The organism is Pantoea sp. X-Soil-ISGK-275 (assembly GCF_059730795.1).
Genome location: NZ_AP035976.1, coordinates 1436721 through 1493948 on the forward strand (window position 1 = coordinate 1436721; position 57228 = coordinate 1493948).

Annotated in this window: 52 protein-coding genes (2 of these 52 running past the window's edge); 32 read left to right on the forward strand and 20 right to left on the reverse strand. The window is 55.1% G+C overall.

The genetic code is table 11. From position 1 onward, the window contains the following. Nucleotides 1–757, forward strand: the 3' portion of a protein-coding gene (gene ybiB / locus AC6I8A_RS06670; protein ID WP_497818220.1) for a DNA-binding protein YbiB. 212 nt of this gene lie to the left of the window's left edge; 757 of the gene's 969 nt are visible here — the last part of the coding sequence; its start codon lies beyond the left edge, outside the window; the stop codon is at nt 755–757. A gap of 72 nt (nt 758–829) precedes the next feature. Here the strand turns inward: ybiB and AC6I8A_RS06675 are convergent, their stop codons facing one another. From AC6I8A_RS06675 to hutH, 3 genes are all read right to left on the reverse strand, one after another. Further along, the gene (locus AC6I8A_RS06675; protein ID WP_497818221.1) at nt 830–1987 is read right to left on the reverse strand and encodes a M20 aminoacylase family protein; all 1158 of its coding nucleotides are present in this window, start codon (nt 1985–1987) and stop codon (nt 830–832) included. 188 nt (nt 1988–2175) lie between these two features. Further along, on the reverse strand, nt 2176–3861 hold the full coding sequence (hutU, locus tag AC6I8A_RS06680) for a urocanate hydratase (RefSeq protein WP_479489986.1): 1686 nt from the start codon (nt 3859–3861) through the stop codon (nt 2176–2178). Nucleotides 3862–3871: 10 nt separating this feature from the next. After that, nucleotides 3872–5425 (reverse strand): histidine ammonia-lyase, encoded by a 1554-nt coding sequence (hutH, locus tag AC6I8A_RS06685; protein WP_436332820.1) that lies wholly within the window; start codon nt 5423–5425, stop codon nt 3872–3874. Between the two features lie 319 nt (nt 5426–5744). On the opposite strand from hutH, the gene hutC reads away from it, so the two are divergent. Continuing rightward, complete coding sequence (gene hutC, locus AC6I8A_RS06690) at nt 5745–6500, forward strand: histidine utilization transcriptional repressor HutC (protein WP_497818222.1); 756 nt, start codon at nt 5745–5747, stop codon at nt 6498–6500. Here hutC and AC6I8A_RS06695 read toward each other — a convergent pair. Together AC6I8A_RS06695 and AC6I8A_RS06700 are read right to left on the reverse strand one after the other, a co-directional pair. Continuing rightward, nucleotides 6484–7023, reverse strand: coding sequence for a HutD/Ves family protein (locus AC6I8A_RS06695; protein WP_293795823.1), 540 nt, complete (start codon nt 7021–7023; stop codon nt 6484–6486). The genes hutC and AC6I8A_RS06695 overlap by 17 nt on opposite strands. Then, a complete protein-coding gene (locus tag AC6I8A_RS06700) occupies nt 7020–8375 on the reverse strand; it encodes a formimidoylglutamate deiminase (RefSeq protein WP_497818223.1) in 1356 nt (451 codons plus the stop codon). Before AC6I8A_RS06700 ends, AC6I8A_RS06695 begins: the two co-directional genes overlap by 4 nt. Nucleotides 8376–8460: 85 nt before the next feature. Between AC6I8A_RS06700 and hutI the strand changes: the two genes are divergently transcribed. The 7 genes from hutI (at nt 8461) to AC6I8A_RS06735 (ending at nt 15434) form a co-directional block, all read left to right on the forward strand. Further along, nucleotides 8461–9678: an imidazolonepropionase gene (gene hutI, locus AC6I8A_RS06705; protein ID WP_497818224.1), complete on the forward strand. Its 1218-nt coding sequence runs from the start codon at nt 8461–8463 to the stop codon at nt 9676–9678. Continuing rightward, a complete protein-coding gene (gene hutG / locus AC6I8A_RS06710) occupies nt 9675–10466 on the forward strand; it encodes an N-formylglutamate deformylase (protein WP_293795829.1) in 792 nt (263 codons plus the stop codon). The genes hutI and hutG overlap by 4 nt, the downstream gene beginning before the upstream one ends. Before the next feature lie 370 nt (nt 10467–10836). Further along, the gene (locus tag AC6I8A_RS06715; protein ID WP_497818225.1) at nt 10837–11688 is read left to right on the forward strand and encodes a transporter substrate-binding domain-containing protein; all 852 of its coding nucleotides are present in this window, start codon (nt 10837–10839) and stop codon (nt 11686–11688) included. A gap of 12 nt (nt 11689–11700) precedes the next feature. Beyond that, nucleotides 11701–12420, forward strand: a complete 720-nt coding sequence (locus AC6I8A_RS06720; RefSeq protein ID WP_256696021.1) for an ABC transporter permease — start codon at nt 11701–11703, stop codon at nt 12418–12420. Nucleotides 12421–12431: 11 nt separating this feature from the next. Further along, entirely contained in the window at nt 12432–13160 is a 729-nt protein-coding gene (locus AC6I8A_RS06725; protein WP_256696022.1) for an ABC transporter permease, read from the forward strand. A 1-nt stretch (nt 13161) separates the two neighbouring features. Beyond that, a complete protein-coding gene (locus tag AC6I8A_RS06730) occupies nt 13162–13956 on the forward strand; it encodes an ABC transporter ATP-binding protein (RefSeq protein ID WP_256696023.1) in 795 nt (264 codons plus the stop codon). Then, nucleotides 13953–15434: an HAL/PAL/TAL family ammonia-lyase gene (locus AC6I8A_RS06735; protein WP_293795836.1), complete on the forward strand. Its 1482-nt coding sequence runs from the start codon at nt 13953–13955 to the stop codon at nt 15432–15434. The genes AC6I8A_RS06730 and AC6I8A_RS06735 overlap by 4 nt, the downstream gene beginning before the upstream one ends. A gap of 71 nt (nt 15435–15505) precedes the next feature. On the opposite strand, the gene AC6I8A_RS06740 is transcribed toward AC6I8A_RS06735, so the two are convergent. Beyond that, entirely contained in the window at nt 15506–16135 is a 630-nt protein-coding gene (locus AC6I8A_RS06740; RefSeq protein WP_497818226.1) for a flavin reductase family protein, read from the reverse strand. Nucleotides 16136–16262: 127 nt separating this feature from the next. On the opposite strand from AC6I8A_RS06740, the gene rlmF reads away from it, so the two are divergent. Next, the gene (gene rlmF / locus AC6I8A_RS06745; RefSeq protein WP_497818227.1) at nt 16263–17189 is read left to right on the forward strand and encodes a 23S rRNA (adenine(1618)-N(6))-methyltransferase RlmF; all 927 of its coding nucleotides are present in this window, start codon (nt 16263–16265) and stop codon (nt 17187–17189) included. Between the two features lie 2 nt (nt 17190–17191). Here rlmF and ybiO read toward each other — a convergent pair whose 3' ends face one another. Then, entirely contained in the window at nt 17192–19468 is a 2277-nt protein-coding gene (ybiO, locus tag AC6I8A_RS06750; protein ID WP_497818228.1) for a mechanosensitive channel protein, read from the reverse strand. 213 nt (nt 19469–19681) lie between these two features. Here ybiO and AC6I8A_RS06755 point away from each other — a divergent pair, with 213 nt between their 5' ends. Beyond that, entirely contained in the window at nt 19682–20989 is a 1308-nt protein-coding gene (locus AC6I8A_RS06755; RefSeq protein ID WP_265303508.1) for an IS4 family transposase, read from the forward strand. A 44-nt stretch (nt 20990–21033) separates the two neighbouring features. Here AC6I8A_RS06755 and glnQ read toward each other — a convergent pair whose 3' ends face one another. From glnQ to rhtA, 5 genes are all read right to left on the reverse strand, one after another. Next, a complete protein-coding gene (gene glnQ, locus AC6I8A_RS06760) occupies nt 21034–21756 on the reverse strand; it encodes a glutamine ABC transporter ATP-binding protein GlnQ (RefSeq protein ID WP_061723607.1) in 723 nt (240 codons plus the stop codon). Continuing rightward, nucleotides 21753–22412 carry a glutamine ABC transporter permease GlnP gene (gene glnP / locus AC6I8A_RS06765; protein ID WP_256696029.1) on the reverse strand — a complete coding sequence of 220 codons (660 nt, stop codon included), beginning with the start codon at nt 22410–22412 and terminating at the stop codon, nt 21753–21755. Before glnP ends, glnQ begins: the two co-directional genes overlap by 4 nt. Nucleotides 22413–22497: 85 nt before the next feature. Next, nucleotides 22498–23244, reverse strand: a complete 747-nt coding sequence (gene glnH / locus AC6I8A_RS06770) for a glutamine ABC transporter substrate-binding protein GlnH (RefSeq protein WP_036647919.1) — start codon at nt 23242–23244, stop codon at nt 22498–22500. A gap of 322 nt (nt 23245–23566) precedes the next feature. Then, nucleotides 23567–24070 carry a DNA starvation/stationary phase protection protein Dps gene (gene dps / locus AC6I8A_RS06775; protein ID WP_036620516.1) on the reverse strand — a complete coding sequence of 168 codons (504 nt, stop codon included), beginning with the start codon at nt 24068–24070 and terminating at the stop codon, nt 23567–23569. Nucleotides 24071–24366: 296 nt separating this feature from the next. Then, nucleotides 24367–25275 (reverse strand): threonine/homoserine exporter RhtA, encoded by a 909-nt coding sequence (gene rhtA, locus AC6I8A_RS06780; protein ID WP_497818229.1) that lies wholly within the window; start codon nt 25273–25275, stop codon nt 24367–24369. 378 nt (nt 25276–25653) lie between these two features. Here rhtA and ompX point away from each other — a divergent pair, with 378 nt between their 5' ends. Beyond that, nucleotides 25654–26166: an outer membrane protein OmpX gene (gene ompX, locus AC6I8A_RS06785; RefSeq protein ID WP_008102541.1), complete on the forward strand. Its 513-nt coding sequence runs from the start codon at nt 25654–25656 to the stop codon at nt 26164–26166. Nucleotides 26167–26298: 132 nt separating this feature from the next. Here ompX and AC6I8A_RS06790 read toward each other — a convergent pair whose 3' ends face one another. Next, nucleotides 26299–26493 (reverse strand): hypothetical protein, encoded by a 195-nt coding sequence (locus AC6I8A_RS06790; protein ID WP_097094437.1) that lies wholly within the window; start codon nt 26491–26493, stop codon nt 26299–26301. A 202-nt stretch (nt 26494–26695) separates the two neighbouring features. Here AC6I8A_RS06790 and mntR point away from each other — a divergent pair, with 202 nt between their 5' ends. The 7 genes from mntR (at nt 26696) to AC6I8A_RS06825 (ending at nt 35227) form a co-directional block, all read left to right on the forward strand. Further along, nucleotides 26696–27154 carry a manganese-binding transcriptional regulator MntR gene (gene mntR / locus AC6I8A_RS06795; protein WP_008102536.1) on the forward strand — a complete coding sequence of 153 codons (459 nt, stop codon included), beginning with the start codon at nt 26696–26698 and terminating at the stop codon, nt 27152–27154. A gap of 20 nt (nt 27155–27174) precedes the next feature. Continuing rightward, nucleotides 27175–28284, forward strand: a complete 1110-nt coding sequence (locus tag AC6I8A_RS06800) for an SLC13 family permease (RefSeq protein WP_497818230.1) — start codon at nt 27175–27177, stop codon at nt 28282–28284. A 115-nt stretch (nt 28285–28399) separates the two neighbouring features. Next, nucleotides 28400–29527 carry an HlyD family secretion protein gene (locus tag AC6I8A_RS06805; protein ID WP_312184234.1) on the forward strand — a complete coding sequence of 376 codons (1128 nt, stop codon included), beginning with the start codon at nt 28400–28402 and terminating at the stop codon, nt 29525–29527. Next, the gene (locus AC6I8A_RS06810; RefSeq protein WP_154153149.1) at nt 29524–31092 is read left to right on the forward strand and encodes a DHA2 family efflux MFS transporter permease subunit; all 1569 of its coding nucleotides are present in this window, start codon (nt 29524–29526) and stop codon (nt 31090–31092) included. The genes AC6I8A_RS06805 and AC6I8A_RS06810 overlap by 4 nt, the downstream gene beginning before the upstream one ends. Nucleotide 31093: 1 nt before the next feature. Then, nucleotides 31094–32623, forward strand: a complete 1530-nt coding sequence (locus AC6I8A_RS06815; RefSeq protein ID WP_497818231.1) for an efflux transporter outer membrane subunit — start codon at nt 31094–31096, stop codon at nt 32621–32623. 417 nt (nt 32624–33040) lie between these two features. Further along, nucleotides 33041–33442: an H-NS family histone-like protein gene (locus AC6I8A_RS06820; protein WP_497818232.1), complete on the forward strand. Its 402-nt coding sequence runs from the start codon at nt 33041–33043 to the stop codon at nt 33440–33442. A 192-nt stretch (nt 33443–33634) separates the two neighbouring features. Then, entirely contained in the window at nt 33635–35227 is a 1593-nt protein-coding gene (locus AC6I8A_RS06825) for an ABC-F family ATPase (protein ID WP_008102523.1), read from the forward strand. A 65-nt stretch (nt 35228–35292) separates the two neighbouring features. Here AC6I8A_RS06825 and moeB read toward each other — a convergent pair whose 3' ends face one another. Further along, complete coding sequence (gene moeB / locus AC6I8A_RS06830; protein ID WP_497818233.1) at nt 35293–36045, reverse strand: molybdopterin-synthase adenylyltransferase MoeB; 753 nt, start codon at nt 36043–36045, stop codon at nt 35293–35295. After that, nucleotides 36045–37280, reverse strand: a complete 1236-nt coding sequence (gene moeA / locus AC6I8A_RS06835) for a molybdopterin molybdotransferase MoeA (RefSeq protein WP_497818234.1) — start codon at nt 37278–37280, stop codon at nt 36045–36047. The genes moeB and moeA overlap by 1 nt, the downstream gene beginning before the upstream one ends. 289 nt (nt 37281–37569) lie before the next feature. On the opposite strand from moeA, the gene AC6I8A_RS06840 reads away from it, so the two are divergent. The 5 genes from AC6I8A_RS06840 to gsiD all read left to right on the forward strand — a co-directional run bounded on the left by AC6I8A_RS06840 (nt 37570) and on the right by gsiD (nt 43886). Then, the gene (locus AC6I8A_RS06840) at nt 37570–38535 is read left to right on the forward strand and encodes an isoaspartyl peptidase/L-asparaginase family protein (protein ID WP_497818235.1); all 966 of its coding nucleotides are present in this window, start codon (nt 37570–37572) and stop codon (nt 38533–38535) included. 9 nt (nt 38536–38544) lie between these two features. Continuing rightward, entirely contained in the window at nt 38545–40401 is a 1857-nt protein-coding gene (gene gsiA / locus AC6I8A_RS06845; protein WP_497818236.1) for a glutathione ABC transporter ATP-binding protein GsiA, read from the forward strand. Between the two features lie 63 nt (nt 40402–40464). After that, the gene (gsiB, locus tag AC6I8A_RS06850) at nt 40465–42000 is read left to right on the forward strand and encodes a glutathione ABC transporter substrate-binding protein GsiB (protein WP_497818237.1); all 1536 of its coding nucleotides are present in this window, start codon (nt 40465–40467) and stop codon (nt 41998–42000) included. Nucleotides 42001–42049: 49 nt separating this feature from the next. Next, entirely contained in the window at nt 42050–42970 is a 921-nt protein-coding gene (gene gsiC / locus AC6I8A_RS06855) for a glutathione ABC transporter permease GsiC (RefSeq protein ID WP_256696050.1), read from the forward strand. Between the two features lie 10 nt (nt 42971–42980). Then, complete coding sequence (gene gsiD / locus AC6I8A_RS06860; protein WP_061717201.1) at nt 42981–43886, forward strand: glutathione ABC transporter permease GsiD; 906 nt, start codon at nt 42981–42983, stop codon at nt 43884–43886. Nucleotides 43887–43953: 67 nt separating this feature from the next. Here gsiD and AC6I8A_RS06865 read toward each other — a convergent pair whose 3' ends face one another. Next, on the reverse strand, nt 43954–45615 hold the full coding sequence (locus AC6I8A_RS06865) for a methyl-accepting chemotaxis protein (RefSeq protein ID WP_479486868.1): 1662 nt from the start codon (nt 45613–45615) through the stop codon (nt 43954–43956). Nucleotides 45616–45730: 115 nt separating this feature from the next. Between AC6I8A_RS06865 and AC6I8A_RS06870 the strand changes: the two genes are divergently transcribed. Next, the gene (locus AC6I8A_RS06870) at nt 45731–46180 is read left to right on the forward strand and encodes a DUF4385 domain-containing protein (RefSeq protein ID WP_293795882.1); all 450 of its coding nucleotides are present in this window, start codon (nt 45731–45733) and stop codon (nt 46178–46180) included. Here AC6I8A_RS06870 and rimO read toward each other — a convergent pair. Continuing rightward, complete coding sequence (gene rimO, locus AC6I8A_RS06875; RefSeq protein WP_256696053.1) at nt 46177–47502, reverse strand: 30S ribosomal protein S12 methylthiotransferase RimO; 1326 nt, start codon at nt 47500–47502, stop codon at nt 46177–46179. The two genes, AC6I8A_RS06870 and rimO, sit on opposite strands and share 4 nt — an antisense overlap. Before the next feature lie 326 nt (nt 47503–47828). On the opposite strand from rimO, the gene AC6I8A_RS06880 reads away from it, so the two are divergent. The 3 genes from AC6I8A_RS06880 (at nt 47829) to AC6I8A_RS06890 (ending at nt 50477) form a co-directional block, all read left to right on the forward strand. Then, nucleotides 47829–48464, forward strand: coding sequence for a carbonic anhydrase (locus AC6I8A_RS06880; protein ID WP_256696054.1), 636 nt, complete (start codon nt 47829–47831; stop codon nt 48462–48464). A 118-nt stretch (nt 48465–48582) separates the two neighbouring features. Continuing rightward, nucleotides 48583–49239, forward strand: coding sequence for a DUF3313 domain-containing protein (locus AC6I8A_RS06885; protein WP_008102487.1), 657 nt, complete (start codon nt 48583–48585; stop codon nt 49237–49239). A gap of 104 nt (nt 49240–49343) precedes the next feature. After that, complete coding sequence (locus AC6I8A_RS06890; RefSeq protein WP_497818238.1) at nt 49344–50477, forward strand: PQQ-dependent sugar dehydrogenase; 1134 nt, start codon at nt 49344–49346, stop codon at nt 50475–50477. Between the two features lies 1 nt (nt 50478). On the opposite strand, the gene AC6I8A_RS06895 is transcribed toward AC6I8A_RS06890, so the two are convergent. Beyond that, nucleotides 50479–51135 carry an HAD family hydrolase gene (locus AC6I8A_RS06895; RefSeq protein ID WP_256696056.1) on the reverse strand — a complete coding sequence of 219 codons (657 nt, stop codon included), beginning with the start codon at nt 51133–51135 and terminating at the stop codon, nt 50479–50481. 274 nt (nt 51136–51409) lie between these two features. Between AC6I8A_RS06895 and AC6I8A_RS06900 the strand changes: the two genes are divergently transcribed. Next, nucleotides 51410–52615 carry a serine hydrolase gene (locus AC6I8A_RS06900; protein WP_265297193.1) on the forward strand — a complete coding sequence of 402 codons (1206 nt, stop codon included), beginning with the start codon at nt 51410–51412 and terminating at the stop codon, nt 52613–52615. Between the two features lie 66 nt (nt 52616–52681). Here the strand turns inward: AC6I8A_RS06900 and ybjG are convergent, their stop codons facing one another. Both ybjG and AC6I8A_RS06910 read right to left on the reverse strand, forming a co-directional pair. Then, a complete protein-coding gene (gene ybjG / locus AC6I8A_RS06905) occupies nt 52682–53287 on the reverse strand; it encodes an undecaprenyl-diphosphate phosphatase (RefSeq protein ID WP_101760992.1) in 606 nt (201 codons plus the stop codon). A 227-nt stretch (nt 53288–53514) separates the two neighbouring features. Next, nucleotides 53515–54768 carry a hypothetical protein gene (locus AC6I8A_RS06910; RefSeq protein WP_497818239.1) on the reverse strand — a complete coding sequence of 418 codons (1254 nt, stop codon included), beginning with the start codon at nt 54766–54768 and terminating at the stop codon, nt 53515–53517. Between the two features lie 342 nt (nt 54769–55110). Between AC6I8A_RS06910 and AC6I8A_RS06915 the strand changes: the two genes are divergently transcribed. The 3 genes in view from AC6I8A_RS06915 to AC6I8A_RS06925 are tightly spaced (at most 54 nt apart) and all read left to right on the forward strand, a layout consistent with a single transcriptional unit that may run on beyond the window. After that, nucleotides 55111–55842 carry a fimbrial biogenesis chaperone gene (locus AC6I8A_RS06915; RefSeq protein ID WP_265297190.1) on the forward strand — a complete coding sequence of 244 codons (732 nt, stop codon included), beginning with the start codon at nt 55111–55113 and terminating at the stop codon, nt 55840–55842. 26 nt (nt 55843–55868) lie between these two features. Next, complete coding sequence (locus AC6I8A_RS06920) at nt 55869–56366, forward strand: CS1 type fimbrial major subunit (RefSeq protein ID WP_265297189.1); 498 nt, start codon at nt 55869–55871, stop codon at nt 56364–56366. A 54-nt stretch (nt 56367–56420) separates the two neighbouring features. Further along, on the forward strand, nt 56421–57228 hold the beginning of the coding sequence (locus AC6I8A_RS06925) for a CS1-pili formation C-terminal domain-containing protein (RefSeq protein WP_497818240.1). It continues 1658 nt past the right edge of the window; only the first 808 of its 2466 coding nucleotides appear in the window; it begins with the start codon at nt 56421–56423; its stop codon lies off the right edge, out of view.

Genomic DNA, 57228 nt, shown 5'->3' on the forward strand with positions numbered 1-57228 from the left:
GCGGTTGCAGGCACCGGCTCATCGTCCAATGCCGATTGTGATTCCCAGCTATAACGGCGCGCGTCGTCAGGGCAATTTGACGCCGCTGCTGGCGCTGTTGCTGGTGAAACTGGGCTTCCCGGTGCTGTTGCACGGTGTTAGCGACGATCCCACGCGCATCACCACCGAAGCGGTACTGGCGGCGCTGGACATCGCGCCCGTGACCTCCGCCGCACAGGCGCAGGCGAAGCTGGATAACGGAGAGTTGGCGTTTATCACCATTGACCATCTATGTGCGCCGATGGCGCAACAGCTGTCGCTGCGCTGGCGTATGGGCGTGCGTAACAGCGCGCATACGCTGGCGAAACTGGCGACGCCGTTTGCCGAACGCGCCGCGCTGCGTCTGGCCAGCGTCTCGCATCCGGAATATGTGCCGCGCGTCGGGAAATTTTTCCAGGATATCGATGCACCGGCGATTCTGCTCAACGGCACCGAAGGCGAGGTGTACGCCAATCCGCAGCGCTGCCCGGCGATTAACTACATTCGCGGCGCGGGTGCAGAAGCGGAAGTGTGGGTTGAGCGCCAGCCGGAAGTGAGTGTGGAACTGCCGGAAAGCAAAAGTGCGCAGGATACCGCTGTGTGGATCAATCAGGTGTTAGCCGGGGAACGCGCTGTACCGCAGGCGCTGCGTTTGCAACTGGCGTGTTGTTTGGTGGCGACCGGGCAATCGGCCAGCATGGCAGATGCGGAAGGGCGCTTACAGCGAGCGGGGATCTGAGGCCTGCCAGGCGCATCGCAAGGTTTCCGTAGGGTCGCCATTCATGGCGACCGCCATCACGCCATCACACCATCACGCTTTCGCTAACACGCTCTCCACCAACCGCTGCCAGAAGGTAATACCGATCGGCAGCAGCTCATCATTAAAATCGTAATTCGCGTTATGCAGCGGGGCGGACGGCGTCGTGCCATCGGCACCGAGCCAGAAATAGGCGCCGGGACAGGCTTCCATCATGCAGGCAAAATCTTCCGAAGCCATTGAAGGGTTCACCTGCCAATGCACCTGCGACTCGCCGAGCACATCAACCGCCACCGCGCGCACCTGTTCGGCTTGCTCTGCATGGTTGGCGGTGACCGGATAACCGGGATACCAGTGAATCTCGCCGCTGACGCCAAACGGACGCGGCAACGTAGTGACAAAATCCTCAATCAGACCGCGCACGCGATTGCGCACGTCGGTCTGCAAACATCGTACCGTGCCACGCAACACAATCTGCTCAGGAATAACGTTAATCGCTTCACCGCCGTGAATCTGCGTCACGCTCACCACCGCCGAAGCCAGCGGTGACAGACGACGCGACGGAATGGTTTGCAGCGCCAAAATCAGTTCGGCGGCGACCACCATTGGATCTGCACCACTTTCCGGCATCGCCGCATGGCAACTTTTACCGTGCAGCGTAATTTCAAACGAGTCGAGTGACGCCATCATCGCATCCGGGTTCACCGCCAGCGTGCCCACCGGCATGCCCGGCCAGTTATGCATGGCGTAAACCGCATCCATCGGGAAGCGCTGGAACAGACCTTCTTCCACCATCTTGCGCGCGCCACCCAGATTCTCTTCGGCGGGCTGGAAGATGAAGTGAAGGGTGCCGCTGAAGTTACGCGTGGCCGCCAGCTGACAGGCCGCTGCCAGCAGAATCGAAGTGTGGCCATCGTGACCGCAGGCGTGCATGACGCCAGCTTTTTGCGACTTCCACTGCGGCGCACCTTTTTCGGTGATCGGCAGCGCATCCATATCCGCGCGCAGACCGATAACCGGGCCGGGACCGTTCTCTAAGGTGCCGATGACGCCGGTGCCGGCTAAGCTACGAAACACCTGTAATCCGGCCTCGGTGAGTACCTTCGCGACGAGCTCGCTGGTCTGCTGCTCCTGGTAACCCAGTTCAGGATGTTGGTGTAACTGACGACGCCAGTTGAGGGCGTTTTCCAGCAGTGCAGCAGGCAGGCTCATAAGGTAAGGCTCTCCATTAGCAGCGTGAGCTGCAAAATATTCTATTTACTGTAGTGGCAAGCGCATAGCGGCGTCTATCGCGGAACGGAATGATTTGGCTATAGGGTATAGCGGAATGGAATATGCGGTTTTAATAAAAGAGGTCGCCATGAATGGCGACCCTACAATGATACTGCGCGAGGTGAACGTTATTTTTGCATCGGCAGGTTTAAGCCGTGTTCCTGCGCGCAACTTTGCGCTAATTGATAACCGGCATCCGCGTGACGCATTACGCCAGTGGCCGGATCGTTCCACAACACGCGGCCTAAGCGCGTATCGGCTTCTTTAGTGCCGTCACACACGATCACTACGCCGGAGTGCTGCGAGAAGCCCATACCAACGCCGCCGCCATGGTGCAGGCTGACCCAGGTCGCGCCGCCTGCGGTGTTCAGCAGGGCATTCAGCAGCGGCCAGTCCGATACAGCATCCGAGCCATCTTTCATCGCTTCGGTTTCACGGTTCGGTGACGCCACGGAACCGCAATCCAGATGATCGCGACCAATGACGATCGGCGCTTTTAGCTCGCCGTTGCGCACCATTTCGTTGAACGCCAGCGCCGCTTTGTGACGCTCGCCGAGACCCAGCCAGCAGATACGCGCCGGTAAGCCCTGGAAGGCGATGCGCTCCTGCGCCATGTCGAGCCAGCGGTGCAGATTCTGGTGATCCGGGAACAGCTCTTTCAGCTTGGCATCGGTTTTGTAGATATCTTCCGGATCGCCAGACAGCGCCACCCAGCGGAACGGACCTTTGCCTTCGCAGAACAACGGTCGAATATAGGCCGGCACAAAGCCAGGGAAATCGAAGGCATTTTTCACGCCTTCATCCAGCGCTACCTGACGGATGTTGTTGCCGTAATCCACGGTCGGGACGCCCATGTGATGGAAGTCCAGCATCGCCTGTACATGCACCGCCATTGAGGCGCGTGCGGCTTTCTCCACCGCTTTCGGGTTGCTGACACGCTCGGCTTCCCAGCGCGCCACATCCCAACCGACCGGCAGATAACCGTTAATCGGATCGTGCGCCGAAGTTTGATCGGTGACGATATCCGGCTTCATGCCGCCCGCTTTGGCACGTTTCACCAGCTCCGGCACGATTTCAGCGGCGTTGCCCAGCAGGCCAACAGAAATGGCGCGCTTCTCTTTATTCGCCTGATCAATCAGCGCCAGTGCTTCGTCCAGCGTATAGGCTTTGTGATCGACGTAGCGAGTACGGATACGGAAATCGATGCGTGATTCCTGGCACTCAATCGCCAGCACGCTGGCACCGGCCAACACGCCCGCCAGCGGTTGTGCGCCGCCCATGCCACCCAAACCGGCGGTGAGGATCCAGCGGCCGCTGAGATTGCTGTCGTAATGCTGGCGACCGGCTTCGGCGAAGGTTTCAAAGGTACCTTGCACGATGCCCTGCGCACCGATGTAGATCCATGAACCGGCAGTCATCTGGCCGTACATCATCAGGCCTTTTTGATCCAGCTCGTGGAAGTGATCCCAGTTGGCCCAATGTGGCACCAGATTCGAGTTAGCCAGCAGCACGCGCGGTGCATCAGCATGCGTGCGGAATACGCCCACCGGTTTGCCGGACTGGATCAGCAATGTCTCTTCCGGCTGCAGCGCACGCAGCGAACGCAGGATCTGTTCGAAGCACTCCCAGTTTCGCGCGGCTTTACCGATGCCGCCGTACACCACCAGATCTTCCGGGCGCTCTGCCACGTCAGGATCGAGGTTGTTCTGGATCATGCGGTAAGCCGCTTCAATCAACCAGTTGGCGCAGTGTAATTCATTACCGCGCGGTGCACGGATTTCACGGGCTACAGCCTGAGTCAAAGTTTCGCTCATCATCGATTCCTTAATTAACAGTCTTACGCTGGCTTGGCAGCAGCGCGGTAAGGGATTCAGGCCATGCGGATGCGCTGGCCCACAGACGCATGGATTCGATATCCGGCGCCAGTAAACGGTCGTGATCGAGGAAGGCCACGTTCTCGCGGATGCGGCTCATCTCCTGTTCCAGCGTCGGCGAGCTCTGCAGCGGACGATGGAAATCAATGCCTTGTGCAGCGGCCATCGCTTCGATACCCACTACGGCGGCGGTGTTGAAGCACATGCTGCCGAGGCGGCGGGCGGCGTAGGTCGCCATCGAGACGTGATCTTCCTGGTTAGCGGAGGTCGGCAGGCTGTCAACGCTGCCAGGATGCGCCAGCGATTTGTTCTCAGACGCCAGCGCCGCCGCAGTGACCTGGGCGATCATAAAGCCGGAGTTAACGCCGCCATCATTGACGAGGAACGGCGGCAAACCGGAGAGGCCGGTATCCAGCAGCAGCGCCAGACGACGCTCGGAGATCGCGCCGATTTCGGCAATCGCCAGTGCCAGAATATCGGCGGCGAAGGCCACCGGCTCGGCGTGGAAGTTACCGCCGGAAATCACATCGCCGCTGTCGCTGAACACCAGCGGATTATCCGAGGCGGCGTTGGCTTCAATCTGTAATACGCGCGCGGCATGCGTCAGGTTATCCAGGCAGGCGCCCATCACCTGTGGCACGCAGCGAATCGAGTAGGGATCCTGCACGCGACCACAGTTGGTGTGCGAGCTGAGGATTTCACTACCGGATAATAAAGAGGAGACGGCGGCGGCAACGTTGATCTGTCCAACCTGACCACGCGCTTCGTGAATACGCGCATCGTAAGGTTTAACCGAGCCTTTAATCGCTTCCAGCGACAGCGCGCCGGCCATCAGGCCCGCCGCGAACAGGTTTTCCGCTTCGAATAGACCGCGCAGCGCCAGCGCATTCGAGACCTGCGTGCCGTTGAGCAGCGCCAGACCTTCTTTAGGGCCCAACACAATCGGCTGCAGGCCAACGCGCGCTAAGCCTTCAGTAGCAGGAATTAATTCGCCCTCGACGCGTACCTGACCTTCGCCCAGCAGCATCAAGGAAAGATGTGCCAGCGGCGCCAGATCGCCTGACGCGCCCACCGAACCTTTCTCCGGGATGCATGGCATCACGCCCGCGTTGAACAGCGCCAGCAACGCTTCAATCAGTTCGATGCGCACGCCAGAGTGGCCGCGCGCCAGGCTGATAATTTTGGTGGCGACCACCAGCCGCGTCACATTATCCGGCAGCAAATCGCCGAGGCCAACGCTGTGCGACAGCACCAGATTGCGCTGCAGTTCTGCCAGCCGCGCCGAAGGGATTTGCGTCTGCGCCAGCTTGCCGAAACCGGTGTTGATGCCGTACACCACGTTGCCGGATGCGACGATGGCATCGACGGTTTCATGGGCACGGGCAATCGCTGCGCGCGCGTCATCGGCCAACGTGAGCGTTACCTTGCTTTGATAAATACTGCGCAAGGTCGCGAGGTCCACTTCACCGGGAACAAGGCGAATTTCCTGAACCGAACCTGACATAGTCTACTCCTGTCTATACAAGTGATCTGGCATGAATCGGACGCCGATATTTTGCGATGGGGCGGTCCGATTTGCCGTGGATTGCGATGAGTGAAGCATAAGTGTCTAATCTTGTCTATACAAGTAGCAAGCGCTATGCCAGATTGTTCTTGTTCTGTGAAATACGGCGCAAAGCGGTGAAACAGGCGCAACCGCAACGTGATTGCACCGCAATGGCACGAAAGCTGCACCAATGCTGGGCGGATTGCACAATTAGATGTATATACATTTACCGGCTGAGACAGTAAACTTTGGGCATTATTCTTCAAAGGAACAGGAAATGGCGGAGCAAACAGCAGTAGCACAGCTGGCTGCGGCGATGGGCGATGAGCCTGCGCCGATTTACCAGCGGGTGAAGCAGGCAATCGTTAGCCAGATCCGTGAAGGCCACTGGAAAGCCAATAAGCGCGTGCCGTCTGAAAGTGAACTGGTGAACGAGCTGGGCGTCAGTCGCATGACCATTAACCGCGCGCTGCGTGAGCTCACCAGCGAAGGTTTTCTGGTGCGCATGCAGGGCGTAGGCACTTTTGTCGCTGAGATGAAGGGCTACACCGCGATGCTGGAAGTGCACAACATCGCCGATGAGATTGCGCAGCGCGGACATCGTCACAGCTGTAAGATTTTGTCGATTGGACAGATGAAGGCCGATCCCGAACAGGCGGCGGTGCTGGGATTATCTACCGGGCAAACGCTGTTCCATTCGCTGATTGTGCATTACGAAAACGATCTGCCGGTGCAGCTGGAAGATCGTTTGGTCAATCCGCTGGTGGCGCCGGATTATCTCAGTCAGGATTATCATCAGCTGACGCCGTACACCTATTTGATGCGCGTCGCCCCGCTGACCGCCGGTGAGCATATTGTTGAAGCGGTGCTGCCGGATCTGCGCCAGCGTAAGCATCTGGCGCTGGATGAACATGAGCCGTGCCTGTTGATTCGTCGTCAGACGTGGAGCGACAACAAGATTGTGACCTACGCGCGCCTGCTTTATCCGGGATCGCGCTATAAGTTGCTGGGGCGCTTTAGAGGACACGGTTAAGCGTGACAAATAACAGTCTGGCATCCGACGTTTGTGGTGCCAGCTGTAGCGTTTCATCCAGCCACCACATCCCCTGATCCACCGCCAGCATTTCTCCGGCCGATGTTTGCCATGTGCCCGCCACCACCCACGCCACGCCGTTTTCGCTGCTGACCGTTTTTTGCGCGATGCTCACCGCAGACCGCCAGCTGTCGCGCCGCGTCATGATATTGAAATCCTGACAGCTGCCAGAAATTTTAGCTTCAATCGCCCATTCACCGGGAAACGCCCATGGCTGCAGCGGGGTTAAGCGCTGCTGAGCCTGTTCACTCTTAAGTAAAACGCTGTCGCCACGCAGCAAGGTAATCACGCGGTCGATGCCGGGGAAGGACGAAAACGGCCCGTCGGCGGAGATGGTGGCGATGCTGGCGCGCCAGGCAAACTGTGCGTCGTCCGGCGGATAGCTGGCGATTTCCCGCGTTTCACCGCCGCCATTGCGCCAGCGGCTGACCGGAAGCTGGTCATAGGCAAAACGGGTTCTCATTGCAACGCCCTCATCGCCTCGGCGAAGTGGATCGCGGCGTGCTCTTCTGCCGCATGATGGCCTTCGCTGATAACCTGTTTGCCCGCCACAAACACATCGCGGATCTGTTCGCGCTGTCCGCCAAACAGCCAGCGATTTAACAGCGATGCGCTGCTGACGCTGCTGAGAAACGCGTCTTCTGCCAGCACCAGCCAATCGCCACGTTTGCCGATCGCCAGTTCACCCGCCGACAAACCACACGCCTGCGCGCCGCCCTGTGCGGCTTGCTGCCACAGCAGATCGCCGACGGAAGGTTGATTGGGCAAGGTGATGCGGTTGCGACGACGATCGCGCAGTCGCTGACCGTACTCCAGCCAGCGCAGCTCTTCCAATGCACTAAGCGATACATGGCTATCGGAGCCAATGCCCCAGCGGCCGCCGCGCGCGATGTATTCCACCGCCGGGAAAATGCCGTCACCGAGATTGGCTTCGGTGGTCGGACACAAGCCCGCCACCGCGCCGCTCGCCGCCATGCGCTGAATTTCATCGTCATCAAGATGGGTAGCGTGAATCAAACACCAACGTTGATCGACCTTAAAGCGGTTGAGCAGCCAGGCCACCGGACGTTCGCCACTCCACGCAAGGCTGTCGTTAACCTCTTTCTCCTGCTCGGCGACGTGAATATGCACCGGCACATCCTGCGGGCAGGCGGCTAAGACTTCATGCATCTGCGCTTCATTCACCGCGCGCAGCGAATGGAAGCAGATGCCATGATTAAGCAGCGGCTTATCCGCGCTCCAGCTTGCCACGCGCTGCTGCTGTTGCAGGTAGGCGTCGGTTTGCTGAATGAAACGGCGCTGGCCGTCGCTGGCCGGTTGCGAACCAAAACCGCTGTAGCTGTAGAGCACCGGCAGCAAGGTTTGGCCGATGCCTGCGTTCTCCGCCGCCGCCATCAGTGCCAGCTGCATGGCATCATCGGCGTAAGGTTTACCCTGTGGATCGTGGTGCAAATAGTGGAATTCCGCCACCTGGCTGTAGCCGCCTTTCAGCATGTCGATGTAGAGATGCGTGGCAATAGCGCCAACCTGCTCGGGCGACAGGCGCTGCACCATGCGGTACATCAAATCGCGCCATGTCCAGAAGCTGTCCTGCGGATCGCCTGCCACTTCGGCCAGTCCTGCCATCGCGCGCTGGAAGGCGTGTGAATGCAGATTCGCTATCGCTGGAATTACCGGTCCGGCAAGACGCGTGGCATCGCCGGGCTCGCTGTTGGGCGCGAGTTGTGTGATCTGTCCAGCTGCGTTGGTGGTCATCAGCACGCGCTCATGCCAGCCGTCGGCCAGCAGCGCGCGTGGGGCAAAATAGGTTGTCATGGTTGATCCTGCATGGCGAAAGGTTGTATATACATATACATACTTTGAAGCCTGGTGTAAATCGCCGAACGCGAAGGGGAGTGGGATGGCAGAAACAGAGCAGATCGACAGCCTGTGGCTGGGGGCCGACATCGTTACGATGCGTGACGGACACTACAATCTGATTGCCGACGGCGCGCTGGCGGTCGATCAGGGAAAACTGATTTGGGTGGGGCCGCGCAGCGAATGCCCGGCTTTTGCCGCGCGTGAACAGCACCAATTTTCCGGCGGCATCATCACGCCCGGTTTGGTGGATTGCCATACGCATCTGGTGTTTGGCGGCGATCGCAGCCAGGAGTTTGAGCAGCGTCTCAATGGCGTGAGCTATGCAGACATCGCTGCGCAAGGCGGCGGCATTCTCTCCACGGTGCGCGCCACCCGCGCGGCCTCGCAGCAAGAGCTGGTGGCAAGTGCGCGCTGGCGGCTGGATCGCCTGCTGGCGGAAGGCGTCACCACGGTAGAGATCAAATCTGGTTACGGCCTCGATGAAGCCAGCGAACTGACCCTGCTACGCGCCATTCGTGAGCTGGCGGAAACGGTGCCCGCCGATGTGCAGGCCACTTGCCTGGCCGCGCACGGTTTCCCGCCGGAGTTTAAAGACAATCCGCAAGGCTGGATCGATATTATCTGCCAGCGCCTGTTACCGCAGGTGAAAGCCGAAGGTTTGGCGGATGCGGTCGATGCGTTTTGCGAGCATTTGGCCTTTTCTCCTGAGCAAGTTCGCACGGTCTTTGATGCCGCCAAAGCACTGGGCATCCCGGTGAAACTGCATGCCGAGCAGCTTTCGGCGCTGGGCGGCGCGGCGCTGGCGGCCAGTTACGGTGCGCTCTCCGCCGATCATCTGGAGTACGCCACCGAAGCCGACGCGCAGGCGATGGCACAGCACGGCACCGTTGCGGTGTTGCTGCCGGGCGCATTTTATCTGTTGCGCGAAACCCAGCGTCCGCCGGTGGCGCTATTCCGTGAACACGGCGTGCCGATGGCGCTGGCCAGCGATGCCAATCCGGGCACCTCACCGGCGCTGTCGCTGCGTTTGATGCTGAACATGGGCTGCACGCTGTTTGGTTTAACGCCGGAAGAGGCGTTGGCGGGCGTGACCTTGTGGGGCGCGAAAGCGCTGGGCTTACAGCACTCGCACGGTTCGCTGGAAGCGGGCAAGGTGGCGAATTTTGTTCACTGGCCGCTGGCGCGTCCGGCAGAGCTGGTTTACTGGCTGGGCGGCGAATTGCCGTGCCAGATTATTTATCGTGGAGAAGCGCAATGACACCTTTTCATTTCACCGCCGGTAATGTTCCGCTGCTGGTCAGCATTCCGCACGCCGGAACGCAGTTAACGCCAGAAGTGGACGCCGGCTTGAGCGACGCCGCACGCGGCCTGCCGGATACCGACTGGCACTTGCCGCTGCTGTATGACTTTGTGCGCGATCTTGGTGCCAGCGTGTTGATTGGTCACTATTCGCGTTTTGTTATCGATCTCAATCGCCCAGCAGATAATCAGCCGCTCTACACCACGGCGACCACCGGCTTGTATCCGGAAACCTTGTTCGACGGCAGCCCAACTTTTGCTGCAGGTAAAACGCCGAGCGCCGAGGTGCGTCAGGGTTATCTGGAAAGCATCTGGCAGCCGTATCACCAGCAGCTGCAACAGGAGCTGGCGCGGCTGAAAGCGCAGTATGGTTATGCGCTGCTGTTTGATGCACACTCGATCGCTTCGGTGATTCCGCGCCTGTTTGAGGGACGTTTGCCGGATCTCAACATCGGAACCAACGATGGTGCCAGTTGTTCAACGGCGGTGATTGAGGCGATTAAGCAAGTTTGCAGCGAGCAGCAAGATTACAGCTGGATCGCGAATGGGCGCTTTAAAGGTGGCTACATTACCCGCGCCTACGGCCAGCCGGAGCAGGGCGTGCAGGCGGTACAGCTGGAGCTGGCGCAGCTCAATTATATGGATGAAACTCCGCCGTTTGCCTGGCAGCAGGATCGCGCTGCACAGCTGCAGAAGGTGCTGAAACCGCTGATGCAGGCGTTTCTTGCAGCGGGTAAACCTCAATAAAAACCACCTTCGTAGGGTCGCCATTCATGGCGACCAATTAACGCTGTACGTACATGTAGATGGTCGCCATGAATGGCGACCCTACTGCACCATCGCAATGCATTCTCTGCTACATCACAGTGCAACATTACGTCCATCCCGTGACAATCCCCCTGATTTTGCGGCTTTGCCGATTTGGCATAGCGCTTGCTAGGTTGTATGTACAAGTAAAGACCACGCAGCGATTATCAATTTTTATACTGGCTGGCTCACAAAAAGCTTATGCCGACAATGATCTGCCGCACGCTAACTTGTATATACATGAAAGGTCATCTGCAAATATTGCACAAGCAGAGACTGACAAACTCGATTAATAGCCAGGAGAAGCCGCATGACGCACTGTGTTCAGATTCGCCGTTTTTGCCTCACGACCCTGTTTGCCAGCCTGATGATGAGCGGCATTGCCGTACAGGCGAAAGAGTGGAAATCGATCACCATCGCTACCGAAGGCAGCTATGAACCCTGGAACCTGACGCTGCCGGGCGGCAAGTTAGGCGGCTTTGAACCGGAACTGATGGAAGACCTGTGCAAGCGCATGGGCATTCAGTGCAAGCTGGTGGTGCAGAACTGGGACGGCATGATCGCCGGCCTCAACGCCGGTAAATATGACGTGATCATGGATGCGATTGTCATCACGCCGGATCGTAAAAAAGTGGTCAACTTCACCACGCCATACGCCTCAACGCCGGCCACTTTCATCACCACCAAAGATAGCCCGCTGCTGCCAGCCGATCACAACATCATCAAGCTGCATGACGATGAGAAAGAGATCAACGCGGCGATTGCCCCGCTGAAAGCGGCGCTGAAGGGTAAAACCATTGGGATCGCCTCCGGCACGGTTTACACCCCATTTATCGATAAGTACTTCAAAGGCGATGCCGACGTACGCGAATACACCTCGTCGGCGGACGCGATGCTCGATCTGCAATCTGGCCGTATCGATGCGGTGTTCGATGACGTGACCTTTGCGCAATCAATGTTGGCGCGCAAAGAGAACAACAATCTGATCTTCAGCGGTCCACAACTCGGCGGCCCAATCTGGGGCGAGGGCGAAGCGATGGGTGTACGCATGGCGGACAACGACCTGAAGGCCAAGCTGGATGAGGCGATTCATGCCGCACTGGCTGACGGCACGGTGAAAAAGCTCAGTGAGAAGTGGTTTAAAACTGACGTAACCCCGTAAGTGAGGTGAAAGATGATGAGCCTGCTGAGTTTTGGTGCTGATGGTTGGGGCCGCCTGATCCTGAGTGCCGCCTGCACCACGCTGCTGCTATCGCTGGTGGCGCTGATGATGGGTGCGGTGGTCGGTTCCGGTGTGGCGGCCGCCAAGTTATCGCCTCAGCGCTGGCTGCGCTGGTTGGGTGAAAGCTATTCGGTGGTGTTTCGCGGCATTCCGGAACTGCTGGTGATCTACCTGTTCTATTTCGGCGGATCAGGCCTGATTACGCTGGTTGGGCAGATGTTCGGCGCGGATGGCTTTATCGAAGCGCCGCCGTTCCTGATTGGTGCGCTGGCTATCGGGCTCATCTCTGGATCGTATCAGGGTGAAGTGTATCGCGCGGCGCGCCTGGCGCTGTCGAAAGGCGAGGTGGAAGCTGCGGTGGCGATTGGTATGCCGCGCTGGCGTATCGCGCAACGCATTCTGCTGCCGCAGGTGGTGCGTTATGCGTTGCCGGGCATGTCGAACGTGTGGCAGATGAGCCTGAAAGATTCGGCGCTGGTGTCGGTCACCGGCATTGTCGAACTGATGCGCGCCAGCCAGGTTGCGGCCGGATCCACGCGCGATTACTTCACTTTCTATCTGATCGGCGGCGCCTGTTATCTGGTGCTGACGCTGGTGTCTAATCATGCGTTTCGCCGGGCGGAATCGCGTCTTGGTCGTGCGTGGCAAAGTCGCACTGCGGCACAGCATTAAGGAGCAGCAGCATGATCGACTTCGCTTTTCTCTTTGATACCTTTCTCAAGCTGAGCGCCGCGCTGCCGGTGACGCTGGGCCTGTTTATCAGCGCCTTTATTTGCGGCGGCATTCTGGCGATTGGCATTTTGTCCCTGCGCATGAGCCGCTGGCGCGTGCTGAGCGGTTTCGCGCGCGGCTACATTCTGGTGTTTCGCGGCTCGCCGCTGATGATCCAGCTGTTTCTCATCTATTACGGCCTTGGGCAGTTTGGCGTGATCCGCCACAGCTTCGTTTGGCCGTTCCTGCGCGAACCCTTTATCTGCGCGGTGCTGGCGCTGTCACTTTGTACTGCGGCTTATACCGCCGAGATCTTGCGCGGTGCGCTGCTCGCGGTGCCAGCCGGGCAAGTGGAAGCGGGCCTCGCCTGCGGTATGTCGCGCTGGCTGCTGCTGCGCCGCATCATCGCGCCGATTATGCTGCGCTATGCCCTGCCTGCGTACTCCACCGAAGCGATTCTGCTGGTGAAATCCACCGCACTCGCCAGCCTCGTCACCGTGTGGGACGTGACCGGCGTGGCGCAGCAGATTATTCAGCGTACCTATCGCACCATGGAAGTGTTTGTCTGTGCGGCGGCGATCTACCTGATTCTCAACTTTATTATCGTCCAGCTGTACGCGCTGTTAGAGCGTCGTCTGACCCCGGCGCATCGTGTCGCAAAAAAGCCGTTGCCCGCCGTTAAACCGCTTGCCGGAGAGTAATATGCATTCCACATCACCCGTTACCTTATCCGCCACCGACATCCATAAATCTTTTGGCGCGATGGAAGTTCTGAAAGGCATTTCGCTGCAGGCGCATAAAGGCGATGTCATCTCGATTCTTGGTGCCAGCGGCTCGGGAAAAAGTACTTTGCTGCGCTGCATCAACCTGCTGGAAACGCCGGACGCCGGTGTAGTGAGCGTTGGCGGTGAAACCATTGAGATGAAACGCCATGCGCGCGGCCATCAGCTGGCGGCCAATCCGAAGCAGATTGAGCGTTTGCGTTCACGCCTCGGCATGGTGTTCCAGAGCTTTAATCTGTGGTCGCACATGACGGTGCTGCAAAACGTCATCGAAGGGCCGCACTATGTGCTGAAGCGCGACAAGAAAAGCTGCATCGCCCAGGCGGAGCAGCTGCTGGATCGCGTCGGCTTACTCAATCGCAAAGATTTTTACCCGGCGCAGCTGTCGGGCGGCCAGCAGCAGCGCGTGGCGATTGCCCGCGCGCTGGCGATGGATCCGGAAGTGATGCTGTTCGATGAACCGACCTCAGCGCTCGATCCGGAGCTGGTGGGCGAAGTGCTGAAAGTGATGCGTAGCCTGGCCGAAGAGGGGCGCACCATGCTGGTGGTGACGCACGAAATGGGCTTTGCGCGTAATGTCTCTAACCGCGTGGTGTTTATGCATCAGGGCACTATTGATTGTCAGGGCGCGCCGGAAGAGATGTTTGGTGCCGAGGGATCGCAGCGCTTTAAGCAGTTTATCTCCAGCCATCACGGCGCGGAGCAGCCAGCATGACCGTGGTGTGGGGCGATGGCCCATTAACCTGGCAAGAGCTGGTGCAGGTGGCGCGGCACGACGCGGAACTCAGTTTGAGTGCCAGCGCCTGGCAGCGTATTGCGCAAGGGCGCGCGATTGTCGATGAGATTGTCGCCAGCGGCCAGATTGCCTACGGCATTAATACCGGATTGGGCGCGCTGTGCAATATCACGCTGCCGGAAGATCAGCTTAGCCAGCTGTCGCGCAACACATTGTTGAGCCACGCCTGTGGTGTTGGCCCGCTGCTGACGCGTGAACAGGCGCGCGCCATTCTGTGTGCGGCAATTGCCAATTACAGCCACGGTAAATCGGGCGTGTCGGTGGCGCTGGTGCAGCATCTGCTGGCGCTGCTCAATCAGCAGATTACGCCGCAGGTGCCGTCGCAGGGTTCGGTGGGCTATCTCAGCCATATGGCGCATATCGGGCTGGCGCTGATTGGTGTTGGTGACGTCGAGTATCAAAACCAGATTATGCCTGCCGCGCAGGCATTAACGCTGGCGGGATTGCAGCCCTATCGTCCGGGTGCCAAAGAGGGTTTGAGCCTGGTCAACGGCACGCCGTGCATGACCGGCTTATCCTGCCTGGCGCTGGATGATGCGGCGCGTTTACTGGATTGGGCGGATGTCACCGGCGCGATGAGTTTCGAGGCGCTGCGTGGACAGCTGGTGGCTTTTGATGCCGAGGTGATCGCGCTGAAAGCCAGTCCGGGCATGCAATTGAGCGGTCAGCGTTTACGCGATCTGCTGAGTGATAGCCCGCTGCTGGCGACCAGCGTTGGTATTCGTACCCAGGATGCGCTCAGCCTGCGCTCCATGCCGCAGGTGCACGGCGCCAGCCGCGATCAGTTCGATCACGCGGCGCGCCAGATTGAGACCGAACTTAATGCCTGCACCGATAATCCGCTGGTGCTCGGCACGCCGGATAACTGGCGCGTGGTGTCTCAGGCTAACCCGCACGGCGAATCGGTGGCGATGGCGGCGGATCTGCTGGCGATTGCCATGGCGGAAGTCGGCAGCATCGCCGAGCGGCGGCTTGATCGTTTAGTCAATCCGCTGGTGAGCGGCTTACCGGCGTTTCTGGTGGCGCAGCCGGGCGTTAACTCCGGCATGATGATTGCGCAGTATGTGGCGGCGTCACTGTGTGCGGAGAATCGTCAGCTGGCGCAGCCGGCGGTGCTGGATAACTATGTGACGTCGGGTTTGCAGGAGGATCATCTCAGCCTCGGTACCGGCGCGGCGCTGAAGCTGCTGAAGCTGGTGGGCAACGTATGGCAGATTCTGGCGATTGAGTATCTGCTGGCGGCGCAGGCGCTGGATTTCCACGGCGAAGAGCAGCTGGCGCAAGGGACGGCGCAGGCATTACGTCGCCTGCGCGTGGTGGTTGCCAACTGGCAGCAAGATCGCTGGCTGGCGCCAGAGATTGCCCGCGCGGTGCAGGTGTTGAAGAGCGGTTTGTAACACGGTCGCCATGAATGGCGACCCTACAAAATCCGGTCGTAGGGCGCCATTCATGGCGACCTGGCCGACGATCAGCGGCGCGCATCCGGGCGCACCAAATCAAAGCGCAGTTCTTCGCTGATGCCGTAATAGGCCGACGGGCCACCGGCACGCAGGATTGGCTGCGCTTTGGCGGTTTGATAGATCCCTTCTTCCAGCAGTGATTCATCAATATGAATGGCGACCGCTTCGCCCATCACCAGCCAGCTATCAATCGGTTTGCCTTGCGCATCCTGCAGTTGAATCAGCTGCGTCAACTTACACTCAAAGTTCACCGGGCTTTCCGCCACCATGCTGACATTGACGTGTGATGCGGCAAGCGGCGTTAATCCTGCCAGCGCAAACTCATCCTGTTCAGACGGCACCGATGCGGAGCTCTCATTCATCGCCTCGGCCAGCGGACGCGTCGCCAGATTCCAGACAAACTCTTTGGTCTCGGAGATATTCTGCACGCTGTCTTTCCAGCCACTGCTGGCGAAACCGATAATCGGCGGATGATAGTTGAAGCAGTTAAAGAAGCTGTAGGGCGCGAGATTGCGTACGCCGCGGGCGCTTTGCGAGCTGACCCAGCCGATGGGGCGAGGGCCGACGATGGCGTTCAACGGATCGTGCGGCAAACCGTGTCCCGCGCGGGGCTGATAAGAGTAACGCTGACGAGTCATAACCATCCTTATAAGAGAACCTGAGTGTGGTGCACTAATCTCATCTAATACGCTGAATTCGATTAAGCGCATTGTGCGATGCCGCTAGCCAGAGTATCTTACGCCCGCGCTATTTTCCGGAGAAACTATGAACAAGCCAGCCGCTACGTCACCTTTCCATCCGCGTAACCGCCATCAAGGCCGTTATGATTTTGCTGCTTTGACCGAAGCCCATCCGCCGCTGGCGGTGAAAGTGCGTCCCAACGGCTACGGCGAGTTGTCGGTGGATTTCGCCGATCCTGAAGCGGTGATGCTGCTGAATCAGGCGCTGCTGAAGCTGTTCTACAATCTCAACTGGCAGCTACCCGCAGGTTATCTGACGCCGCCGGTGCCGGGCCGTGCCGATTACGTGCATGCGCTGGCCGATCTGCTGGCGAGCGACAACGGTGGCGTGGTGCCGCGCGATCTGGATGTGATGGATATCGGCTGCGGCGCGAACTGCATCTATCCGCTGATTGGCAACGCCGAATATGGCTGGCGCTTCACCGGCACCGATATCACTGCCGAAGCGATTACCGTTGCCGGACAGATTGTGGCGAGTAATCCGGGCTTGCAGCGCGCCGTGCGTCTGCGTCGGCAAAAGGATACCTCGGCGATTTTCGCTGGCGTGGTGCATAAGAACGAGCGCTATCACGCGGTGCTGTGCAATCCGCCGTTCCACGCTTCTGCGGAAGAGGCAGCCACCGTGGGTCAGCGCAAAACGCGTAACCTCGGCCTGGGCAAAAACGCGCCGCTCAATTTTGGTGGTCATCATAATGAATTGTGGTGTGACGGTGGCGAGCGCAAGTTCGTCGGCCAGATGATCGCTGAAAGCGTGGCGCACTCCGACCACATTATTTGGTTCACCTCGCTGGTCTCGCGCAAAGAGAATTTACCGGCGCTGCGCGACCAGCTGCGCGATCTTGATGCCTACGAAGTGCGCATCATCGAAATGGCGCAAGGGCAGAAGCAGAGCCGCTTTATTGCCTGGACGTTCCAGCCGCCAGCTACACGCGCCAAGCGGCTGAAACGCTAAGCTTATTGCGCCGGTGGCAACGCCGGTAAGCTGGCAGCGGAGGCAATATCGCTGCCGGTTTGCATCACTTCTACCGTTTGATGTGGCGCTTTAATGCCGGCCGCATCAAAATGCTTCTTCACCTTATCATCCAGCGCAAAACGTACCGTCCACTGCTTCAGCGGCTGGGTGGTGAATGACACGCGCACGGTAAAGGATTGGTTGGTTAATCCCACCAATCCGGCAAAACTCGGCTCGCCAATCACCATGCCGCGAATCTCCGGGTTCTCCAGCAACTCTTTCACGGCGCTCTGCAGCGTTTGGTTAACACGTTCGGTATCTTCACTGCGAGCGACATCGTAGTTTGCCACAAACGATCCGATGCCGCGCACAAAGTTGGCGAAGGTGGTGATCGATGACCACGGAACAATGTGATACGCGCCGGTATCCTGACGCACGCCCACCGAACGAATCGACATACGCTCCACCGTGCCGGTGATTGGGCCAATGGTGACTAAATCACCGGTGTTCATGCCGTTCTCAAACTGGATAAAGATGCCGGTGATGATGTCCTTCACCAGCGTTTGCGAACCGAACGACACCGCCAAACCGAGCGCACCAGCACCGGCCAACAGCGGCGCGATATTCACACCGACTTCCGACAGCAAAATCATAATGGTGATGGTGCTGATCACCACCGCCAGCGCGTTACGGAACAGTGTCAGCAGCGTGCGGGTGCGTGCGCTTGGCATTGGGCGGCCGTGCGAATCCGAGGCGAGGCGGCTTTCGATTAAACTCGCCAGCAGCGTCCAGCCGATTGCCGACAGCAGCACAATCATCACGATACGAATCAGGATATCCACCATTTTCTGTCCGGTACCGAGAGTGAGCCAGTGCCAGAGATCAAACAGATTCCAGGCGTTGAGCAGCAGCAACAGCGTGGCAAATACCGTGACCACGCGCGCCAGTTTCAGCAGCGCTTTTACCCAATCGTTGACGCGCTTTTGCAGCTCGGGATAGTTGCGGCGCATATCAGGCGACAGCGTGACGGTTTTGCCAATCCAGCGCGTTAGCATGCCGGAAATCAGCGCGGCAATAACCACGATCGCCAGGCTGCGGACCGTGGCGGACATCATAAACTTCAGGCTGTCGCCGGGATTGAAGATCGAGAACAGGAACAGCGCGATAAAGTAGGCGCTGGCCAGCCAATGCCACACCATGCCGAAGGCGCGGATGAACAGCGCAAAGAAGCTCATGCTGCGATCGGCGAGACGCGACAACTCCTGATGAATGTTGCTTTTGTTGCGGAAAATCAGCCACAGCGCCCAGCCGGTCATGATCCCCATGATCAGCATATTGACCAACGCGGCTACCTGAATGTTGACCTGATTGGAGACAATCGGCACCACCACCAGTAAACCGTAACCGATGATGCCGCTCAGCCAGCTCAAACGCGTGTTCCAGTAGCTGGCGCGCGCATCGGTTAAGTGGAAGAAACGCAGCGTGGGGAAGCGCGGGCAGAAAATCAGCCGCAGCACCGCTTTAAAGAATTCAATCAGCGCAAAGGCGTTAAGGAACAAACCTTGCTGATAGGCGATGGTGCGGTTGTTGTTGTGATAGTTGTCGCTGATGATCTGCCCGACAAACAGCGTCAGCGCCAGCAGCACAATATCGAGTACAAAGGCCATTAAGATGGCAGCGGGCAGGTGTAGCCACTTAGTGCCCTCAAGATTTTGATCGCGTCCCCAGCGTCCCATACGTCGCCAGACCGGCCACATCATACGGCGTGTCAGCCAGTAAAACGCAAACACCGAGGCGGCGAGGGCGGCAAAGTATTTCAGCGAGTTGAGGAAGGTTTGTTGGTTAAAGGCTTTGTGCGGCGCATTGGTGATGTTGTCATACAGTTGGACAAACTGCGCGGCTACCGCACCGCCATATTCACGCATTACGCTGGTGACGCTCTCCAGCACCGTGGGATCTTCTTCATTGGCCTGCGGCGGTGCCAGCACCGGCGGTTCGCTGGTGGATTGACTGTTTGCGGCCTGACGTAACTGATCGATCAGCTCCTGGCGCGAAGCGTTGTTATCCAGAATATTTGCCAGCGCGGCGTAAGCGGCTTTTTTCTCGTCTAAGCTGGGTTCGCTTTCGGTTGTGCTATTCGTTGCCGGGGTTTGTGACTGCTGAGCTGCAACGACTGCCTGCGGCAGGTTAACCGCCTGCGCCGGGGCAATGAGAAACAGGGTGAACAAACTGAAGAGTAACCACATGGCTAAACGCCATGGTGGGCTGGCAGACGACATCGCTTTTCTCCTTTAGCTTCGCGCAGCGGCACAAGAGAGAAGTATAGTCAGTGATGGAAGGTTAGGATTCTGAAAGGAAAATTGCGTGGGTGCGGGTAAGAAGAAGGTCGCCATGAATGGCGTAATGCCGATCAGTTAAGCCCGAAATGATCGGTTGAACGATCCTCCAGTTCTGCAAAAATCCGTAATCTCACAGGAATTACGGATTTTTTTATGTTACTCAGTCAGGCTCTCGATGCCGTTCTTAACTTTACGCCCAAAGAGTTCTCCGCGCTCTCCGATCTGCTCTCGCCTGAACTCATCGACGAATGCCTGGCTGATACTGGTATCGTGACCGTGCGAAAACGCCGTCTTCCAATGGAGATGATGGTCTGGGCCGTTACCGGCATGGCCCTGTTCCGCTCGCTTTCCATGAACCAGATTGTTTCTCATCTGGATATCGTTTTGCCGGGCAAGCGCCCATTCGTCGCGACCAGCGCGGTTGTGCAGGCGCGTCAGCGGCTCGGAGAAGACGTGGTCCGCCGGGTCTTTGAAAAGTCACGCCAGCTCTGGTTTGATAAAACACCGCTGTCACACTGGAACGGCCTGACACTGCTGGCGGTCGACGGCACGCTGTGGCGGGCCCCCGATACGCCGGAAAACGATAAGGCCTTTGGGCGGACGGCAAATGCACACAGTCAGTCTGACTGGCCTCAGCTGCGCATGGTCTGCCAGATGGAGCTGACAAGCCATCTCTTATCGGGCGTGAGCTTTGGCAGCGTGACCGAAACCAGCGAGGTTGATCTTGCGGCACAACTGGTGGGACAGACGCCGGATCACTCGCTAACGATCCTGGATAAAGGCTTCTATGCGCCCGGCTTCCTGCATTACTGGCAGACCTCGGGGGTGGAAAGACACTGGATGCTACCTCTGCGCAACGATGCAAAATACCGTGTTCTGCAAAAACAGGGCTCAGGCAGCGAGCTGATAGAACTGGACCTGTCGTGGCAGGCGCGTAAAAAATGGAAAGATGTGCCGGAAACGCTGACGGCGCGACTGATAAGCAAAAAGGTTAACGGGAGAGTGGTGAAAATCCTGACGTCAATGTGCGATCCATTGCGATATCCGGGAGGGGATATCGTTGATCTTTATGGACATCGCTGGGAAATAGAACATGGCTTCCGGGAGATGAAGCAGCATCTGTTGAACAACGAGCTCACGCTGAGAAGCAAAACACCGGAACTGGTGAAGCAGGAGTTATGGGGCGTTGCGCTGGCGTATAACCTGCTGCGTTTTATGATGGCGCAGATGGCCTATAGCCTGAAAAACGTGGAGCCTTATCAGCTGGGGTTTAAGCAGGCGGCACTGTACCTGACAGGTCAACTGAGACTCCTGCCTGCGGTAGCGCCGGGAAAAATTCCGAGAATAATAGATGAAATAATGGCGATGGCGGGAAGCTTCGTGCTGCCAACCCGGCGGACGAGACATTATCCGCGAGCGGTGAAAAAGAAGCCGAAACGCTATGCGTTCCGGCATGATTAAGTCTTAACTGACGAGCATTACGCCATGAATGGCGACCCTACGGATTAGGAGACGTGCTGCAGGAATTCGCGCAGACGATCGCTTGGCGGGTTGGTGATCAAATCGTCCGGGTTGCCATCTTCTGCAATGGTGCCTTTATCGATAAAGATCAGACGCGAAGCCACTTTCTGAGCGAATCCGACTTCGTGCGTCACGATGACCATCGTCATGCCTTCTTCCGCCAGATCCTGCATCACTTTCAATACTTCGTGACGCAGCTCGGGATCCAGCGCTGAGGTTGGCTCATCAAACAACATCATCTTCGGCTTCACTGCCAGCGCACGGGCAATCGCCACGCGCTGTTGCTGACCGCCAGAAAGCTCAGACGGGAAGTGGTGTGCACGCTCGGCGAGGCCAACTTTACCCAGTAGCTCACGCGCCAGTTTATGCGCTTCCTCTTTCTTCGCACCGCGTACGCGAATCGGGCCAAAGGCGACGTTATCCAGCGCGCTCATCTGTGGGAACAGATGGAACTGCTGGAACACCATGCCCGCTTCCTGACGAATCAGGCGCTCATCCACTTTCGGATCGTTGACCTTCATGCCATCGACAATCAGATCGCCGGTGGTGATCTCTTCCAGCTTGTTGATGCAGCGCAGCAGCGTGGATTTACCGGAACCGGACGGCCCAATAATCACCACCACTTCGCCTTGATTAATCTTCAGGTTGATGTCGTGCAGAACCTGAGTCTGGCCGAAATTCTTCGAGACGTTTTTAAATTCAATCACAGAATTTTCATCCTTTTCTCAATACGGCGCAGCACAAAGCTCAACACCAACGTAATAACCAAATAGATAATGGCAACGGCGCTCCAGATCTCCAGCGCGCGGAAGTTACCGGCAATGATCTCCTGCCCCTGACGCGTCAGTTCGGCCACGCCAATTACGATAAACAGCGACGTATCTTTGATGCTTACAATCCACTGGTTACCCAACGGTGGCAGCATACGGCGCAATGCCAGCGGCATGATCACGTAACGCAGGGTTTCGCGGCGCGACAGACCCAGCGCCAGACCCGCTTCACGGAAGCCTTTGTTGATCGACAGCACCGCACCGCGCGTGATTTCTGCGATGTAGGCGCCGGAGTTAATCATGATAGTGACCACCGCCGCGCTAAACGGATCGATACGCAGATCCGGAAAAGCCATCGGCAGGGCGAAGTAGATAAACATCACCTGAACTACGATTGGCGTACCGCGAATCAGTTCGATAAACACTAACGCGATGTTGTTGGTGATCCAGCCGCCGTACGCGCGGGCAAAACCGGCGACTAAACCGATAATTAAACCGCCGACCAGGCCGAGGACCGAGATCAGCAGGGTCATTTTGGCACCGTCGATTAAAATCGGCAGGGCAGGCCAAATGACGCTCCAGTCAAACTCCATGGTGTGACTCCAAAATCTGTTGCGTGGAAATGTAAAAAGCAGGGAGTGTTAAGCTCCCTGCTGGAAAAATCGGCTTAAGCCGCAATTATTTTGGTTCAGTACCGAACCATTTTTTATAGATGGTGTTGTAAGTGCCGTTGTCGCGCAGGGTTTTCAGTGCGCCGTTCACTTTTTCACGCAGATCGTCGCTGCCTTTCGGGAACGCGATGCCATACTGCTGTGCTTCAATCGACTCGCCAACCGCTTTGAAGCGGCCTTTACCGGCGGTGTTGATGAAGTACAGGATGTTCGGGGTATCGTGCAGCACAGCGTCAGCACGATTAGTGCCTAACTCCATGTAAGCGTTATCGATGTTCGGGAATTGACGCAGATCTTTCGATTTGATGTGCGCTTTCGCGTAATCCACCGAACCGGTACCGCTCTTCACCGCCACCACTTTGCCGTTCAGATCGTCGATGCTCTTCACGTCTTTTTCGTTCTCGCGCACCATCACCAGCAGGCCGCTTTTGTAGTAGCCGTCAGAGAACTCAATGGCTTTTTTACGTTCTTCGGTGATGGTGATACCCGCCAGCGCCAGGTCAATGTTTTTGGTTTGCAGCGCAGGGATGATGCCGCTGAAATCCATTGGCTTGAAGGCGTAATCGAGTTTCAGTTCTTTCGCGATGGCATCCCACAGATCGATATCAAAACCGACGTATTTATCGCCTTGTTTGAACTCGAAGGGAACGAATGCGGTGTCGGTCGCGACGATCAGTTTTTTGTCTGCTGCGGTGGAAGAAAGCGAGAAGGCCAGCGCTAACGCGGCCACGGAGACTTTAATCAATGACTTCATCATTTTTTTCCTTATTACCCCTCAGGCCTGGTGGCCCGATGTACGGCCTATCATATGAAAAAATTATGCCAACTTTTCAATTTGCTCGAAATCAGTAGTTTTAAGCACTTGCTGACACGATTTTGCGCAGAAGAAAAGTTTTGCACCTTATTGGTGCTTCATTTTGGTGCATGGTGCTGTTGTGGTGCAGACACAGTGTGCACCAAGGGCGGGTAGAGCGAAAGAAGGGATTAAGGAATTGTTAACGACGTCAAAAAAAGCACCACAATGTTACAGACGTAAAAAAAGGCGGGATAACCCGCCTTCGTTATAACACTGAAATTTATTCAATATTCGATTCGATAAACCACAGGAATTTATCCAGATCGCGCGATGCCGCAGTGAAGATATCAGCGGTATCTTCATCGCTGACTTCAGTGATAGCTTTACGCGTGTCATTCGCCACAATCGCATAGCGATCGGCCAGCGCTTTCAGGTGATCCTGCACGCTATGAATGTTCAACGGATAGCTTTTCAGTGGTGTTTTATCGTTAACGATCTGAGTGGTACCCAGCGCCACGCCGCCTAACTGAACTACACGTTCAGCGATAGTGTCCTGGTGATCGGTAATGGCGGTACGGAAACCATCCAGCATCTCATGTACGCCAATAAAGTTGGCGCCACGCATGTTCCAGTGCGCCTGCTTGGTGATCAGCGACAGGTCAATAAACTCCACTACCAGACGGTTGAGCACCTCGATGGTCGCTTTTTTATCGCTGTCAGCGACGTCATTACGGGTGTAAATCAGATCAGACGATTTAGTTTTAACCAGTTTTGCGGTACTCATCATTAATGTCCTCTTATTGATGGTTGTCCTAATCAAGCACGGAAATAAGTATAGCAGCAGTTTTTTAATCTGCAGGATTGATCAGATCAATAACAGGAATAGATAAACCTTAATGTTGCTCAGGGATTGTACGGTTTAAGTATTAGTTGATGTAAAACAGAAGGTTGTGGAATGTGTTAATTATTTATTAATCGTGTTGCAAAATAATAACGGAGAAATCCTAACGCCACTTTAAAAATGAAAATGAGAATGCTTCTATATTTAGCCTGCGGCGAAGCAGGCTAACGAGTGAATATTTATTGCGTATGAGTAATATCCACTTCGCTTATTTTTGCGCTTTTTTGTTTCATGGTCAGCGTTGAACCTGCCGAAGCGACAATGATCGCCAGCAGCGCCATCCACTGTTGCAGCGTTAATAGTTCGCCGAGGAATAACATGCCTGAAAGCGCCGCCATCGCCGGTTCCAGACTCATTAAGGTGCCGAAAATGCGCGCGGGCAGTCGCGTCAGCGCCATCATCTCTAAAGAATAGGGAATGGCGCTGGAGAGCAGGGCGATCAGCAGCGCTAACGGCAACACTTCCCAATGCCAGATGCCCGGCGCGGCAAGGGTCAGGCCGAGCGGGACAAAAATCACCGAGGCAATTAGCGAACCCATCGCCACCGTTGCTGGGCCATGTTCCTCCCCCGCCCGCTGACCTGCAAGAATATAGACCGCCCAGCAGGCACCCGCGCCCACCGCTAACAGCGCACCGAGCGGATCGATGTGACTCATCCCTTCACCGATGGGCAACAGGAACCACAAACCCACTACCGCCAGCAACACCCAAAGAAAATCAAGCGGACGACGCGCGCCGATCAACGCAAGGGTCAACGGGCCCAAAAACTCCAATCCAACGGCCACGCCCAGTGGCACGGTGCGAATCGCTAAATAGAAGAGATAGTTCATGCAGCCGAGCGCTAAACCGTACATCAGCAGCGGCTTGCGCTGCTCGCGCGTAAAGCGCAAACGCCAGGGTTTGAAGATGATGCACAGAATCAGGGTGCCAAGACCAAGACGCAGCGCGGTAATGCCGGGCGCGCCAACGGTGGAAAACAGTGATTTTGCCAGAGAAGCGCCGCCTTGCAGTGAGAGCATGGCAATCAGCAGCACAGCAACAGGGAACAACACTGGGGCCATATTTTTGGTCGTTTGAGGCGCAGACATCCTGTAATCCAGTCCTTTATTTATTAACAGCAGGGTAACAAGCGCTCAGTGTAAAGGAATCTTCAGCAAATAAGGAGACGTGAATCGGGGAATTAAAAAGCGCTAACAGGTCAGAAATTGGCCAGATTTAGAGCCATTTCCGTAAAGAAACGTCAGGTTAGTTTAGGAATTTACTTAAAGGCATTTTTTGTGATCGGAATTTATGTTGCAGGAATATGATGCTTTTTATAAGTAAAATGAATGACATAGGAAACTTCATTAACTTTCTGTTACACCAAACAATCTGTTAGACAACAAAATGCGGGCAGAGTTTCTTGCTGTTTTTTGTTATATTTATAGCGTTGTCAGGAGAGAAGTATATTCACATTTGAGGTGGTTATGAAAAAAATTGCATGTCTTTCAGCATTGGCTTGTGTACTTGCAGTTTCTGCAGGTTCTGCCATGGCACAAAGCACCGTTACTGGTGGTTACGCTCAGAGCGATTATCAAGGCGTTGCTAATAAAGCAAACGGCTTCAACCTGAAATATCGTTACGAAGACGGTTCTAACCCACTGGGTTGGATCGGTTCTTTCACCTACACCGAGAAAGATCGTACTGATGCTGGCGTTTATAACAAAGGCCAGTACTACGGCATCACCGGTGGTCCGGCTTACCGTCTGAACGACTGGGCAAGCATCTACGGTGTTGTTGGTGTGGGCTACGGCAAATTCCAGCAGAACGATACCGCAGTACGTTCTAAGTCTGATTCAAGCGACTACGGTTTCTCTTACGGTGCGGGTATGCAGTTCAACCCAATCGAGAACATCGCTGTTGACGTGGGTTACGAGCAGAGCCGTATCCGCAACGTTGACGTTGGCACCTGGATTGCTGGCGTAGGTTACAGCTTCTAAGTTCTTGCTTAGACCAGTTGCACAACAAACGGTCCTTCGGGGCCGTTTTTTTATGGGCGCAATATACAGTTTACCGACTACCAGAAACACAAAACCCGCTACGTGAGCGGGTTTTATTGGAAGTCGGGAACGTTAACCGCGCCAGATCAGATTTGGACACGGACGTTCAACCAGCTGTTTGCCGGTGAGCTTTTCAATCAGCATCAAACGCAGCGCAAACGGCGAGCGGGTAAACAGGCAAAGCAGCGATTTCAGCTCAAAAGCCGGTTTGCTCTGTTCAGTCTGGAAACATTTGCCACAGTCGAGGCAGTTTTTCATGGTAGTCATGTTCACCTCCCGAGTGAATGACGACAATATCTTTGTAGCCTTTATAAGCTATTCGCTTACATTATCGACAAAGATAGCACTGGCTATACTCTTTAGCCAACACTATTTAGGAAAAATTTGTGCTTATTTGTGCCTGGTTTACAATGAGCGCAGCCAGCCCGCACCGCAGGTAAAGTGCGGCAGATAATAAAGAGGAAGTTAGATGAGTCGTCGTGCAAAAATCGCCACCAACATGCCCCAGGGCCCGCTAAAAGAGATAGAGGAGCATGTCGAAGGATTTCGTCAGGTGCGTGAGGCGCATCGTCGTGAGCTGATCGATGACTATGTAGAATTAATCTCTGATTTGATTCGTGAATTTGGCGAAGCGCGTCAGGTGGATATGGCCGCACGTTTGGGCGTTTCCCAGCCAACCGTGGCGAAAATGCTGAAGCGTTTGGGTACCACCGGTTTAGTCGAGCAAGTGCCGTATCGCGGTGTGTTCCTCACTGCCGAAGGTGAGAAGCTGGCGGAAGCGAGCCGCGTTCGCCACCATATTGTTGAAACCTTCCTGTTGGCGCTGGGTGTTAGCCCGGAAACCGCGCGCCGTGATTCAGAAGGCCTGGAGCATCACGTCAGTGATGAAACCCTGGCCGTGTTCCAGAAATTCTACGAGAGTCGCTAACTACAAGGCCTTCCACCATCATGCCCAATCTGCTTCGTTCCTTAATGCGCGATCGTATTTTGCATTTGTTGTTGCTTTTAGGTGTGATTATGTTGCCGCTGGCGAAATTCCGCTGGTCGCAATTGCCTGCCGCGGTGGACTGGCACACTATCATGACGCTTACCGGCCTATTGATGCTGACCAAAGGATTAGAAAACAGCGGCTATTTTGATGTGCTCGGCGCGCGCTTGATCCAACGCTTTCAACATGAACGCACGCTGGCGCTGTTTATGGTGTGCGCCGCCGCGTTGCTCTCTACTTTTCTCACCAACGATGTTGCGCTGTTTATTCTGGTGCCACTGACGCTGACGTTGCGCAAATTCTCGCGCTTGCCGATTTCCCGTCTGATCATTTTCGAAGCGCTGGCGGTGAATGCAGGTTCCTTACTGACGCCGGTCGGTAACCCGCAAAACATTCTGTTGTGGAGTCACGGCACACTCAGCGTACCCGGTTTCATTGCGCAAATGGCGCCGCTCGCGGCATTTTTAATGCTCACGCTGATGGCGCTGACGTGGTGGAGTTTCCCGGCGCGCATAATCCAGAAACATGAACAAACCGAAAGCCAAACATGGTACAAGCCGCTGTTCACGATTAGCGTGCTGCTGTACATCGTGTTTATCGTGGCGCTCGAGCTGAAAATGACCGGCTGGGCGTTGCTGCTGGTGGCGGCCTGTTTCCTGATCATGGCGCGCAGCGTGTTAATCAGCATCGACTGGAGTTTGCTGCTGGTGTTCGTGGCGATGTTTATCGATGTTTTCCTGTTGATGCATCTGCCCTGGCTGCAGCCGCATTTTGCCGCTATTGGCCAGCTCGGCGAGGGCGGACTCTATCTGCTGGCCATAGGCCTGTCGCAATTCATCAGTAACGTGCCCGCCACCATTCTGCTTTTGCAGAAAGTGCCACCGTCCGACCTGCTGGCGTGGGCGGTAAATATCGGTGGATTTGGCTTATTGCCAGGATCGCTCGCCAACCTAATTGCCTTGCGCATGGCGCAGGATGCGCGCGTTTGGTGGCGTTTCCATTTGTTTTCCATCCCGATGTTAGCCTGGTCGATGTTGGGCGGATGGCTGCTGTTACACCTGATCCGTTAGCGCGACGCCAATGTCGGCTTGTGTAAAGTTGCATTGGCATTTGTCAATTTCCCATCTAAGGTTATGTTGACCGTTTTTGCCCGGCAATCGGGACAACCGCCTACGATGAAAAATTATGGAAAACAAGAATCAACCGTCTGAACGCGATCAGCAGGATCCGCAAAACACCTCGAATACCCATCAAGATAACAATGAACCAGAACGTAAACGTCCCGGAAAGAAGCCACTGATTTTTCTCGCCATTGTGGTGGTGATCATGATCGTGGTGGGATTATGGTTCTGGCTCACCACACGCAATATTGAAAGCACGGATGATGCCTTTACCGAAGGCAATGCCGTTACTATCGCGCCGAAAGCGGCCGGTTACGTGGTCAAGCTGCTGGTGCGCGATAACCAGCGCGTGAAGCAGGGCGATTTGCTGGTGGAGATCGATGCACGCGACAGTGAAGCGCAGCGCGATCAGGCCAAAGCCCAGCTTGGTCTGGCACAGGCGCAGCTGCATCAGGCGCAGGCGCAGTTAGCTTTGTCTCGCGTGCAGTATCCGGCGCAGCGCGATCAGGCACTCGCCGACCAGGCTAAAGCGCAGGCAAATTTACTTAATGCACAGGCTGATTATCGTCGCCAGCGCGGTGTTGATCCGCGTGCCACATCTCAGCGCAATATTGATACTGCCGCCGCGCAGCTGCGTTCGGCTGAAGCGCAACTGCAAAGCGCTAAAGCGCAGGTTGAAGTGGCTTCTCAGGTGAAGCTGCAAATCCGGCAGCAGGAAACCAATGTTGAAGCGCGTGAGCAGCAGGTTGAGCAGGCGCAGGCGCAGCTCAACACCGCCGAATTGAATCTCTCCTATACCCAGGTTCGCGCGCCATACGATGGCTTCGTCACCAAGCGTAACGTGCATCTCGGCACATTGGTGCAGGCCGGCAGCGCGCTGTTCTCGCTGGTTTCGCCTGAAATCTGGATTAATGCCAACTTCAAAGAGTCGCAGCTGGCGCGTATGAAGCCGGGCGACAAAGTGGAAATTAGCGTTGATGCCTGGCCGGATATGAAGCTGGAAGGGCACGTGGATAGCGTGCAGATGGGATCCGGTTCACGCTTCTCCACCTTCCCGGCGGAAAACGCCACCGGCAACTACGTGAAAATCGTGCAGCGCGTGCCGGTGAAAATTGTCATCGATAAAGGGTTAGATCCCAATCATCCGCTGCCGCTGGGCTTGTCGGTTGAGCCGAAGGTTACAGTGGAATGAGTGCGAGCGAAAGCTGGCGTCCGGCCAGCAATCCGTGGCTGGTCGCTATTACGGTGACGCTGGCGGTGTTTATGGAGATCCTCGACACCACCATCGTTAACGTCGCGCTGCCGCACATTGCCGGTTCGCTCTCCTCCAGTTACGACGAATCGACCTGGGTTTTAACCTCTTATCTGGTCGCCAACGGCATCGTATTGCCGATCTCGGCGTTCTTCAGCCGCCTATTTGGCCGCAAGCAATTCTTCCTGATCTGCATCGTGATGTTCACCATCTGTTCCTTCCTGTGCGGTATCGCCACGGAACTGTGGCAGATCATTCTGTTCCGCGTGCTGCAGGGCTTTTTTGGCGGCGGATTGCAGCCGGTGCAACAATCGGTGCTGCTCGATTACTTCAAAGCGGAAGATCGTGGCAAAGCTTTTGGCCTGTCGTCGATTGCGATTATCGTCGCACCGGTAATTGGTCCCACGCTCGGCGGTTGGATCACCGATAACTACAGCTGGCGCTGGGTGTTCTTCATTAATATCCCGGTTGGTATTTTGACGGTAATGGCGATTTATCAATTGCTGGAAGATCCACCGTGGGAACGCAAGTGGGATAAAGGCCGCCTGAAAATCGATTACATCGGCATCAGCCTGATCACGCTGGGGCTGGGCTGCTTGCAGGTGTTCCTTGATCGTGGCGAAGATGAAGATTGGTTTGCCTCGCACTTTATTCGCCTGTTCGCCATGCTGGCGGTGATCGGCATTATCGGCGCCATTTATTGGCTGCTGTATGCCCGTAAACCGGTGGTCGATCTCACCGTAATGAAAGACCGCAACTTCTGGGTGGCGGGCTTGCTGATGGCGGGCATGGCGATGATTCTCTATGGCAGCTCAGTGGTGCTTCCCCAGCTGGCGCAGCAGGATCTCGGCTACACCGCAACCTGGTCGGGGCTGGTGCTGTCGCCCGGCGCGATATTGATTGTGCTGACGATACCCATCGTGCTGAAGCTGATGCCGATCGTGCAAACGCGCTACATCATTGCGTTCGGCTTCACCTGCCTTGCCAGCGCGTTCTTCTATTCCACCACGTTAACGCCTAACGTCGATTTCACCACGCTGGTGATGATGCGGAGCGCGCAGTCGATCGGCCTTGGTTTCCTGTTTGTGCCGCTGACCACCATTGCGTTCATCACCGTGCCGCAGCGATTAAACGCCGATGCCTCAGCATTGTTCACCATGTTCCGTAACGTCGCGGGCTCGATCGGCATTTCGCTGTCGACGGCGGGCATTACCGAACGTATGCAGACGCGTTCGGCCAGCATGGTGCACAACATGTCGCCGCTCAATGAGCCTTACAATCTCACGCTGCAACACTGGGCTGATTCGATCCGTAATTTCACCACCGCCGTGGGCGATCCACTGGTGCTGGCGAGCGGGCAGCTCTATCAGGAGATGATCGCGCAGGCACGTATTCTGGCGTACATCGACGTATTTATGGGCCTCAGTATTGTGGCACTGCTATTGATTCCATTCTGTTGGTTGCTTTCGCCGATTAAGAGCGAAGGCGGTGCAGGAGCACATTAAAATGAAAATGATTTCGCGATCTCAGCCGTCACTGACGTTGCTGGCGCTATCACTGTTGCTGGCCGGATGCGCGGTAGGACCGGATTATCAGCCGCCGCAGGCGCACACGCCGGGCGGTTACCACGATTTGCCTTCACAGCAAGCATCTAAGCCGCTGGCGGCGGCGACCAATCCGCTGTGGTGGAAAAGCTTTAACGACCCCCAACTTGATAGCCTGATTGAGCGCGCCATTGCCGGCAACTTAACGCTGCAACAATCGGTACTGCGTATTGCCGGTGCGCGCGAGCAGCTGGCGCAGGCACGCGGTGGCTTATTCCCGTCGCTTAACGGCTCGGCAAAAGTCACACGCCAGCAATTGGGTTTAAAGGGTTTGCTGAAATCCAACGGCGTTTATGACCAGGTTGATAGCGATGTCGCCAGCCAGCTTAACGGCTTAGATCATTCCGTTACGTTGTATCAGGGCAGCTTTGACGCCAGCTGGGAACTGGATCTGTGGGGCAAAGTGCGCCGCCAAATGGAAGCCGCAGATGCGCAGCAGCAGGCGACTATCGAGCAGCGCAACGATGCGTTGGTGTCGCTGGAAGCTGAAGTCGCGCGTGCCTATCTGCAACTGCGCGGTTCGCAGGCGGTGCTGGCGACCTTGCAACAGCAGATCGAGGTGGCGCAGCAAACCTGGGAACTGACCAAAAGCCAGCAGCAAAATGGCTTAGCGCCCACCACCGATGTGGAAAACGCCCGCGCGCAGTTGGCCTCACTGAATGCGCAGATGCCGCAATATCAGGCGCAGCAGCAGCAGGCGATGAACGGTTTGGCGGTGCTGTTGGGTAAAACGCCGGGCGCGCTGGATAATGAACTGATGAACATCAAGCCGCTGCCCGATTTGCCGAAATTGGTGCCGGTAGGCATTCCGTCCACGCTGGCGCGGCGACGTCCGGATATTCGTCAAGCTGAAGCCACGCTGCATGCGGAAACCGCGAACATTGGCGTATCGGTTGCTGACCTGTTCCCCAGCTTGTCGCTCACCGGGCAACTGGGTGTACGAAATACCGATGCCAGCTATCTGGATGACTGGAGCAGCCACTTCTTTAGTGTTGGGCCGTCGCTATCGATTCCTATATTTCAAGGTGGCCGTTTAGTTTCCAGCGTGAAACTGGCGCGCGCGCAGCAAGCCAGCGCGGCGCTTGATTATCGGCAAACGGTATTAACCGCGCTGCAGGATGTGGAGAATGCGCTGGTGAGTTATCGCGCCGATCAGCAGCAGGTTATTGCACTGGATGAAACCACCGGCGCACTGCAACGCGCATTTGATTTAGCCAGCGACAGTTATCGTCAGGGTATTTCTACGTTCCTCGATGTATTAGATGCGCAGCGACAACTGGCACAAGCCAAAGCACAATCGACGCAGGCGCGCATGCAAAGTGCGCTCGATTTAGTGGCGTTATATAAAGCGCTGGGTGGTGGCTGGGAAGCTTATCAAAATGTCAACCTGCCGGACTATTCTGTGTTTGGTCCCGCGACAGAAGTGCATTAATTTCACTTAGTAGCCGGTTAACCGCCGGCTTTTTTATCGGTACGATATGAAAAAAATGAGATACTTCTCTCATCCTCCATCAATATATTACGCCACATTGAAAATAGGTTTTTCGTTACACCATTAATCCTTGCTTACCTTTGTGCTCACTAATGCTGCAACGCGCAATAGCCGCTAAATGATTGTTTATTACCTGAGAATATTGGTCTGAAATCGATTCCAGTTCCGCCATAAGGAACAACTCTGGTTGTTAATTCAGGGTTAATTAAAGCAACCCTTGCCGTTTTAAAACGCAATGTAAGAATTAGGTAAGCAAGTTCAGATTAATCCGGGCAATAAAATTAATTTATTTTTTTATTTGAATTAGGTAATCTTGCCACTACAGTTTATTTAAACCCCTTAAGCAAGGACATTGTGATGAGTGACGCATTTAAAGTTCTGAACAACATTCGCACATTACGTGCGCAGGCTCGTGAACTGCCATTGACCGATCTGGAAGAAATTCTGGAGAAATTAACTGTTGTTGTGACTGAACGTCGTGACGAAGTAAAAGCTGAAGAAGCGCAGAACCGCGAAAAAGAAGAGAAGCTGTCTAAATATCGCGAAATGCTGCTGGCTGACGGTATTGACCCGAACGAATTACTGGGTGCTCTGGAAGTTGGTAAAAAGCGCGCTAAGCGTGCACCACGTCCAGCAAAATATTCTTACACCGATGAAAACGGCGAAGTAAAATCATGGACCGGTCAGGGCCGTACCCCAGCTGCGATTAAAAAAGCGCTGGATTCTGGTAAAAGCCTCGATACTTTCCTGATCAAATAATCCGCACAATCCTTGTAAGTGGGAGCCGGGGGCAAATGCCCCCGGCTTTTTTGTTATTTTTATTTCTGTATGAGCAACAACACCTTTAGCCCATAGCAACGTTTGCCTCTGGCGCAGAGGTGGCGTCCGGGTGCCCGCTTCTGGCATAATGCCCGCTGTTTTTTCCTCCACTGCGTAACAAAGGTCAATGCCGTGTTAGTTTCCAGCAATATCACCATGCAGTTCGGCAGTAAGCCGCTGTTCGAAAATATCTCCGTTAAATTTGGCGGCGGTAATCGTTACGGTTTAATCGGTGCGAACGGCAGCGGTAAATCTACCTTTATGAAAATACTGGGCGGCGACCTGGTGCCGACGGGTGGAAATGTTTCCCTCGACCCCAATGAGCGTATCGGTAAGTTACGTCAGGACCAATTCGCCTTTGAGCAATATAGTGTGCTGGACACCGTGATCATGGGCCACAATGAATTGTGGGCTGTGAAGCAAGAGCGTGACCGTATATATGCTTTACCGGAAATGAGCGAAGAGGAAGGCTATAAAGTCGCCGACCTTGAAGTCGAATACGGCGAGATGGACGGTTACAGTTCGGAATCACGTGCCGGTGAATTATTACTGGGCGTTGGCATTCCGGTGGAGCAGCACTACGGTCCGATGAGCGAAATTGCGCCGGGCTGGAAATTGCGTGTGCTTTTAGCGCAGGCATTATTTGCTAATCCGGATATTTTGTTGCTCGATGAACCGACCAACAACCTGGATATCGATACCATTCGTTGGTTGGAGCAAGTGCTCAACGAACGTAACAGCACCATGATCATCATTTCGCATGACCGTCACTTCCTGAATATGGTGTGCACGCATATGGCGGATCTGGATTACGGCGAACTGCGCGTTTATCCGGGTAATTATGACGAATATATGACCGCGGCTACTCAATCACGCGAACGTTTATTATCGGATAACGCCAAGAAGAAAGCGCAAATTGCCGATCTACAATCGTTCGTCAGCCGTTTTAGCGCCAACGCCTCTAAGTCGCGTCAGGCGACTTCGCGTGCCAAGCAGATTGATAAAATTAAGCTGGAAGAAGTTAAAGCTTCCAGCCGTCAAAACCCGTTTATCCGTTTTGACCAGGATAAGAAATTGTTCCGTAATGCGCTGGAAGTTGAAGCGCTGACCAAAGGTTTTGATAACGGTCCGCTGTTTAATAAACTCAACCTGATGTTAGAAGTCGGCGAGAAATTGGCGATCCTCGGTGCCAACGGTATCGGTAAAACCACGTTGCTGAAAACGCTTGTCGGTGAACATACGCCGGATAGCGGCACGGTTAAATGGTCCGAGAATGCGCGCATTGGTTATTACGGCCAGGATCACGCGGAAGACTTTGCTGAAGACCTGACGGTATTCGACTGGATGAGCCAGTGGAAGCAGGAAGGCGATGACGAACAAGCGGTGCGCAGTATTCTTGGCCGCCTGCTGTTTGGTCACGACGAGATCAACAAGCCAGCTAAAGTGCTGTCGGGTGGTGAGAAGGGCCGCATGCTGTTTGGCAAGCTGATGATGCAGAAGCCGAACATCCTGATCATGGATGAACCGACTAACCACCTTGATATGGAATCGATCGAGTCGCTCAACATGGCGCTGGAGATGTACGAAGGCACCCTGATTTTCGTCTCGCACGACCGTGAATTTGTCAGCTCGCTGGCTACCCGCGTGATGGAGATGAAAGCCGATCGTATTATCGACTTCACCGGTAACTATGAAGATTACCTGCGCAGTCAGGGGATTGTTTAAGTGTGAAAAATCAGGTGCGCATCAATGCGCACCTTACATATGTAGGGTCGCCATTTATGGTGACCTTATTCACCACAGACTTCACAATGCGCGTCCTGCGCCACCTTCATCGTGCGGAATTCTGCGCTCATCGCGTCGTACATCAATAAGCGCGCGCTAGCGGGTTGACCGAAAGCCGTCAGCACTTTCAAGGTTTCCATCGCCTGCATCGCGCCAATCACGCCAACCAGCGGCGCCATCACGCCCGCTTCGACGCAACTTAACACCTGCTCGCCAAACAAACGGCTAATGCAGCGATAACAGGGCTCGCCGGGCTGCCAGGTGAAGACGCTGAGCTGGCCTTCCATGCGGATCGCCGCGCCGGAGATCAGCGGCACCTTGTGCTGAAAACACAGGCGATTGATCTGCTCGCGGGTATCAACGTTATCGGTGCAATCCACCACCGCGTCGTGCCGCGCAATTAACGCGCTGAGCTGCGCGTCGTCCAGCTGAGCATCAATTGGCTCCAGCTGACAATGCGGATTAATTGCGTCTAACTGCTGCTGCGCCGAGGCGACTTTTGCCATGCCAATTTTTGCATCGCTGTGCAGGATCTGACGCTGCAGATTGCTCAGGCTAACGGTATCGAAATCGAGCAAGGTGAGATGTCCCACGCCCGCTGATGCCAGATAAGGCGCAGCCGCACAGCCGAGACCGCCGAGACCGATCACTAACACGCGTGATGCCTTCAGTTTCTCCTGGCCATCAAAATCAAAACCGCGCAGTACGATCTGGCGGTTATAGCGCAGCATCTCTTCATTGCTCAACTCAACGCTCATTAGCCCTCCAGCAGCGTATTAAAGGCTTCGATCTCCACCCATTCGCCGGGTTCGACATCGCCGCGATCGCGCTCAAGCACCACAAAGCAGTTGGCCAGCGCAAACGAACTGAACACATGCGAACCTTGTGCACCGGTGCTGCGCACTTCCAGCACGCCGTCATCGCCACGGCTAACAATTGCACGCTGGAAGTCGAGACGACCCGGCGATTTCTTCAAACGCTGGGTGGCGCGTGCGCGTTGGCGCAGCGGCATGATGGGCGTGGTTTGGCCGGTTAAGGTGGCCAGCAGCGGCTGAACTAATTGATAGAAAGTGACCGCCGCAGAAACCGGATTGCCCGGTAAACCGCAGAACCAGCTGTTTGCCAGACGACCAAAGGCAAAAGGTTTGCCGGGTTTGATCGCCAGTTTCCAGAAGGTGATGGCGCCGAGCTCTTCCAGCACCGCACGGGTGAAGTCGGCTTCGCCAACCGACACGCCGCCGGTGCTGATCACCACATCGGCCTGACGATCGGCTTCGGTAAAGGCGGTACGCAGCGCCGCCTGATCGTCGGCAATCACGCCGAGATCAATCACTTCGCAGCCCAGTTTGTTGAGCATTAACGCCACGGTAAAGCGGTTGGTGTCGTAAATCTGGCCTTCCGCCAGCGGCTGACCGACCGTTTGCAACTCATCGCCGGTGGAGAAAATTGCCACGCGCAGTTTGCGCAGCACGCTCACTTCAGCAATGCCCAGCGACGCCAGCAGCGGCAGTTCGGCCGCGCCGAGACGCACACCGGCGTCCAGCACCTGTTTGCCCGCCTGAATGTCTTCGCCGATGCGACGAATGTTCTGCGCGGCCTGCACCGGCGCGGTAATCACAATGCCGCCGTCGCGCTGCTCCGTTTGCTCCTGCATCACCACGGCATCACAACCGGCGGGAATCGGCGCGCCGGTCATGATGCGGATCACGCTGCCCGCTGGCCATTCGCCGTTAAACGGCGCACCAGCAAAGGCTTTACCGGCCACCGGCAACACGCGATCGGGCGCGATATCGGCCAGACGCAGCGCATAGCCGTCCATCGCCGAGTTATCAAACGAGGGCACATCAAGCGGTGAAAGAATCGGTTTCGCGGTGATACGTCCGGCGGCTTCAAACAGCGAGACGTTGAGCGAATCGCTGATCGGCGTCAGCTGTTGCAGCATCTTTTGCTGCGCGTCTTCGAGGGAGATTAATCCTGCGGTAAAAGGTTCCATGTCCAATTCTGCCTGGTTAATTTCAGATGCGGTCTATTATGGGTAATGCGTGGCCGTTAAGCGAGAGTTGGTGGTCAGGAAGGGGAATTTGTAGGGTCGCCATTTAGGGTGATCAGGAAAACCACTCACAACCAAAAAAGCATAATCCACAATAAAAGGTTATGACCGCGCAGGCAGTTTCTGCTTTACAAGATGAGGGTGCCTTTCTATAGTCGAAAATTGCAAAAAAAAGATGAAAACCATTCTAAATCAGTGTTTTTGGTTCTGATTCCTTCACAGGGTACCGGTTATGGCTAAAGCAGTTATCGCAATTCACGGCGGTGCGGGCGCGATTACGCGTGCTGCAATGAGCGCCGAAAAAGAGCAGCACTATCGTCAGCAACTCAGCGCAATCGTTACCGCAGGCCAGCAAATTCTGGCCGCCGGCGGCAGTGCGCTGGATGCCGTTACAGAAGCCGTGCGCCTGCTGGAAGAGTGTCCGCTGTTTAACGCAGGCAAGGGCGCGGTGTTCACCCATCAGGGCACGCATGAACTCGATGCCAGCATTATGGATGGCCGCACGCTGGACGTCGGCGCGGTCGCGGGCGTCAGCCACATTCGCAATCCGATTCTGGCGGCGCGTAAAGTGCTGGAAAACAGTCCGCACGTGCTGTTTATCGGTGCGGGCGCAGAAGCCTTTGCCGCAGCGCAGGGTTTAGCGCCGGTCGAGGCCGATTTCTTCTCCACGCCGGAGCGCTGGGAACAGCTGCAGCGCGCGCTGCACAGCCAGCAGATGGTGCTGGATCACGACGGTGAAGCAAACAGCCACAGCGACGATCCGCTGGACCCGGATCGCAAATTCGGCACCGTCGGTGCGGTGGCGCTCGATCTTCAGGGTAATCTGGCGGCCGCCACCTCAACCGGCGGCATGACCAACAAACAGGCCGGTCGCGTGGGCGATTCGCCGTTGGTCGGCGCGGGCTGCTACGCCAGCAACGACACCGTGGCGGTCTCCTGTACCGGCACCGGTGAGGTGTTTATCCGCACGCTGGCCGCCTATGACGTGGCGGCGCAGATGCATTACGCCGGACGCTCGTTGCAGCAGGCCACCGCCAACGTCATTCATGACAAAGTGCAGGAGCTGGAGGGCAGCGGCGGGCTGATTGCCATTGACGCCGCAGGCAATGTGGCGCTGCCGTTTAACAGCGAAGGCATGTATCGCGCATTCGCCTACGTGGATGGCGACGTTGAGGTAGCGATTTACCGCGACAGCTAAGGAGCAGGCATGACGGACCAACAGCTGCAGTTTGCGCCGGAGCAGGTTCTGGCGGTGCGCAATCTTAACGTGCGCTTTGAGCATGAAGGGCGCATTACCGAAGCGGTACGCAACCTGTCGCTCAACCTGCATCGCGGTGAAACGTTGGCGCTGGTGGGCGAATCGGGCTCGGGAAAATCTGTCACCTCGCTGGCGCTGATGCGCTTGATTCAGCAGGCCGGTGGTGAAGTGAGCGGCGAAATCCAGCTGCGTCGTCGCAATGGCGAGGTGCTGGATGTGATGCACGCGTCGAACGGTCAGATGCGCAACGTGCGCGGCGCCGATATGGCGATGATTTTTCAGGAGCCGATGACCTCGCTCAATCCGGTATTCACCGTTGGCGAGCAGATTGCGGAATCCATCCGTCTGCATCAGGGCAAAAGTCATCAGCAGGCGCTGGCGGAAGCACGGCGCATGCTCGATTTAGTGCGCATTCCCGAAGCGCAAAATGTGTTATCGCGCTATCCGCATCAACTCTCTGGCGGCATGCGACAGCGTGTGATGATTGCCATGGCGCTGTCGTGCAAACCGGCGTTGCTGATTGCCGATGAACCCACCACCGCACTCGACGTCACCATTCAGGCGCAAATTCTGCAATTGATCCGCGTGCTGCAAAAAGAGATGCAGATGGGGGTGATTTTTATTACCCACGATATGGGCGTGGTGGCGGAGATGGCCGACCGCGTGCAGGTAATGTATCGCGGTGATGTGGTGGAACGCGCGCCGGTGCAGCAGCTGTTTGCTGAACCGCAGCAGCCGTATACCCGCGCGTTACTGGCAGCGGTGCCCAAACTGGGGGCGATGCACGGCCAGCCGCTACCGGCTAAATTTCCCTTATTGCATGCCAACGGACGCGAAGAGCAGGCCGCGCCGCAGGACACGGTACGTCACGATCGACCGCCGATTTTGCAGGTGCGTGATTTGGTCACGCGCTTTGATATTCGCGGCGGCTTGCTCAATCGCGTCAAGCGTCGCGTGCACGCGGTGGAGAAAGTCAGTTTCGATCTCCATGCCGGTGAAACGCTGGCGCTGGTGGGGGAATCCGGCTGCGGAAAATCCACCACCGGACGTTCACTGCTGCGGCTGGTGGCCAGCCAGGGCGGCACCATCACCTTTGACGGCCAGCGCATCGATGCGCTGCAGGGCAATGCGCTGGCGTCACTGCGCCGCGATATCCAGTTTATTTTCCAGGATCCTTACGCCTCGCTCGACCCGCGTTTGACCGTCGGATTCTCGATCATGGAACCGCTGCTGGTGCATAAAACGCTGGATCGCCGTCAGGCGGAGAAACGCGTTGCCTGGCTGCTGGAGCGCGTCGGTTTGCTACCGGAACATGCGCAGCGCTATCCGCACGAATTTTCCGGCGGCCAGCGCCAGCGTATCTGCATTGCGCGCGCGCTGGCGCTCAATCCCAAAGTGGTGATCGCCGATGAATCGGTGTCGGCGCTGGACGTGTCGATTCAGGCGCAGATCATCAACCTGATGCTCGATTTGCAGCGTGAATTTGGTATCGCCTTCTTATTTATCTCGCACGATATGGCGGTGGTGGAACGTATCAGCCATCGCGTGGCGGTGATGTATCTCGGACAGATTGTGGAGATGGGGCCGCGCCAGGCGGTATTTGAGCAGCCGCGCCATCCGTACACCAAAAAACTGATGGCCGCAGTGCCGGTCGCCGATCCGGCGCATCGGCATCGTGAGAGGGCGCTGATGGTGGATGAGATCCCCAGCCCTATTCGCCCGCTGGGCGATGAGCCGGAAGTGGCGCCTTTACTGGAAGTGGCGCCGGGCCATTTTGTCGCCCGACACGCAATTAGTGGCGCCTGAGCAGCAAACAACCGCACATCTTTGGATGTCGCGCATGACAGGGATTACAGGAGAACGATAACGATGCACCATATTATGCGAAAAGGGGTTATCACTGCCGGTTTGTTGAGTTCGGCGCTGGCGCTGCCCGCGTGGGCGGCGAAAGATGCGGTGATTGCGGTGGCCTCGACCTTTACCACGCTCGATCCGTATGACGCGAACGATACGCTGTCGCAGGCGGTGGCGAAGTCCTTCTATCAGGGCTTGTTCGGCTTCGATAAAGACATGAAGCTGACCAACGTGCTGGCAGAAAGCTATCAGGCGAGCAGCGACGGTTTGACCTACACCATCAAGCTGCGCCCCGGCGTGAAATTCCAGGATGGCACTGACTTCAATGCCGAAGCGGTAAAAGTAAACCTCGATCGCGCCAGTAATCCGGATAACCATCTCAAACGCTATAACCTGTTCAAATATATCGCCACCACCGAAGTGGTCGATCCGAGCACGATCAAGATTACCCTGAAGCAGCCATTCTCGGCCTTCATCAACAACCTCGCGCATCCGGCGGCGGTGATGATTTCGCCGACTGCGCTGAAGAAATATGGCAAGGATATCGGCTTCCATCCGGTGGGAACCGGCCCGTTTGCCTTTGATACCTGGAACCAGACCGACTTCGTGAAAGTGAAGAAGTGGGATGGCTACTGGAAAAAAGGTTATCCGAAGCTGGATAGCATTACCTGGCGTCCGGTGGTGGATAACAACACCCGCGCGGCGATGCTGCAAACCGGCGAAGCGAGCTTTGCCTTCCCGGTGCCGTTCGAGCAGGCCAAACTGCTGGAAGGTAACAGTAAGCTCGATGTGGTCACCACGCCATCGATCATGCAGCGCTACATCAGCCTCAATGTGACGCAAAAGCCGTTTGATAACCCGAAAGTGCGTGAAGCGCTAGAGTACGCGATTAACCGTCAGGCGCTGGCGAAAGTCGCCTTTGCCGGTTACGCCACGCCAGCCACCGGCATCGTGCCGCCGAGCATCGACTTTGCTCAGAGCTATCCGGCGATCAAATACGATCCGGCCAAAGCGCGCGAACTGCTAAAGGAAGCGGGCTTCCCGAACGGTTTCGAAACCACCTTGTGGTCGTCGCATAACCACAGTACCGCGCAGAAAGTGCTGCAGTTCACCCAGCAGCAGCTGGCGCAGGTGGGCGTGAAGGTGAAAGTGACGGCGATGGATGCCGGTCAACGTGCGGCTGAAGTGGAGAGTAAAGGTCAGAAAGAGAGCGGTGTACGCATGTTCTACACCGGCTGGTCAGCCTCAACCGGTGAAGCCGACTGGGCGCTGACGCCGCTGTTCGCCACCACCTCATGGCCGCCAGCGATCTTCAACACCGCCTTCTACAGCAATCCGCAGGTGGATAAAGACCTTGCCGATGCGCTTAAAACCACCGATCGCGACCAGAAAGCTAAGCTGTACAAAGACGCGCAGGATCGCATCTGGAACGACCATCCGTGGATCCCGCTGGTGGTGGAACAACTGCTGTCAGCCAACAATAAAAACCTCAGCGGTTTTTATGTCATGCCCGATACCTCATTCAATTTTGATGAGGCCGATCTGAAGTAACAGACGCGGCCAGCCTTAGCGGGCTGGCCGATGCTGCGCAGGACTTCGCATGCTCAACTATTTTCTCAAACGATTACTGGGACTGATTCCCACGCTGCTGATTGTGGCGGTGCTGGTGTTCCTGTTCGTCCATTTGCTGCCGGGCGATCCGGCGCGCCTGATTGCCGGCCCGGAAGCGGATGCCTCGGTGGTGGCGCTGGTGCGTCAGGATCTCGGTCTTGATCAGCCGCTGATCAAGCAGTTCTGGCACTTTATGATCAATGCGGTGCAGGGCGATTTCGGCCATTCGCTGGTCTCGAAACGTCCGGTGATTGACGAAATTGCCGCGCGCTTTTTCCCGACGCTGTGGCTGACACTGAGCAGCATGGTGTGGGCGGTGATTTTCGGTATGGCGATTGGCATCACCTCGGCGGTGTGGCGCAATCGCTGGCCCGATCGCATCGGCATGACGCTGGCGGTGTCGGGTATTTCTTTCCCGGCGTTTGCGCTTGGCATGCTGCTGATGCAGGTGTTTTCCGTCGAGCTTGGCTGGTTGCCGACCGTCGGCGCGGATAGCTGGAAACACTACATTTTGCCATCGATCACCTTGGGTGCAGCGGTGGCGGCGGTGATGGCGCGCTTCACCCGCGCGTCGTTTGTGGAGGTGATGCAGGAAGATTACATGCGCACCGCGCGCGCCAAAGGGGTACGCGAATCGCTGGTGGTGGTGAAACACGGCCTGCGTAACGCCATGATTCCCGTGATTACCATGATGGGCCTGCAGTTTGGTTTCCTGCTCGGCGGCTCGATTGTGGTGGAAGTGGTGTTCAACTGGCCAGGCTTAGGCCGCTTGCTGGTGGATTCAGTCGAGATGCGCGATTACCCGGTGATTCAGGCCGAAGTGCTGCTGTTCTCGCTGGAATTCATTCTGATTAACCTGATTGTTGACGTGCTGTACGCGGCAATCAACCCGGCCATTCGCTACAAGTAAGGAGTCGCAATTGAAGAACTGGCGACGAGCCGCGGCATTGAAAACCATGCCGACTATCACGGAAAACCGGGTACGCACGCCGTGGCGCGAATTCTGGCGGCGCTTTCGCCGTCAGCATGTGGCGCTGCTGGCCGGATTGTTTGTGCTGCTGCTGATTGTGGTGGCGTTTATCGCGCCGCTGATTGCGCCTTTTGATGCGGAAAACTATTTCGATTACGACCGGCTGAACGAAGGGCCATCGCTGATGCACTGGTTTGGCGTTGATTCGCTGGGGCGCGATATCTTCAGCCGCGTGCTGGTCGGCACGCGCATTTCGCTGATTGCCGGTTTCTTCTCGGTGGCGATTGGCGCGCTGATCGGCACCGTGTTAGGTCTGCTGGCGGGCTATTACGAAGGCTGGTGGGATCGCATCACCATGCGCATCTGCGATGTATTGTTCGCGTTCCCCGGCATTTTGCTGGCGATTGCGGTGGTGGCAATTATGGGCAGCGGCATGAGCAACGTGATTGTTGCGGTGGCGATCTTCAGCATTCCGGCATTTGCCCGTTTGGTGCGCGGCAATACGCTGGTGCTGAAACATCAAACCTATATTGAATCGGCACGTAGCATTGGTGCGTCGGACTGGACCATTATCATGCGTCACATCCTGCCCGGCACGGTGTCGTCGATTGTGGTCTATTTCACTATGCGTATTGGTACGTCGATTATTACGGCGGCGAGTTTGTCCTTTCTCGGCCTCGGCGCGCAGCCACCCACGCCGGAGTGGGGCGCAATGCTCAATGAAGCGCGCGCCGATATGGTGATTGCGCCGCATGTCGCCATCTTCCCAAGCCTGGCGATTTTCCTCACCGTGCTGGCGTTTAACCTGCTGGGTGATGGTTTGCGTGATGCGCTGGATCCGAAATTGAAGACCTGATGGTGGTTTGGTCGCCCGTAAGGTCGCCATTTATGGCGACCTTTTCGACAACCGCACAATCCCGCCCTTAAAACGTTTCCCAATTGTCATTATTGTGCGCGGTGGCAGGTGCGGCGCGGGTTGGCGTTATCACCGGTTTCACCATCTTCGCCACCGGCGCAGCGGCCTGGCGAGCGCCGGTTTTGAAGCGGGCCACCGCAGAAGAGAGGCTGCTGGCCTGCTGTTCCAGCGATGCCGACGCATTAGCGGATTCCTGCACCAGCGTGGCGTTCTGCTGCGTGACGCGATCCATCTCGTTCACCGCCTGCCCAATCTGGTCGATGCCGCGACTCTGCTCATCAGATGCCGAAGCAATCTCGCCCATGATATCGGTGACGCGGGTGACAGCGCTGACGATCTCCTGCATGGTTTCACCGGCGCTGCTCACCTGTTGCGAACCGGTGTTGACGCGCTGCACGGAATTCTCAATCAGCAGTTTGATCTCTTTCGCCGCCTGGGCGCTGCGCTGTGCCAGATTACGCACTTCGCCTGCCACCACGGCAAAACCGCGACCCTGTTCACCGGCGCGTGCCGCTTCTACTGCTGCGTTGAGCGCAAGGATGTTGGTCTGGAAGGCGATGCCATCAATCACGCTGGTGATATCGGCGATTTTCTTCGAGCTGTCGGCGATATCGCGCATGGTTTTCACCACGCCATCCACCACGTTGCCGCCTTTGTCGGCGGTTTCCGAGGCGGTTTTCGCCAGCTGCGTCGCCTGACGCGCGTTATCGGCGTTCTGTTTCACCGTGGCGGTCAGCTCTTCCATGCTCGCCGCAGTCTCTTCCAGTGACGCTGCCTGTTGTTCGGTGCGTGAGGAGAGATCGTTATTTCCCGTGGCAATCTCGCTGGCGCTGCCAAAAATCGCGTCCGCGCTATCACGCACATTGTTGATGGTGCTGAGCAGCGACTGCTGCATGTGGTTGAGGCTGGCGGCAATCGACGCCATTTCGCTGCGGCCTTCCACCTGCAAACGGGCAGAGAGATCGCCATCGGCGAAGCGTTCCATCTGCTGTTGTACCAGCTTCATCGGTGCCAGCAGAATGCGACGCACCAGAATCCACACGGAAACCAGCAGCAGCACCACAACCACCGCCATTACGGCGACCAACACCAGCATGTGCTGATAGTTATTGTCATATTCCGCATTGCGCTCGGCCAGCAGCTGCACGTTCTGCTCACGCCACTGTTTGTAAGCCACTTCCAGATTGTCCTGCGCCTGCTGGGCATCAAGGTTGCCATAGGCGGCATAATCATTGGCTTTCAGGAACGCCGCCGACTGTTTCAGCAATTCAGCGAAGGCAGCAAACTTAGCGTCGACTACACTGGCTGAATCCGCACTTTGTCCGGCGATACGCGGCATGCTCTTATAGAGATCATAATGTTGCTTCGCTTCATCCAGTGACGCACCTGCGCTGATCAGCAGTTTGTTGATGGCGGCGACTGACGCTTCATCCGTCTGTTTTTTCAGGATACGAATGGCGACGCGGTTGATAATCACGCGGGTTTTCACCAGCGTTTGCCAGCCATCGGCCAGCTCCCGTTGCTGGTGCGACAACTGATTGCTGGTGGTGAAATTATGCTGTCCGGTAATCAGTGATGATAAAAACAGCGAGCCGGAAATCGCCTGCATCGCGGTGAAAACCACCAATATCATCATGATGGCCGTCACAATTTTCATTCGTTTAAACATAGGTGCGTCTCTGAGGAAGTAGGCTGATAGTGAAGTTATCGGTATAAAAGCAAATCGCTTAAGTGCCAGCGGGAAATAATTACGTCACAGGATGATGAGAGGCGGGAAAAAGCAGATGAAAGCGTTCAATTACGAGCAGGATTTCAAGCACATCGATTTTCGCCAGCAGCCAGAGCTCTATCAGGTGGGGCGCGGCGAGCAGGGCGTGTTGATGGTCGAACCTTACAAAAGTGAGATTCTGCCGCACTGGCGTTTTCGCACCGTCGAGCTGGCAAAGCAGTCTTCACAACAGATTATGCAGTTGTTTGAAACGTATCGCGCGCAGGACGATTTTGTCGGCATGGACATGGCGCGCAAATATATTCAGATGGGGTACACGCGTGCGCGCCGCTACAGCAATCATCAGGGCGGGCGGAAATATGACGAGGCGGGCAACGAATTGCCGCGTACTACAGAAAAAGAAAAGGCCGCTGCGGCGGCCGTTTTCAAAGCGTGCTGGGATAAACTGCGCGCGGATACTGACTATCTGGCGCGCAAGCGTGCGCACCAGCAGAAGTATGGTTAAACGCGCGTGCCCCACAGATCGTATTCGTCGGCGTGTTCGACTTTAACGCGCACCACATCACCGACTTTCACCTGACGATCGCCGTTCAGATAGACCGCGCCATCAATTTCCGGCGCGTCAGCCATGCTGCGGCCGACCGCGCCTTCTTCATCCACTTCATCAATCAGCACCAGCACTTCGCGGCCGATTTTTTCCTGCAGACGTTCGCTGGAGATCTTCTGCTGCAGCTGCATGAAGCGATCAAAACGATCCTGCTTCACGTCATCCGGTACCTGATCCGGCAACTGGTTGGCGGTTGCGCCATCTACCGGGCTGTACTGGAAGCAGCCAACGCGATCGAGGCGCGCTTCCTGCAGGAAGTCGAGTAGCATCTGGAAATCGTCTTCGGTTTCACCGGGGAAGCCGACAATAAAGGTTGAACGCAGCGTCAGCTCTGGGCAGATTTCACGCCAGCGCTTAATGCGCTCCAGCGTACGCTCTACCGCGCCCGGACGCTTCATCAGCTTGAGGATGCGCGGGCTGGCGTGCTGCAGCGGAATGTCGAGGTACGGCAGAATTTTGCCTTCAGCCATCAGCGGAATAACGTCATCCACATGCGGATACGGATAAACGTAGTGCAGACGTACCCACACGCCGAGTTTGGCTAACTGCTCGCACAGGCTCACCATGCTGGTTTTCACTGGCGATCCGTTCCAGAAACCGGTGCGATGTTTGACATCCACGCCGTAAGCGGAGGTGTCTTGTGAGATCACCAGCAGCTCTTTCACGCCGGCTTCGACCAGACGTTTGGCTTCGTCGAGCACTGAACCAATTGGGCGGCTATCCAGATCGCCACGCATCGATGGAATGATGCAGAAGGTGCAGCGATGGTTGCAGCCTTCGGAAATTTTCAGGTAGGCGTAATGGCGCGGCGTCAGTTTGACGCCTTGCTCTGGCACCAGGCTGAGGAACGGGTTGTGCTCCGGCTTAGGCACATAGGTGTGCACGTGCGAAAGCACCTGCTCGTAGCTGTGCGGGCCGGTGATTTCCAGCACCTTTGGATGCACTTCGCGGATCTGATCCACTTTGGCACCGAGGCAGCCGGTGACGATCACTTTGCCGTTTTCGTTCAGCGCTTCACCAATTGCTTCCAGAGATTCCTGTACGGCGCTATCAATAAATCCACAGGTGTTAACGATGACGATCTCCGCATCATCGTAGCGTGGCACCACGTCATAGCCTTCGGTACGCAGTTCCGTCAGGATGCGTTCAGAGTCGACGAGGTTTTTCGGACAGCCGAGGGAGACGAACCCCACGCGCGGTGGATTTTTGACTTGGCTCATAAGGTTAAAAATTCATCATAATTAGTGTGGATAGGGGGGCGATTGTACAGAGGTTGCAGAGGAAAATGTATAGGCTGTGTAAGAATCTCCTTATCGACAACCAATGTGCTGTAGATATGCTTAACTCAGTGAGCGACGCGCGCTCTCATTAAGCGCCGCGCCTGCGTTGCTCGTCTGCGAACGTGATCCGAGTTGTGTAAGCTGACGTGTTTTGCTTAAATGTTGGGTCGGTAAAGGTAAGTACTTATCTTCACTGAAAATTTCAAATCGCACTGATAGTGAATCCTTACTGCCAGGGCAGAAGTGGATAATGTGAGAGCAGACATATGCAAGAGATCGTCAAAGGTTTTCTGAATTTTCAACAGAATGTGTTCCCTGAAAGGAAGGATCTTTTCAAAAGTTTGGCATCCAACCAAAATCCCAAAGCCCTGTTTATCTCCTGCTCAGACAGCCGTCTGGTGCCAGAGCTGGTGACGCAGTCGGAGCCGGGTCAGCTGTTCGTGATCCGTAACGCCGGGAATATCGTGCCACCGTTTGGTCCAGAGCCGGGCGGCGTGTCCGCCACCATTGAGTATGCGGTTGTGGCTTTGGGCGTGACCGAAATTATTATTTGTGGTCACTCCAACTGCGGTGCTATGAACGCGATTGCTTCCAATGCCGATCTGGAAACCATGCCCGCGGTTGACCACTGGTTGCACTACGCCAACGCGGCGAAAGCGGTGGTGGAAGAGCGCAACTACGATTCGGTTGAGAAACGTCTCAACGAAATGGTGAAAGAGAACGTGATTGCACAGCTGAACAATATCAAAACACACCCTTCTGTGGCGGTCGCGCTGCGTAAAGGCAAAGTGCGCCTGCACGGGTGGGTTTATGATATTGAGAGTGGTGGCATCATTGCGCTGACCAAAGGCGGTGAATCCTTTATTTCACTGTCGGAAAACCCGGAAACCTGCTTCGAGTAATTCCGCCTAACCACCTGCAATGCAGGTGGTTTTTCCTCGCATTTCGCTAATATTTCCCCCCGCGCTGAAAACCAACTTCTACACTTGAGAAGCAATTACCTCTGATAAGGGCTCTCTCATGCGATTTCCCCTTTGTGTTCCCGTGTTAACGCTGGCGCTGCTGGCTGCGGGCTGTACCTCTCATGTGGCCGACAAAAAACAATATTCCGGCTTCCTCGGCGATTATAGTCAGCTGCAATCGACCCAATCGCCAAGCGGTAAACCGACGCTGCGCTGGATCTCTCCCGATTATCACGATGCCGATTATCGTGGCGTGGTTTACACGCCGGTGGTCTATTATCCGGCGGCGCACCCGACTGCGCGTATCAGCCAGCAAACGCTGGATGAGGTGCGCAGTTACACCGATAGCCAGCTGAAGCGGGCGATTTCTGAACGCAAGCCGCTGGTGACCACCAAAGGCCCGCGTACGTTGCTGGTGAAAGCGGCGATTACGGCGGTATCGGCAGAAAATGAAGGCGTGCAGTTCTACGAAGTGGTGCCGATTGCTGCCGTGGTCGCCAGCACCATGGCGGCAACCGGACATCGCACACAAGAGAGCTCGCTGTTCCTCGAAATCGAAGCGGTGGATGCACAAACCGGCAAGCCGATGATTAAAGTAGTGCGCAAAGCCTTCGGCAAAACCCTACCGAATAACAACACGCCAATTACCCTCACCGATCTCCGTCCAGGCATTGACGAGATGGTACGCGACACGTTGGCGTTCTCCGTGCCGTGAACCTGTGCCCGGCCGTGTGCCGGGCTTAATGTTTTGTAAATCCTGCACATCCTTTGTCACGCGCTGACTACCCTTAACGGCAGACCGTGATAAAGGAGAATGCCATGCGTTTACTGCCCGCCGCGCTGCTGTTTGGCGCTTTAAGCACGTCCTTACCGTTATTCGCTGCCGATGTGCAGGTTCAGGTGCTGCAGGATAAGCTCGATCATCCTTGGTCCGTGGCTTTTCTGCCCGACAATCAAACGCTGTTAATTACTGAACGATCCGGCCAGCTGCGCAGCTGGCAGCCGGGCAAAGGCCTGTCGCAACCGATCGGCGGCGTGCCGAAGGTGTGGGCGAATCGTCAGGGCGGCCTGCTGGATGTGGTGCTGGCGCCGGACTTTGCCCAAAGCCGCCGCGTGTGGCTCAGCTACACCACCGCCGATGCCAGCGGCCGCGCCGGCGGCGTGGTGGGTTATGGCCGATTAGGCGATGACAATCGCCAGCTGAGCGACTTTAAAGTGGTGCTGGAGCAAACGCCGAAGTTGTCGAGTGGCGCCAATATCGGCACGCGACTGGCGTTTGATCGTCAGGGTTTTCTCTATATCGCCTTCGGTGACAATTTCGCCAGCAGCAGCGCGCAGCAGCTGGATAAGCTCTCCGGCAAAATTGTGCGTCTGACCAAAGACGGTGAAATCCCGCCGGACAACCCGTTTGTTAATCGCCAGGGCGCGCGTGCTGAAATCTGGTCTTACGGCATGCGCAATCCGCAAGGGCTGGCGCTCAATCCGTGGACGCAGCAAATGTGGGAAAGCGAACACGGCCCGCGCGGCGGCGATGAGGTAAACATTCCGCAGAAGGGCAAAAATTACGGCTGGCCGCTGGCAACATACGGCATTGATTACAGCGGGCAGAAAGTGCCGGAAGCGAAGGGCAGTGAAGTCGAAGGTACCGAGCAACCGCTGCACTACTGGAAAGTCTCGCCCGCCATCAGCGGCATGGCGTTCTACAATAGCGCGCGCTTCTCGCAATGGAAAAACTCACTGTTTATCGGCGCGTTGAAGGAGAAGAGTTTGATTCGCCTGCAGGTGAATGGCGAAAAAGTGGTGGAGGAGCAGAGATTGCTTCAAGAGCGTGGCGAGCGTATTCGTGATGTACGACAAGGCCCGGATGGCTATCTCTACGTGCTAACCGATGAATCCAACGGCAAGCTGCTGAAAGTGGGGCTACCAGACTCGGCCAGCGCCCCACGCGGTTAACTTAGCGTGCCCAGTTACACACTTCCCATCCGCGCTGCTGTGCTTCCTGCAGCAGCAGCGAATTGGGATTCACCACCCATGCATGGTCGGCATGCGCCAGCAGCGGTAAATCATTCATTGAATCGCTGTAAGCCCAGGTGCGTTCAAAGCGTTGGTCCTGCTGTAACGCTTTCCAGTCGCTGAGGCGCGTCACTTTGCCTTCGCGATAGGTCATGGTGCCGTAAGTTTGCCCGCTGTAGCGTTCATCCACCACTTCAACGCCAATTGCCAGTGCGCCGTGAACACCAAGTCGCTCGGCGATGGGAACAGCAAGATGATCGCCGCTGGCGGTAATGATCATCACCGTGTCGCCGCGCTGCTGATGCCACTCAATACGCTCGCGGGCGGCGGGAAAAACGCGCGGCATGATGTCGCGATGGATAAAGCGGCGTACCCAGCCTTCAACGGTCATGGTGGCCATACCGGCGAGTGGCGCCAGCGTGGTGTTCATGTACTCTTCAATCGATAACGTACCGGTGTGATATTTCTCCATCAGGATTTTCTCCTGCTGGATGATCTCTTCGGGGGCAAATCCCTGTGAAACCAACCAGCGCAGCCACAGGCTGGTGCTGTCTTCACAAATCAGGGTTTCGTCCAAATCGAAAATGGCTAAGTCCATCGCGGCTCTCCTCAGGCTGACTGAATTCAGGTTAGCGGAAATTTGTGACTGGCTTAACCGTTCTGCGAAAAATCGGAATTACACGCAAAATTTTTCAATAGTCAGATGGGCAAAAGTGGCGGCGCTGCGCGGTTGGTGCCAGGGTTACTCTAATAAACTCTATAAAACTTTACGATTGGACGGTTTTTTTCGCTGGCCTGAACCGTTAGCGTGGGATGAGACATGTCTTATCTGCAAAAAACCAAGATTTAACAAGGACAATCTGGTCATCCTCATGAGAAAAAACACCTTCGCTACTGCATGGCGGCCTCTGGCTGCATCGTCACTATTATTACTTTTCATTCCTATTTCAACGCTGGCAGAACAAGCTCCAGCCGCTCCGCAGATAGACGCCAAAGCCTGGATCTTAATGGATTACAACAGCGGCAAAGTGCTGGCGGAATCCAATGCCGATCAGCGCCTTGACCCCGCCAGTTTGACCAAAATGATGACCAGCTATGTGGTCGGCCAGGCGCTGAAATCGGGCAAGATTACCAACGATGACATGGTCACTATCGGGCAGGATGCATGGGCAACCGGCAATCCCAAACTGCGCGGTTCATCGCTGATGTTCCTCAAACCCGGCGATCGCATTCCGGTCTCTGAACTGAATAAAGGCGTGGTGATTCAATCTGGCAACGACGCTTGTATCGCATTGGCTGATTATGTTGCGGGCAGCCAGGATTCGTTTATCGGGTTGATGAACAACTATGTCAAAGCCTTTGGCCTGCAAAACACCCACTTTATGACGGTACACGGCCTGGATGCTGAAGGGCAATACAGCACCGCGCGCGACATGGCGATTATCGGCCAGCGCCTGATTAGCGATGTGCCGGAAGAGTATGCGATCAACAGCGAAAAAGAGTTCACCTTCAATAAGATTAAGCAGATGAACCGCAACCGTCTGCTGTGGAGCACCAATCTCAAGGTGGATGGCATTAAAACCGGTCACACCTCCGGCGCGGGTAACAATCTGGTGGCGTCGGCAACCGAAGGCGATATGCGGCTGATTTCCGTGGTGCTCGGTGCGGCAACCGATGCCACGCGTTTCCGCGAAAGTGAAAAGTTGCTGACGTGGGGCTTCCGCTTCTATGAAACCGTGACGCCGATTAAGGCCGATAAACCGTTTGCGCAGCAGCGCGTTTGGTTTGGCGATCGCAGCCAGGTCAATCTTGGCGTCGCAAAAGACGCCGCGATCACCGTGCCAAAAGGGCAGATGAAAAACCTCAAGGCCAGCTTTACCCTGAATTCACCGCAGCTGGAAGCGCCGCTGGAGAAGAATCAGGTGGTGGGCACTATCGATTTCCAGCTGGATGGCAAAACCATTGAGCAACGTCCGCTGGTGACGATGGAGGCGGTGCCGGAAGGTGGCTTTGTTGGCCGCATTTGGGATTTCATCATGATGAAATTCCACGGCTGGTTCGGGAAGTGGTTTAGTTGAGACAAAAACGGTGCGCTTGATGCGCACCGTTTTTTACAGGCTCGCCATTAATGGCGACCCCATCGCTTACTCACGAATCCACCCTTTCTTAATCGGCATGGCGAACAGCGCGCGATACACCTGATGCGTGAACGCCAGCATGCGTTCGCCATACAGCTGCCACGCCATGTGCGACGCCAGACAACCCAGCAAGCCGACCAGGAATCCGCCCAGCATATCCAGCGGCCAGTGCACGCCAAGATAGACGCGTGACCAGGCGATGGCGCTGCCTATCACCAGCAACACCACACCTGACCAAAGGCGATGCCAGAAGATGAATGCCAGCGCAAAGGTGAAAATGGTGGTGCCGTGATCGCTCGGATAGGAATCATCGGGTCGGTGTGACAGTAACTGATGGCCAAAACCAATAGCGAACGGACGCGGATGCGGCAGCAACTGCCCGACGCACCACGAAATGCTCAGCGCATACAACAGCGCCATGCCGGTTTTTAGCACCAGCTCGCGTTGAGACTGCACCTGATCGCGCGGTCCCCACAGCCACAGCGCCACAATCAGCAGCGGCACGATGGCTATCACATCTTTGGCGATAAAGGTCGCCAGAGTGATCAGCCACTGCGGTGAATCCTCTGTGGCGTTGATCCATAAAAAGAGCGTGTGGTTCAATGCTTCCATCACGATTCCTTGTCCTCGTCTTGTTTACCCAAAAAACTGCAGCGCAAAATTGTCTGCAAAATAAGCGTGATAGCTTAAAAGCCGCGCGCCTATGCGTACATAGTCACGCTCTTAATCTTATCGCGGGTTGTTGGAGTGTTTAAGTTTGATGAAAGTTGCATAAAGATTTGCGGGTGCGCAGCGGGCGAAAAAATGACGCCCACCTCAAAAGGTTAAAAGTGTGAAGGCTAGGGTGAGTTAATCTCGGCATCAAATATCAGCGTAGCGCTTCCGCGCCAAGTACTGCCGGGATAATTACCCATGCGCAAACTTTCGACCTCATTGACACTAAACTTTACTGTCGATAAATAGCCGTTAATGTATGATCTTGGTTCAAAAACATAACCGGGAGTATGTATTGAACGAACATATATCGGCCAATTAGTAATATCTTCACCACTATCACGTTCCATAACAAAGGGTATTGTTATTGTTGTATCAACTTGCACGAGGGTATCGTCACCGTCCCTTTGCATAGCACAACTGTTGAGCACTTTATGCTGGCATTCGAGATAGACGCTGAATGGCGCTGAAGCTGTGCTTCTAAAAGAACCCGTACCCTCAAGCCTAAATTGTGTTGCGCCGCCTGAAGTCCAATCCTGCCAGCCACCAGGTGGAATCATAGGTACTTTTTCGGAACCGACCATTTCAAATTTTAATTCATGTTCGATCTGAGCTTCAATTTTAATTTCCAGTATATTATCGGAGTAATCCCCCGCTCCTAAATCAATCTGCTGTCCGTTTCCTACGGAGTAACTAACGGATCCCTTAAATGTTCCATTAGGCATATTCATCGGGGAACTGCTTTTCATCTCATAACCGACAGAAATATCACTAATCTTGAAATCTGTATAATTCATATTAACTACGTTTCTATAGCAAGAGGCAGGCAAGGAGCTATGGTTCCATGCAAATCGAAAGTAACTGTTTGCAATTCCTGCTCCTATCGTGCCACCGCACCCACCTTGAGGGTTACCGCCAGCTGAATTAAAATCAGCAGTAACAAAACCGCCTCCGGAGCGTGAGAAGCGTTGACCGATCAGCATTAAGCGAAATTGGACGGTAATTGACTGGCCAGTTTCATCATCAGTTAATGATATAGTTTTCCAGTTCGCATCTAATTTCTGAAAAACACGTTCATTATTATTGTTACTTCCAGCGATAAGGGAACGATTATTGACATTCAGATTGGTGGCAATTGAAAAAACACCTTCACCACAAAACTTTTGATAATCCAGGCAAAAGCCCGCAACCGGTGTGGTATTTTCGAACTTATCGACTTGAGGATTGGCTGCTGAGGGGCGAAATTCAGCAGTTACATTTAATTTTTCTGCGCGAACTGATGTTGAAAAAAATAAAAAAGAACTCAAAAACAAAATAGCCCCATAAAAAACAGACCTTAATAAGGTGTGCGGGAAGTTTTTACTGGATTTGATTTTCACCGGTAGTTCCAAAGTAAGTGATAAATGAAGGGGTGATGAGTTTAAACAACCTCCATCATCATGATGAATGACGTTTTCTACAGGCAATCTTATCTTAATAAGACCTTGAGGGAAAACGAGAGCACTCTCAAAATGTAAGATATATATCAGAATTTAATGCACATTATATTCGAGATGTTCATCCATGGTTTGAAGGTTGAGAAGGTTTTGTCTTATCGTCTTGCTTTGAGAGTGCTCTCATAGAGTGAACTAAAAAGGTTTTGGCATATTACCCCCCATCAAATAAGTGCTGCCTAACAAGGACAACAGTTTACCGGCGGCGCTCATTCTAATGAGGTTACTATGTTTAAAATTATTCTTGTCTTAGCACTGGCGGGAGCAAGTTTGCACGCTGCTGCTATCCCTAAAATTACGGTGGGTTCGATGTATGATTTTATTGAAAGCGATAAGAGTACATTGCTAAAAAGAATTCGTAATAGTGGTGATGACACCGGTTATGTCCGAGTTGATGTGAGTGAAGTGACTTACCTGCCGAACGGCGGAAAGTCAGAGAAAAAAATCGATGCTACAGCGGCGGCAAGTGGAAAAGTTGATGGATTAATCTTTACGCCATCGCGCATGATAATCCCGGCAAATAGCATGCAAACCGGAAGGTTAGTGGTTGTAGGAAAAAGAGATAAAGAGCGTTATTACCGCGTTCGATATATTCCTGTCATGCCGAAGGACCAATATGAGTTCGGTCAGTCAAAAAAACAGTATGATGAATATAAGAAATCACTCAATGCAGGCGTAAGCATATTAACCGGTTACGGTGCAATGGTGATAGTACGACCTGAAAATGTCGTATTTAATACCGATATCGCGCAGCGTGATAATAAAATCATTATCACCAATAAAGGTAACAGCAGTATCAAACTTGAAGGCATTAAATTATGTCAGGGGGGTAAATGTGGTGATGCATCTTCAGTTATTCTCATGCCAGGTAAGCAACATAATTTGAAGCAAGAAAGTCAAAAAAACTGGCAATTTACTTTGCTGGAAGGTAGTAAAAAAACACCGAAGAAATTCGGATAATTCCCTCTTTAAAATGAGTTAACACCATGAAAGTTTATTATAAATCTTTAATTGCTAGTCTGGTCGCTGTAAGTTCACTGGCCGTTGCTGTAGACAAACAACAAGAGCTAACTTTTGAATTAGAAGCCACTATCCCATCAGAACGTTCATACGTTAAATTTTCTGACCCTGGTTTTGGTTCAACTAAGCAGGAAATGGTTTGGGATGAAGATGCTTATATTCTGAATAATGTCTCAACTAATCTACAGGCGCGCAATACTGAAGGGAAAATTAGCGCGCACCTTCTAAGTGCTGCAGTATTAGAACATGAAGATACTCCAGCGAATAATATTCCATTAACTATCCGGGTTGGTTCTACGGATCTTGGTGTTGGGCCAACAATGGCTGCCGAGATACTTACAGCAGCCAATGCTGCTGATGAAAAAACATTGCCATTAGTGGTGAGTCCTACTGGCACTCCAACTTATGAGGGCGGCAACTACACTGGCGAAGTTACCATGGTATTCGATCACGAAATTCCTTAATTGCTTTCTGATAAAAAGGACGCATTCTGCGTCCTTTTTTTAGCGGATAAACTCATGTTGTTACTTAATAAAAAAACTCTGGCTATCGCCGTGGCGCTATTTATGCTGCCACTGACGGTATCTGCGGTGCCCATGGAAGATCTGGTAACTCAGGCAGATAATCTGCCGGAAGATTTCAGTGCACACTTCTTTGATGCACCGCTGTTGACGAAAGTTGAGCTGGATGGTGAATATTTAGGTGACGCCATGATTTTATTATCTCGTGCCAAAACCGTTCAGTTAGTAAAATTCACCGAATTTTCTGAAAGTAAATTACCCGCTGCCGCACGTAGTCGCTGGAGTAATATATTTAAAAATGCATTTCCTCTCGGTAAATGTGAACAAGAGAGTGCAGAAGGGTTAATTAGCCTGCATTACAGCTTGGCCAATACCACGTTATATATCAGCTCCTCAGCGGCAAAAGAGGAAAAAGGCAAAGTGAAGCATATTGCCTTGCCTGAACAAGGCAGCAGTGGATTGATATTACGCAACCAACTTAACCTGATTGGCGGTGAACAGCAGCCTTGGTCGGGGTATCAAGGGTTGCAGTTGGAAGGCAGCATTGGCAAATGGACCGCGCAAGCCAGCAGCCAGCTCAGTCGCAGTGACATTGAAAACAGTAAAACCGATGCACGTGTAAGTTCACTCTTTTTACAGCGTGAACTGCCCGGCACAGCGGTACGTGCTGGGTTATTTATGCCGGATTCTCAAGGGATCCTGCGACAACCGGTGATGCCTGGCCGCAGCAGTGTGAATACCGTCGCAGGTGTGATGGTAGGGAGTTCCGACACCTTATTGGAAAGTCAGGCGCAGGCCAGTCTTT

What these genes read in the sequence shown, in the direction of transcription:
- AC6I8A_RS06675 (WP_497818221.1), bottom strand. Translation starts at nt 1,987, where the DNA reads ATGAGCCTGCCTGCTGCACTGCTGGAAAACGCCCTCAACTGGCGTCGT.
- hutU (WP_479489986.1), bottom strand. Translation starts at nt 3,861, where the DNA reads ATGAGCGAAACTTTGACTCAGGCTGTAGCCCGTGAAATCCGTGCACCG.
- hutH (WP_436332820.1), bottom strand. Translation starts at nt 5,425, where the DNA reads ATGTCAGGTTCGGTTCAGGAAATTCGCCTTGTTCCCGGTGAAGTGGAC.
- hutC (WP_497818222.1), top strand. Translation starts at nt 5,745, where the DNA reads ATGGCGGAGCAAACAGCAGTAGCACAGCTGGCTGCGGCGATGGGCGAT.
- AC6I8A_RS06695 (WP_293795823.1), bottom strand. Translation starts at nt 7,023, where the DNA reads ATGAGAACCCGTTTTGCCTATGACCAGCTTCCGGTCAGCCGCTGGCGC.
- AC6I8A_RS06700 (WP_497818223.1), bottom strand. Translation starts at nt 8,375, where the DNA reads ATGACAACCTATTTTGCCCCACGCGCGCTGCTGGCCGACGGCTGGCAT.
- hutI (WP_497818224.1), top strand. Translation starts at nt 8,461, where the DNA reads ATGGCAGAAACAGAGCAGATCGACAGCCTGTGGCTGGGGGCCGACATC.
- hutG (WP_293795829.1), top strand. Translation starts at nt 9,675, where the DNA reads ATGACACCTTTTCATTTCACCGCCGGTAATGTTCCGCTGCTGGTCAGC.
- AC6I8A_RS06715 (WP_497818225.1), top strand. Translation starts at nt 10,837, where the DNA reads ATGACGCACTGTGTTCAGATTCGCCGTTTTTGCCTCACGACCCTGTTT.
- AC6I8A_RS06720 (WP_256696021.1), top strand. Translation starts at nt 11,701, where the DNA reads ATGATGAGCCTGCTGAGTTTTGGTGCTGATGGTTGGGGCCGCCTGATC.
- AC6I8A_RS06725 (WP_256696022.1), top strand. Translation starts at nt 12,432, where the DNA reads ATGATCGACTTCGCTTTTCTCTTTGATACCTTTCTCAAGCTGAGCGCC.
- AC6I8A_RS06730 (WP_256696023.1), top strand. Translation starts at nt 13,162, where the DNA reads ATGCATTCCACATCACCCGTTACCTTATCCGCCACCGACATCCATAAA.
- AC6I8A_RS06735 (WP_293795836.1), top strand. Translation starts at nt 13,953, where the DNA reads ATGACCGTGGTGTGGGGCGATGGCCCATTAACCTGGCAAGAGCTGGTG.
- AC6I8A_RS06740 (WP_497818226.1), bottom strand. Translation starts at nt 16,135, where the DNA reads ATGACTCGTCAGCGTTACTCTTATCAGCCCCGCGCGGGACACGGTTTG.
- rlmF (WP_497818227.1), top strand. Translation starts at nt 16,263, where the DNA reads ATGAACAAGCCAGCCGCTACGTCACCTTTCCATCCGCGTAACCGCCAT.
- ybiO (WP_497818228.1), bottom strand. Translation starts at nt 19,468, where the DNA reads ATGTCGTCTGCCAGCCCACCATGGCGTTTAGCCATGTGGTTACTCTTC.
- AC6I8A_RS06755 (WP_265303508.1), top strand. Translation starts at nt 19,682, where the DNA reads ATGTTACTCAGTCAGGCTCTCGATGCCGTTCTTAACTTTACGCCCAAA.
- glnP (WP_256696029.1), bottom strand. Translation starts at nt 22,412, where the DNA reads ATGGAGTTTGACTGGAGCGTCATTTGGCCTGCCCTGCCGATTTTAATC.
- glnH (WP_036647919.1), bottom strand. Translation starts at nt 23,244, where the DNA reads ATGAAGTCATTGATTAAAGTCTCCGTGGCCGCGTTAGCGCTGGCCTTC.
- dps (WP_036620516.1), bottom strand. Translation starts at nt 24,070, where the DNA reads ATGAGTACCGCAAAACTGGTTAAAACTAAATCGTCTGATCTGATTTAC.
- rhtA (WP_497818229.1), bottom strand. Translation starts at nt 25,275, where the DNA reads ATGTCTGCGCCTCAAACGACCAAAAATATGGCCCCAGTGTTGTTCCCT.
- ompX (WP_008102541.1), top strand. Translation starts at nt 25,654, where the DNA reads ATGAAAAAAATTGCATGTCTTTCAGCATTGGCTTGTGTACTTGCAGTT.
- AC6I8A_RS06790 (WP_097094437.1), bottom strand. Translation starts at nt 26,493, where the DNA reads ATGACTACCATGAAAAACTGCCTCGACTGTGGCAAATGTTTCCAGACT.
- mntR (WP_008102536.1), top strand. Translation starts at nt 26,696, where the DNA reads ATGAGTCGTCGTGCAAAAATCGCCACCAACATGCCCCAGGGCCCGCTA.
- AC6I8A_RS06800 (WP_497818230.1), top strand. Translation starts at nt 27,175, where the DNA reads ATGCCCAATCTGCTTCGTTCCTTAATGCGCGATCGTATTTTGCATTTG.
- AC6I8A_RS06805 (WP_312184234.1), top strand. Translation starts at nt 28,400, where the DNA reads ATGGAAAACAAGAATCAACCGTCTGAACGCGATCAGCAGGATCCGCAA.
- AC6I8A_RS06810 (WP_154153149.1), top strand. Translation starts at nt 29,524, where the DNA reads ATGAGTGCGAGCGAAAGCTGGCGTCCGGCCAGCAATCCGTGGCTGGTC.
- AC6I8A_RS06815 (WP_497818231.1), top strand. Translation starts at nt 31,094, where the DNA reads ATGAAAATGATTTCGCGATCTCAGCCGTCACTGACGTTGCTGGCGCTA.
- AC6I8A_RS06820 (WP_497818232.1), top strand. Translation starts at nt 33,041, where the DNA reads ATGAGTGACGCATTTAAAGTTCTGAACAACATTCGCACATTACGTGCG.
- moeB (WP_497818233.1), bottom strand. Translation starts at nt 36,045, where the DNA reads ATGAGCGTTGAGTTGAGCAATGAAGAGATGCTGCGCTATAACCGCCAG.
- moeA (WP_497818234.1), bottom strand. Translation starts at nt 37,280, where the DNA reads ATGGAACCTTTTACCGCAGGATTAATCTCCCTCGAAGACGCGCAGCAA.
- AC6I8A_RS06840 (WP_497818235.1), top strand. Translation starts at nt 37,570, where the DNA reads ATGGCTAAAGCAGTTATCGCAATTCACGGCGGTGCGGGCGCGATTACG.
- gsiA (WP_497818236.1), top strand. Translation starts at nt 38,545, where the DNA reads ATGACGGACCAACAGCTGCAGTTTGCGCCGGAGCAGGTTCTGGCGGTG.
- gsiB (WP_497818237.1), top strand. Translation starts at nt 40,465, where the DNA reads ATGCACCATATTATGCGAAAAGGGGTTATCACTGCCGGTTTGTTGAGT.
- gsiC (WP_256696050.1), top strand. Translation starts at nt 42,050, where the DNA reads ATGCTCAACTATTTTCTCAAACGATTACTGGGACTGATTCCCACGCTG.
- AC6I8A_RS06865 (WP_479486868.1), bottom strand. Translation starts at nt 45,615, where the DNA reads ATGTTTAAACGAATGAAAATTGTGACGGCCATCATGATGATATTGGTG.
- AC6I8A_RS06870 (WP_293795882.1), top strand. Translation starts at nt 45,731, where the DNA reads ATGAAAGCGTTCAATTACGAGCAGGATTTCAAGCACATCGATTTTCGC.
- rimO (WP_256696053.1), bottom strand. Translation starts at nt 47,502, where the DNA reads ATGAGCCAAGTCAAAAATCCACCGCGCGTGGGGTTCGTCTCCCTCGGC.
- AC6I8A_RS06880 (WP_256696054.1), top strand. Translation starts at nt 47,829, where the DNA reads ATGCAAGAGATCGTCAAAGGTTTTCTGAATTTTCAACAGAATGTGTTC.
- AC6I8A_RS06885 (WP_008102487.1), top strand. Translation starts at nt 48,583, where the DNA reads ATGCGATTTCCCCTTTGTGTTCCCGTGTTAACGCTGGCGCTGCTGGCT.
- AC6I8A_RS06890 (WP_497818238.1), top strand. Translation starts at nt 49,344, where the DNA reads ATGCGTTTACTGCCCGCCGCGCTGCTGTTTGGCGCTTTAAGCACGTCC.
- AC6I8A_RS06895 (WP_256696056.1), bottom strand. Translation starts at nt 51,135, where the DNA reads ATGGACTTAGCCATTTTCGATTTGGACGAAACCCTGATTTGTGAAGAC.
- AC6I8A_RS06900 (WP_265297193.1), top strand. Translation starts at nt 51,410, where the DNA reads ATGAGAAAAAACACCTTCGCTACTGCATGGCGGCCTCTGGCTGCATCG.
- ybjG (WP_101760992.1), bottom strand. Translation starts at nt 53,287, where the DNA reads ATGGAAGCATTGAACCACACGCTCTTTTTATGGATCAACGCCACAGAG.
- AC6I8A_RS06915 (WP_265297190.1), top strand. Translation starts at nt 55,111, where the DNA reads ATGTTTAAAATTATTCTTGTCTTAGCACTGGCGGGAGCAAGTTTGCAC.
- AC6I8A_RS06920 (WP_265297189.1), top strand. Translation starts at nt 55,869, where the DNA reads ATGAAAGTTTATTATAAATCTTTAATTGCTAGTCTGGTCGCTGTAAGT.